The organism is Streptococcus sp. S1 (assembly GCF_034137685.1).
In the GTDB taxonomy this organism is placed as follows: domain Bacteria; phylum Bacillota; class Bacilli; order Lactobacillales; family Streptococcaceae; genus Streptococcus; species Streptococcus dentalis.
In genome coordinates this window covers 1,023,235-1,080,905 of sequence record NZ_CP139418.1, presented here as the reverse complement: position 1 = coordinate 1,080,905, position 57,671 = coordinate 1,023,235, and the positions used below count along the sequence as shown (strand labels likewise).

General features: G+C 41.8%; 49 protein-coding genes and 1 pseudogene (2 of these 50 only partly in view). 17 read left to right on the top strand and 33 right to left on the bottom strand.

Annotation, left to right across the window (positions count from 1 at the left end; all coding sequences use genetic code 11):
• Positions 1–2,158 carry the 5' portion of a cation-translocating P-type ATPase gene (locus SM121_RS05255; protein WP_003013508.1) on the bottom strand. It extends 527 nt beyond the left edge of the window, so only the first 2,158 of its 2,685 coding nucleotides appear in the window; its start codon is at positions 2,156–2,158; its stop codon lies off the left edge, out of view.
• A gap of 212 nt (positions 2,159–2,370) precedes the next feature.
• Positions 2,371–2,754, bottom strand: a complete 384-nt coding sequence (locus tag SM121_RS05250) for a DUF1934 domain-containing protein (protein ID WP_320910547.1) — start codon at positions 2,752–2,754, stop codon at positions 2,371–2,373.
• Positions 2,755–2,869: 115 nt separating this feature from the next.
• Between SM121_RS05250 and SM121_RS05245 the strand changes: the two genes are divergently transcribed.
• From SM121_RS05245 to SM121_RS05230, 4 genes are read left to right on the top strand one after another with little or no spacing between them, the layout of a single operon-like run.
• Complete coding sequence (locus SM121_RS05245) at positions 2,870–4,180, top strand: HD domain-containing protein (RefSeq protein WP_013903868.1); 1,311 nt, start codon at positions 2,870–2,872, stop codon at positions 4,178–4,180.
• Positions 4,170–4,976 carry a sugar-phosphatase gene (gene yidA, locus SM121_RS05240; RefSeq protein WP_155173002.1) on the top strand — a complete coding sequence of 269 codons (807 nt, stop codon included), beginning with the start codon at positions 4,170–4,172 and terminating at the stop codon, positions 4,974–4,976. Before SM121_RS05245 ends, yidA begins: the two co-directional genes overlap by 11 nt.
• A 3-nt stretch (positions 4,977–4,979) precedes the next feature.
• Positions 4,980–6,191, top strand: coding sequence for an aminoacyltransferase (locus tag SM121_RS05235; RefSeq protein ID WP_320910546.1), 1,212 nt, complete (start codon positions 4,980–4,982; stop codon positions 6,189–6,191).
• A gap of 5 nt (positions 6,192–6,196) precedes the next feature.
• The gene (locus SM121_RS05230) at positions 6,197–7,432 is read left to right on the top strand and encodes an aminoacyltransferase (RefSeq protein WP_320910545.1); all 1,236 of its coding nucleotides are present in this window, start codon (positions 6,197–6,199) and stop codon (positions 7,430–7,432) included.
• Positions 7,433–7,507: 75 nt separating this feature from the next.
• Here SM121_RS05230 and tpiA read toward each other — a convergent pair whose 3' ends face one another.
• The 4 genes from tpiA to ftsW all read right to left on the bottom strand — a co-directional run bounded on the left by tpiA (position 7,508) and on the right by ftsW (position 14,011).
• On the bottom strand, positions 7,508–8,266 hold the full coding sequence (tpiA, locus tag SM121_RS05225) for a triose-phosphate isomerase (protein ID WP_003002560.1): 759 nt from the start codon (positions 8,264–8,266) through the stop codon (positions 7,508–7,510).
• 164 nt (positions 8,267–8,430) lie between these two features.
• On the bottom strand, positions 8,431–9,627 hold the full coding sequence (gene tuf / locus SM121_RS05220; RefSeq protein ID WP_031574016.1) for an elongation factor Tu: 1,197 nt from the start codon (positions 9,625–9,627) through the stop codon (positions 8,431–8,433).
• A gap of 278 nt (positions 9,628–9,905) precedes the next feature.
• Positions 9,906–12,731, bottom strand: coding sequence for a phosphoenolpyruvate carboxylase (gene ppc, locus SM121_RS05215; RefSeq protein ID WP_320910544.1), 2,826 nt, complete (start codon positions 12,729–12,731; stop codon positions 9,906–9,908).
• 38 nt (positions 12,732–12,769) lie between these two features.
• Positions 12,770–14,011, bottom strand: a complete 1,242-nt coding sequence (gene ftsW, locus SM121_RS05210) for a cell division peptidoglycan polymerase FtsW (protein ID WP_003002538.1) — start codon at positions 14,009–14,011, stop codon at positions 12,770–12,772.
• Between the two features lie 248 nt (positions 14,012–14,259).
• Here ftsW and SM121_RS05205 point away from each other — a divergent pair.
• The 3 genes and pseudogenes from SM121_RS05205 to SM121_RS05195 all read left to right on the top strand — a co-directional run bounded on the left by SM121_RS05205 (position 14,260) and on the right by SM121_RS05195 (position 16,392).
• Positions 14,260–15,132 (top strand): annotated as a pseudogene (locus SM121_RS05205) (GH25 family lysozyme).
• 140 nt (positions 15,133–15,272) lie between these two features.
• Complete coding sequence (locus SM121_RS05200) at positions 15,273–15,746, top strand: aminoacyl-tRNA deacylase (protein ID WP_320910543.1); 474 nt, start codon at positions 15,273–15,275, stop codon at positions 15,744–15,746.
• A gap of 22 nt (positions 15,747–15,768) precedes the next feature.
• Entirely contained in the window at positions 15,769–16,392 is a 624-nt protein-coding gene (locus SM121_RS05195; RefSeq protein ID WP_320910542.1) for a histidine phosphatase family protein, read from the top strand.
• 36 nt (positions 16,393–16,428) lie between these two features.
• Here SM121_RS05195 and lysS read toward each other — a convergent pair whose 3' ends face one another.
• From lysS to SM121_RS05175, 4 genes are all read right to left on the bottom strand, one after another.
• Positions 16,429–17,919: a lysine--tRNA ligase gene (gene lysS, locus SM121_RS05190; protein WP_003016025.1), complete on the bottom strand. Its 1,491-nt coding sequence runs from the start codon at positions 17,917–17,919 to the stop codon at positions 16,429–16,431.
• A gap of 271 nt (positions 17,920–18,190) precedes the next feature.
• On the bottom strand, positions 18,191–19,528 hold the full coding sequence (locus SM121_RS05185; protein ID WP_320910541.1) for an ABC transporter permease: 1,338 nt from the start codon (positions 19,526–19,528) through the stop codon (positions 18,191–18,193).
• Entirely contained in the window at positions 19,528–20,223 is a 696-nt protein-coding gene (locus tag SM121_RS05180) for an ABC transporter ATP-binding protein (protein ID WP_151378635.1), read from the bottom strand. The genes SM121_RS05185 and SM121_RS05180 overlap by 1 nt, the downstream gene beginning before the upstream one ends.
• Complete coding sequence (locus tag SM121_RS05175) at positions 20,207–21,364, bottom strand: efflux RND transporter periplasmic adaptor subunit (RefSeq protein ID WP_155126284.1); 1,158 nt, start codon at positions 21,362–21,364, stop codon at positions 20,207–20,209. The genes SM121_RS05180 and SM121_RS05175 overlap by 17 nt, the downstream gene beginning before the upstream one ends.
• A gap of 179 nt (positions 21,365–21,543) precedes the next feature.
• Between SM121_RS05175 and gorA the strand changes: the two genes are divergently transcribed.
• Together gorA and SM121_RS05165 are read left to right on the top strand one after the other, a co-directional pair.
• Complete coding sequence (gene gorA / locus SM121_RS05170) at positions 21,544–22,893, top strand: glutathione-disulfide reductase (protein WP_320910540.1); 1,350 nt, start codon at positions 21,544–21,546, stop codon at positions 22,891–22,893.
• Positions 22,894–23,201: 308 nt separating this feature from the next.
• Positions 23,202–25,106 (top strand): Gamma-glutamyltranspeptidase, encoded by a 1,905-nt coding sequence (locus tag SM121_RS05165; RefSeq protein WP_320910539.1) that lies wholly within the window; start codon positions 23,202–23,204, stop codon positions 25,104–25,106.
• Positions 25,107–25,599: 493 nt separating this feature from the next.
• On the opposite strand, the gene SM121_RS05160 is transcribed toward SM121_RS05165, so the two are convergent.
• The 3 genes from SM121_RS05160 to SM121_RS05150 all read right to left on the bottom strand — a co-directional run bounded on the left by SM121_RS05160 (position 25,600) and on the right by SM121_RS05150 (position 27,859).
• On the bottom strand, positions 25,600–26,331 hold the full coding sequence (locus tag SM121_RS05160) for a cyclase family protein (RefSeq protein ID WP_320910538.1): 732 nt from the start codon (positions 26,329–26,331) through the stop codon (positions 25,600–25,602).
• A 12-nt stretch (positions 26,332–26,343) separates the two neighbouring features.
• On the bottom strand, positions 26,344–27,486 hold the full coding sequence (locus SM121_RS05155; protein ID WP_155128085.1) for a 5-methyltetrahydropteroyltriglutamate--homocysteine S-methyltransferase: 1,143 nt from the start codon (positions 27,484–27,486) through the stop codon (positions 26,344–26,346).
• Positions 27,487–27,646: 160 nt separating this feature from the next.
• A complete protein-coding gene (locus SM121_RS05150) occupies positions 27,647–27,859 on the bottom strand; it encodes a YdbC family protein (RefSeq protein ID WP_003002541.1) in 213 nt (70 codons plus the stop codon).
• Positions 27,860–27,949: 90 nt separating this feature from the next.
• Here SM121_RS05150 and SM121_RS05145 point away from each other — a divergent pair, with 90 nt between their 5' ends.
• Positions 27,950–28,282, top strand: coding sequence for a hypothetical protein (locus tag SM121_RS05145; RefSeq protein WP_037607050.1), 333 nt, complete (start codon positions 27,950–27,952; stop codon positions 28,280–28,282).
• Between the two features lie 16 nt (positions 28,283–28,298).
• Here the strand turns inward: SM121_RS05145 and SM121_RS05140 are convergent, their stop codons facing one another.
• Positions 28,299–29,585 carry a peptidase U32 family protein gene (locus SM121_RS05140; protein WP_003002878.1) on the bottom strand — a complete coding sequence of 429 codons (1,287 nt, stop codon included), beginning with the start codon at positions 29,583–29,585 and terminating at the stop codon, positions 28,299–28,301.
• A gap of 96 nt (positions 29,586–29,681) precedes the next feature.
• Positions 29,682–30,611, bottom strand: a complete 930-nt coding sequence (locus SM121_RS05135) for a peptidase U32 family protein (RefSeq protein ID WP_223345262.1) — start codon at positions 30,609–30,611, stop codon at positions 29,682–29,684.
• Between the two features lie 129 nt (positions 30,612–30,740).
• Between SM121_RS05135 and SM121_RS05130 the strand changes: the two genes are divergently transcribed.
• Positions 30,741–31,034 carry a DUF3270 family protein gene (locus SM121_RS05130; protein ID WP_003002735.1) on the top strand — a complete coding sequence of 98 codons (294 nt, stop codon included), beginning with the start codon at positions 30,741–30,743 and terminating at the stop codon, positions 31,032–31,034.
• A gap of 369 nt (positions 31,035–31,403) precedes the next feature.
• Here SM121_RS05130 and SM121_RS05125 read toward each other — a convergent pair whose 3' ends face one another.
• From SM121_RS05125 to SM121_RS05095, 7 genes are all read right to left on the bottom strand, one after another.
• The gene (locus tag SM121_RS05125; protein WP_155128075.1) at positions 31,404–31,862 is read right to left on the bottom strand and encodes a YtxH domain-containing protein; all 459 of its coding nucleotides are present in this window, start codon (positions 31,860–31,862) and stop codon (positions 31,404–31,406) included.
• Positions 31,863–31,876: 14 nt separating this feature from the next.
• A complete protein-coding gene (locus SM121_RS05120) occupies positions 31,877–32,260 on the bottom strand; it encodes a DUF948 domain-containing protein (protein ID WP_031573975.1) in 384 nt (127 codons plus the stop codon).
• A 3-nt stretch (positions 32,261–32,263) separates the two neighbouring features.
• Positions 32,264–33,046 carry a prolipoprotein diacylglyceryl transferase gene (gene lgt, locus SM121_RS05115; RefSeq protein ID WP_320910537.1) on the bottom strand — a complete coding sequence of 261 codons (783 nt, stop codon included), beginning with the start codon at positions 33,044–33,046 and terminating at the stop codon, positions 32,264–32,266.
• Positions 33,043–33,975: an HPr(Ser) kinase/phosphatase gene (hprK, locus tag SM121_RS05110; RefSeq protein ID WP_320910536.1), complete on the bottom strand. Its 933-nt coding sequence runs from the start codon at positions 33,973–33,975 to the stop codon at positions 33,043–33,045. Before hprK ends, lgt begins: the two co-directional genes overlap by 4 nt.
• A 559-nt stretch (positions 33,976–34,534) precedes the next feature.
• A complete protein-coding gene (locus SM121_RS05105; protein ID WP_155128067.1) occupies positions 34,535–34,816 on the bottom strand; it encodes a PspC domain-containing protein in 282 nt (93 codons plus the stop codon).
• Between the two features lie 74 nt (positions 34,817–34,890).
• The gene (locus SM121_RS05100) at positions 34,891–35,346 is read right to left on the bottom strand and encodes a SprT family protein (protein ID WP_155128064.1); all 456 of its coding nucleotides are present in this window, start codon (positions 35,344–35,346) and stop codon (positions 34,891–34,893) included.
• Positions 35,333–37,489 carry a Tex family protein gene (locus tag SM121_RS05095; protein ID WP_407073050.1) on the bottom strand — a complete coding sequence of 719 codons (2,157 nt, stop codon included), beginning with the start codon at positions 37,487–37,489 and terminating at the stop codon, positions 35,333–35,335. The genes SM121_RS05100 and SM121_RS05095 overlap by 14 nt, the downstream gene beginning before the upstream one ends.
• Positions 37,490–37,637: 148 nt before the next feature.
• On the opposite strand from SM121_RS05095, the gene SM121_RS05090 reads away from it, so the two are divergent.
• From SM121_RS05090 to zwf, 4 genes are all read left to right on the top strand, one after another.
• Positions 37,638–37,787, top strand: a complete 150-nt coding sequence (locus SM121_RS05090; RefSeq protein ID WP_173018942.1) for an SPJ_0845 family protein — start codon at positions 37,638–37,640, stop codon at positions 37,785–37,787.
• On the top strand, positions 37,787–38,692 hold the full coding sequence (locus tag SM121_RS05085; RefSeq protein WP_320910534.1) for a permease: 906 nt from the start codon (positions 37,787–37,789) through the stop codon (positions 38,690–38,692). The genes SM121_RS05090 and SM121_RS05085 overlap by 1 nt, the downstream gene beginning before the upstream one ends.
• A complete protein-coding gene (locus SM121_RS05080) occupies positions 38,689–39,504 on the top strand; it encodes a TIGR03943 family putative permease subunit (RefSeq protein WP_134974107.1) in 816 nt (271 codons plus the stop codon). Before SM121_RS05085 ends, SM121_RS05080 begins: the two co-directional genes overlap by 4 nt.
• 193 nt (positions 39,505–39,697) lie before the next feature.
• On the top strand, positions 39,698–41,164 hold the full coding sequence (gene zwf, locus SM121_RS05075) for a glucose-6-phosphate dehydrogenase (protein ID WP_320910533.1): 1,467 nt from the start codon (positions 39,698–39,700) through the stop codon (positions 41,162–41,164).
• Between the two features lie 91 nt (positions 41,165–41,255).
• Here the strand turns inward: zwf and ftsY are convergent, their stop codons facing one another.
• The 5 genes from ftsY to rnc are packed head-to-tail and all read right to left on the bottom strand — an operon-like array spanning position 41,256 to position 48,760.
• Positions 41,256–42,917: a signal recognition particle-docking protein FtsY gene (ftsY, locus tag SM121_RS05070; RefSeq protein WP_320910532.1), complete on the bottom strand. Its 1,662-nt coding sequence runs from the start codon at positions 42,915–42,917 to the stop codon at positions 41,256–41,258.
• On the bottom strand, positions 42,918–43,739 hold the full coding sequence (locus tag SM121_RS05065; protein ID WP_003013179.1) for a Cof-type HAD-IIB family hydrolase: 822 nt from the start codon (positions 43,737–43,739) through the stop codon (positions 42,918–42,920).
• Positions 43,736–44,542, bottom strand: coding sequence for a Cof-type HAD-IIB family hydrolase (locus SM121_RS05060; protein WP_320910531.1), 807 nt, complete (start codon positions 44,540–44,542; stop codon positions 43,736–43,738). Before SM121_RS05060 ends, SM121_RS05065 begins: the two co-directional genes overlap by 4 nt.
• Entirely contained in the window at positions 44,532–48,068 is a 3,537-nt protein-coding gene (smc, locus tag SM121_RS05055) for a chromosome segregation protein SMC (protein ID WP_320910530.1), read from the bottom strand. Before smc ends, SM121_RS05060 begins: the two co-directional genes overlap by 11 nt.
• Positions 48,059–48,760, bottom strand: a complete 702-nt coding sequence (gene rnc, locus SM121_RS05050; RefSeq protein ID WP_320910529.1) for a ribonuclease III — start codon at positions 48,758–48,760, stop codon at positions 48,059–48,061. Before rnc ends, smc begins: the two co-directional genes overlap by 10 nt.
• Positions 48,761–49,093: 333 nt before the next feature.
• Here rnc and SM121_RS05045 point away from each other — a divergent pair, with 333 nt between their 5' ends.
• Complete coding sequence (locus tag SM121_RS05045) at positions 49,094–49,555, top strand: hypothetical protein (protein ID WP_320910528.1); 462 nt, start codon at positions 49,094–49,096, stop codon at positions 49,553–49,555.
• Between the two features lie 251 nt (positions 49,556–49,806).
• Here the strand turns inward: SM121_RS05045 and SM121_RS05040 are convergent, their stop codons facing one another.
• The 4 genes from SM121_RS05040 to yycF all read right to left on the bottom strand — a co-directional run bounded on the left by SM121_RS05040 (position 49,807) and on the right by yycF (position 53,176).
• Complete coding sequence (locus SM121_RS05040) at positions 49,807–50,193, bottom strand: YbaN family protein (RefSeq protein ID WP_320910527.1); 387 nt, start codon at positions 50,191–50,193, stop codon at positions 49,807–49,809.
• 119 nt (positions 50,194–50,312) lie between these two features.
• On the bottom strand, positions 50,313–51,122 hold the full coding sequence (locus SM121_RS05035) for an MBL fold metallo-hydrolase (RefSeq protein ID WP_320910526.1): 810 nt from the start codon (positions 51,120–51,122) through the stop codon (positions 50,313–50,315).
• 7 nt (positions 51,123–51,129) lie between these two features.
• Positions 51,130–52,482: a cell wall metabolism sensor histidine kinase VicK gene (gene vicK / locus SM121_RS05030; RefSeq protein ID WP_003005638.1), complete on the bottom strand. Its 1,353-nt coding sequence runs from the start codon at positions 52,480–52,482 to the stop codon at positions 51,130–51,132.
• Entirely contained in the window at positions 52,475–53,176 is a 702-nt protein-coding gene (gene yycF / locus SM121_RS05025) for a response regulator YycF (protein WP_003005102.1), read from the bottom strand. Before yycF ends, vicK begins: the two co-directional genes overlap by 8 nt.
• A 501-nt stretch (positions 53,177–53,677) precedes the next feature.
• On the opposite strand from yycF, the gene SM121_RS05020 reads away from it, so the two are divergent.
• A complete protein-coding gene (locus SM121_RS05020) occupies positions 53,678–54,727 on the top strand; it encodes a DUF389 domain-containing protein (protein WP_320910525.1) in 1,050 nt (349 codons plus the stop codon).
• Positions 54,728–54,938: 211 nt separating this feature from the next.
• Here SM121_RS05020 and thrS read toward each other — a convergent pair whose 3' ends face one another.
• Together thrS and SM121_RS05010 are read right to left on the bottom strand one after the other, a co-directional pair.
• Entirely contained in the window at positions 54,939–56,882 is a 1,944-nt protein-coding gene (gene thrS, locus SM121_RS05015) for a threonine--tRNA ligase (protein WP_320910524.1), read from the bottom strand.
• A 353-nt stretch (positions 56,883–57,235) separates the two neighbouring features.
• A protein-coding gene (locus SM121_RS05010; protein WP_125826745.1) for a glycosyltransferase family 4 protein crosses the window boundary here: on the bottom strand, positions 57,236–57,671 show its 3' end. 887 nt of this gene lie beyond the right edge of the window; only the last 436 of its 1,323 coding nucleotides appear in the window; its start codon lies off the right edge, out of view — the gene reads right to left on this strand; its stop codon occupies positions 57,236–57,238.

The window sequence follows — 57,671 nt, the reverse complement described above, 5'->3', positions numbered from 1 at the left end:
TCACCAAGTTGATCCAGAGAAGATGTACTGGTTGAAGCACATCCCATCCAAAGAGCGTTGAAAAGAAGATGGTGAAGACTTCAGCCATATTGGCGGACAAGAGATACTGAATAGATTTTTGGATATTGGAGAAGACCTTACGTCCTTCTTCTACCGCTACGATAATAGTGGCGAAGTTATCATCGGCAAGGACCATGTCTGAAGCTCCCTTAGAAACTTCTGTACCTGTAATCCCCATACCGATACCGATGTCAGCTGTCTTAAGTGATGGTGCATCGTTGACTCCATCCCCTGTCATGGCAACAACTTTTCCTTCATTTTGCCAAGCTTTCACGATTCGAACCTTGTGTTCAGGTGATACACGCGCATAGACAGAGTATTGCTTGAAGACTTTTTGGAATTCTTCATCAGAGAGTTCGTTCAACTCAGCTCCTGTAAAGACGTGGTCTTCTGTATCATTTGGATCGATGATTCCAAGACGTTTAGCAATGGCTTCTGCTGTATCTTGGTGGTCACCCGTGATCATGATAGGACGGATACCCGCTTCCTTAGCGACACGGACCGCTTCTGCTGCTTCTGGACGCTCAGGGTCAATCATGCCGACCAAACCAGAGAAGATCAGGTCAGACTCAACAATTTCAGATTCCAAGGTTGGAATTTCGTTGCTTGTCTTATAAGCCATCATCAAGACACGAAGGGCTTGTTTAGCCAAGTCTTTGTTGGTAGCAAGGATAGCTTTCTTATCTTCATCCGTGATAGGACGAACTTCCCCATTAACTTCAATACGCGTCACACGTTTGAGCAATTGGTCAGGGGCCCCCTTAACAGCGATAAAGTAAGAACCGTCAGCTTCCTTATGAATGGTTGACATAAGCTTACGGTCTGAGTCAAACGGCAATTCAGCCACACGTGGCTCATCCTTCAAGACTTCACGAACGTCAAAGTTGTGGTCCAAACCAAACTGAACAAGGGCTGTTTCCGTTGGATCCCCAATCAATTTACCAGATGGGTCCACTTTAGTGTCATTGGCAAAGTTCATGATACGAAGCGTATTGTTGTTAGCTCCAATTTCGGTTGCTGCACTTTGTAATTGACCGTTGGTATAGACTTTTTCAACTGTCATTTGGTTCATAGTCAAAGTACCTGTTTTATCAGATGCAATGATTTCTGTTGAACCAAGTGTTTCAACGGCTGGCAATTTACGAACAATCGAATTGCGTTTGGCAAGGGTTGTAGTTCCCAAAGAGAGAACGATGGTTACAATGGCAGGAAGTCCTTCTGGAATCGCCGCAACCGCAAGGGCAACAGCTACCATCAAGCCTTCCAATGGATGTTCACCACGAACGAATACACCAACCAAGAAAGTAATAACGGCAATCACAACAATCAAGTAAGTCAAGGCCTTAGATAATTGTTCCAAGCTTTGCTTCAATGGTGTCTCTGTCTCGTCAGCATTAGCCAACATATCTGCAATCTTACCAACTTCTGTGTACATACCAGTGTTTGTCACGACACCAATACCACGACCGTATGTTACGTTTGAGTTTTGGTAACCCATGTTAACACGATCCCCGATACCAGCATCTGCTTCAACAAGTCCTGTCACATCTTTTTCTACTGGCACAGACTCCCCTGTAAGAGCTGCTTCTTCGATCTTAAGAGAAGCTGCTTCCAACAAGCGCATATCAGCAGGAACCACATCTCCAGCTTCTAGCAAGACGATGTCTCCAGGTACCAATTCTTTGGAATCAATTTCAATCACGTGACCATCACGGCGTACACGCGCTAATGGACTAGACATGTTTTTCAGTGCTTCGATAGCTGCTTCTGCTTGTCCTTCTTGGTAGACACCAAAGGCTGCGTTCAAAACAACAACGGCTAAGATGATCATGGCATCTGTAAGGCCGTCCATTCCTTCTGTAATCACAGAGAGAGCTGCGGCGATCAGCAAGATGATGATCATCAAATCTTTAAACTGATCGATAAACTTAGACAAGAGGCTACGTTTTTCACCTTCGTCCAGTTCATTATGACCATAAGTCGCCAAACGTTCTTGAGCTTGAGCAGTTGACAAGCCTTCAATTGAAGAGTCCAATTCCTTTAGAACTTCTTCTTTACTCTGTGTATAAAACAAAGCTTTATTTTGTTCTTTTGACAAAATAATTTCCTCCTTATAGCTTTCTACTAGGTCTCTTTTGCACAAAAAAGAGACCTGTTTGAAAAAACAAGTCTCGCCGTTTAATATAGTGCCGGAAATAATTTCGTAATGACGACACTATCGCGGAAAACCGCCAGCTACTCCCTTGAGTGCTTTTATTATACCATTTTTATAGAATAAAGCAAGCGGGATCTCGAATAATTTAATGAGGTCTATTCTTCCCATTCCACCAGTAATTGATAATTGGCAAATTCCTGTTCTCCATCGAGAGTTAGCAAACGATAAGAGACTTGCAAATGACCTGCTTCTAATTGAAAGAGATCTGTTGTAATCAAAAACTGCTGAATGCCCATCGGAGTGGGAATGATTGCCCCACCATCTTCATTTTTGTAGAAACGCATGATGGATTTAGGACTTGAGAATCGTGTCATGATCAATTCATCGTTGGAAAATTTCAAAGCAACCTTTTCATCTTCTTCATTGGTATACAAGAGATATTGAAAACCTGCTTTTTCCTTCCATTCACCTTGATAGTACTGATCAACGATTTCCATTTCTTCTCCAAATCGAATGGTATTTTGAATGCGAATCTGCATCTTTGTCTCCTTCTCTTCTTTTCTTGCCTTACTATTCTATCAAATTTTACGCATTTTGACTGCCCCTATTAGCCTCTAGATCGCAAAATAGGCTTTTTTTTGCTATAATAGACCCATGAATGAAAAAGTCTTTCGCGATCCCGTACATGATTACGTTCATGTGGATCATCCCATCATTTATCAATTAATTAATAGTAAAGAATTTCAACGACTACGCCGCATCAAACAACTGGGGACATCTGGTTTTACCTTCCACGGTGGGGAGCATAGTCGTTTTTCTCACTGTCTTGGCGCCTATGAAATTTCAAGACGCATCCTGTCCATTTTTGAGGAAAAGTATGCAGAGCAATGGAATTCTGATGAAAACTTACTGACCATGACAGCCGCTCTTCTTCATGACATTGGACATGGTGCCTATTCCCATACCTTCGAAGGACTCTTTGGGACCGATCATGAAAAAATGACCCAGCTGATCATCACCAGCCCAGAGACGGAGGTCAATCAAATCCTCTTACAGGTAGCACCTGATTTCCCAAATCGTGTAGCCAGCGTCATTGATCATACCTATCCCAATAAACAAGTGGTACAATTGATTTCTAGTCAAATTGATGTGGACCGAATGGATTATTTACTGCGGGATGCCTACTTTACGGGTGCTTCCTATGGAAAATTTGACTTGACCCGTATTTTGCGTGTCATTCGACCAATTGAAAATGGCATTGCCTTCCAACAAAATGGCATGCACGCTGTCGAGGATTACGTGGTCAGTCGTTACCAAATGTATATGCAGGTCTACTTCCACCCGGCTACTCGTGCCATGGAAGTCCTCCTTCAAAATCTTCTCAAACGCGCTAGAACCATTTATCCAGATCAGAAAGAGTATTTTCAACTGACTTCACCTCGCTTGATTCCATTTTTTGAAGAAGAGGTCACCATTCAAGACTACCTAAATCTAGATGACGGTGTGATGAATACCTATTTCCAAGTCTGGATGGATAGTCCGGATACCATCTTGTCTGATCTTGCTCAGCGCTATATTAATCGGAAAGTCTTCAAATCGATTCTATTTACAGAAGATAAGCGAAAAGACTTAGCAATCCTTGAAAAACTGATCAAAGAGGTTGGGTTTAATCCAACCTACTACACAGCTATTCATCAAAATTTTGACCTGCCCTACGATATTTATCGACCAGAGCTTGAAAAACCGCGGACCCAGATCGAGATGATCCGAAAAGATGGGAGTCTCGCTGAATTGTCTCAGTTGTCTCCACTCGTCGCTGCTTTAGCAGGAACTCGCTATGGAGACAACCGCTTCTATTTCCCAAAAGAAATGCTGGAGGTTAATGGACTTTTCAGTAAGCAAGTAGAGGAATTCACTTCCTATATCACCAATGATTATTTTACAGGAGAGACGGATGTCCATTAAATTAGTGGCGATCGATATCGACGGTACACTTCTCAATTCAAAAAAAGAGATCACACCTTCCGTATTTGAAGCCATTCAAGACGCTAAAGCCGCAGGCGTTAAAATCGTGATCACAACCGGTCGTCCTATCGCAGGGGTCTCAAAACTTTTAAAAGAACTCCATTTGATGGATCCTGGAGACTATGTTATTACCTTTAATGGTGGTCTGGTTCAAGAAACCGCTACTGGAAAAGAACTCATCAAGGACCTTTTAGATTATGAGGACTATCTCGATATCGAGTCTCTTGCTAACAAACTCCAAATCCACTCTCATGCTATTACTAAAGACGGCATCTATACCAGCAATCGCGATATCGGACGCTACACCATTCATGAATCTCAACTGGTCAATATGCCCCTTTATTACCGGACGCCTGAAGAAGTTCGAGAGAAAGAATTTGTCAAGGCCATGTATATCGATGAACCAGATATTCTGGATACTGCGATTGCAAAAATCCCAAAAGAATTTCAGGACCGCTTCACCATGGTCAAATCAGCCCCTTTTTATTTAGAAATTCTAGGAAAAACGACCAATAAGGGAGCTGCCCTTCTTCATCTAGCTGAACGACTTGGAATCCAGCAAGATGAAACCATGGCTATCGGAGATGAAGAAAATGACCGTTCCATGCTAGAAGTCGTGGGACATGCTGTCGTTATGGAAAATGGCAATCCAGCTCTTAAAAAAATTGCTACAACTATTACCAAATCAAATGATGAATCTGGCGTTGCATACGCCATTAGAAAGTGGGTATTATAAGAAATGTACCATTACCAGCTAGGAATTTCTGCTAGTGAGCATGACGACTTTGTTATTCAGAGTGACCAAACCAATCTCTTACAAAGCAGCTCATGGGCAAAAATCAAAGATAATTGGGGAAATGAACGGGTTGGTTTTTATCAAGAAGACCAATTAGTCGCTGTTGCAAGCATCTTGATTCAACCCCTGCCACTTGGCTTTTCCATGCTCTACATTCCTCGAGGCCCAATCATGGATTACCAAAACAAAGAGCTGGTTTCATATGTGATCCAGTCCCTTAAAAAGATAGCCAAACAATACAAAGCCTTATTTGTGAAGTTTGATCCAAGTCTTTTCTTGAGTAAACAATTGATTGGACAAGAAAATACGGAAACCACTGATGTACAAGCGGTCATCGACACCTTAACTAAAGAAGGGGTTGAATGGACTGGCCGAACCAGTGATATGGCAGAAAATATCCAACCACGCTTTCAAGCGAATATCCACATAGAGTTTTTCACTGAGCAAGATCTTTCAAAATCTACTCGACAAGCCATCCGAACTGCTCGAAACAAAGGGATCCAAGTTCAATTTGGTGGGACTGAATTGTTAGAGGACTTTGCTTCTCTCATGAAAAAGACTGAGGCACGTAAAAGCATTCATTTGCGTGGAAAAGACTACTACGAAAAACTACTCACAACCTACCAAGGAAAATCCTACATTACTTTATCTACTCTAGATCTCGAGAAACGGAAAAGCTCCCTTATAAAAGATCTTGAAAAAAACAAGGCAGAGGCTGAAAAATTCACAGAAAAAACAAAGCCTGGCAAGGTTGAGAATAATCAAAAAGAAAAAGAGCGGATAGAGGAAGAACTGCAATTTCTTGAACAGCATCTCCAAGCAGGTAGACAGGTTGTTCCTTTATCTGGGACCTTAACCCTTGAATTCGGTGGGACGTCTGAAAATGTTTATGCAGGCATGGATGAAGAATTCCGCCGTTACCAACCTGCTATCCTCACCTGGTATGAAACTGCCCAACACGCTTTTGATCGTGGTGCTTCTTGGCAAAATATGGGGGGCATTGAAAATTCACTCGATGGTGGTCTCTATCATTTCAAATCTAAATTTAATCCTGTCATTGAAGAATTTGTTGGGGAATTCAACCTCCCAACCAGTCCACTCTATCCACTTGTAAACAAAGTCTACAAGATCCGGAAAAAATTAAGGAGTAAATAAGTTACATGACTCTTACGACAATTTCAAAAGAAGAATTTACCTCATTTGCAAATACTGTCTCCCATCGCTCTTTTATCCAGTCTGCTGAAATGGCAGATCTGCTTGAAAAGCGAGGAAACACGGTCCAATTTATCGCTTGGAAACAAGAAGATCAAGTCCAAGTGGCAGCGATCTTGTACAGTCTTCCTATGACAGGTGGTCTCCACATGGAAATCAATTCTGGCCCCCTTTACCAAGAGGAAGCTATGCTAGAACCTTTCTATGCAGCCTTAAAAGACTATGCGAAAGAAAATGGGGCTATTGAACTCGTTATTAAGCCCTATGATACCTATCAAACTTTTGACAGTGACGGCAATCCAACCAGTGAAGAGCAAAACCATTTCATGGATACCCTAAAAAAATTGGGCTATCAGCATGATGGTTTAACAACAGGTTATCCAGGTGGAGAAGGTGATTGGCATTATGTGAAAGATATGGAGGGTATCACCGAAAAAAATCTTCTCAAGAGCTTCAGTAAAAAAGGAAAGCCACTTGTCAAAAAAGCCAAATCTTTCGGTATTGAACTGAAACGATTAAACCGAGATGAACTGCAACTCTTTAAGGATATTACTTCCTCTACCAGTGACCGTCGCGACTATCAGGATAAAACCTTGGATTATTACCAAACTTTCTATGACAGTTTTGGTGACAAAGCAGATTTCATGATCGCAACACTGAACTTCCACCATTACTACACGAATCTTGAAAAAGACCAAGGAAAACTAGCACAGAAGATTGAGAAATTACAGAAGGATCTTGAAGTCAACCCCAATTCAGAAAAAAAACAAAATCAACTTCGTGAATTCTCTAGCCAGTTTGATACCTTTGAGGTGAGAAAGAAGGACGCGAAAGAATATATTGAAAAATATGGAGATCAAGACGTCATTCTTGCAGGTAGCCTCTTCGTCTATATGCCACAAGAATCCACCTATTTATTCAGTGGCTCTTATACAGAATTTAATAAGTTCTATGCTCCTGCTGTTATCCAAGAATATATGATGCTTGAAACCATCAAACGTGGTATCCCAAGATATAACTTCCTAGGTATTCAAGGAATCTTTGACGGGTCAGACGGTGTGCTTCGTTTCAAACAAAACTTCAACGGCTACATCGTCCGTAAGATGGGGACCTTCCGTTATTACCCAAGTCCTCTGAAATACAAACTGATTTCTCTCGTTAAGAAACTATTAGGACGTTCCTAACTCAAAAGACCAGCTTTGTAGCTGGTCTTTTCTACTATAAAAAAGACGAGAAACCTCTCGCCTTTTTATATGTCATTATTTAACGAAGTCAAGCAATGCCAAGAAGCTTTCTGGATCAAGCGATGCACCACCTACAAGAGCTCCGTCAACGTCTGGACAAGCCATATATTCAGCAACGTTTTCAGGTTTCACAGAACCACCGTATTGAACACGTACTTTGTCAGCCACTTCTTGACCAAAGTCAGCAGCTACAACGTCACGAACAACTTTACACATTTTTTGTGCGTCGTCTTGTGAAGCTGATTTACCCGTACCGATCGCCCAGATTGGTTCGTATGCGATAACTGTTGAAGCGACTTGCTCTGCAGTCAATCCAGCAAGAGCAGCTGAAACTTGAGCCCCTACGAATTCTGCTGCTTTACCAGCTTCGTAAGTTTCAAGGCTTTCACCACAACAGATGATTGGAAGCATACCGTTCGCAAAGATTGCTTTTGCTTTTTTGTTGATATCTTCATCAGTTTCATGGAAGTAGTCACGACGTTCTGAGTGACCGATCACAACGTAGTCAGTACCGATTTCTTTCAAAACTTGTGGGCTAGTTTCACCAGTGAAGGCACCAGCATTTTCAAAGTAAGTGTTTTGGGCAGCAACTTTAAGGTTTGAACCTTTAGCAGCAGCAAGAACAGTTGTCAAGTCAACTGCAGGAGCTGCGATACCAGCTTCAACAAGGTCAGCTGAAGGAAGTTTTGATGCTACAGCTTCAACGAATGCTTTTGCTTCTTCTGGATTTTTGTTCATTTTCCAGTTACCAGCGATAAATGGTTTACGTGACATTTCACATACCTCTTTTTTCTAATTTTATACTATCTATTTTACCATAAATTTCGTCATAATGAAAGGTTGCACAAGCTCATTTTACTTTTTACCAAAATAAAAACCCCGTCTTCACGGGGTTTTCTGTCTGTCTATATAATTGTTAATCTGGGAACTAGATCGAATTAAGCTTCGATTTCAGTAACCATACCTGAACCAACAGTACGTCCACCTTCACGGATTGAGAATGTAGTACCTTGTTCAACGGCGATTGGGTGGATCAACTCAACGTCGATAGTCACGTTATCACCAGGCATTACCATTTCAGTTCCTGCTGGAAGTTCGATAGATCCAGTCACGTCAGTTGTACGGAAGTAGAACTGTGGACGGTAGTTGTTGAAGAATGGAGTATGACGTCCACCTTCTTCTTTAGTAAGGATGTAAACTTCACCTTTGAATTTAGTGTGTGGGTTGATTGAACCTGGTTTAGCGATAACTTGTCCACGTTCGATTTCATCACGTTGGATACCACGAAGAAGCACACCAACGTTATCCCCTGCAAGACCTTCGTCAAGTTGTTTACGGAACATTTCAACACCAGTAACAACTGCTTTTTGGATTTTTTCTTTGATACCAACGATTTCGATTTCGTCGTTGACACGAACAACACCACGGTCGATACGACCTGAAGCAACTGTACCACGTCCAGTGATTGAGAATACGTCTTCGACTGGAAGAAGCAATGGTTTGTCGGTATCGCGTTCTGGTTCTGGGATGTACTCATCAACAGTATCCATCAATTCCATGATGATGTCTTCATATTTAGAGTCACCTTCAAGAGCTTTAAGAGCTGAACCTTGGATAACTGGAAGGTCATCACCTGGGAAATCGTATTCTGAAAGAAGGTCACGGATTTCCATTTCAACCAATTCAAGCAATTCTTCATCGTCAACCAAGTCAACTTTGTTCATGAAGACGATCAAGTGTTTAACACCAACCTGACGTGAAAGAAGGATGTGTTCACGTGTTTGTGGCATTGGTCCATCAGTTGAAGCTACTACAAGGATAGCTCCGTCCATTTGAGCGGCACCAGTGATCATGTTTTTAACATAGTCCGCGTGTCCTGGAGCGTCGATGTGAGCGTAGTGACGTTTAGCAGTTTCGTACTCAACGTGTGCAGTGTTGATAGTGATACCGCGTTCGCGTTCTTCTGGAGCAGCATCGATAGACGCATAGTCTTTTGGTTGGTTAACTGATGAAGGCAAGCGACGTGCCAAAACAGTTGTGATTGCTGCAGTTAGGGTAGTTTTACCGTGGTCAACGTGTCCGATTGTACCGATGTTAACGTGCGGTTTACTACGATCGTATTTTTCTTTTGCCATTTGAGTAAAAGCCTCCAATAAAATATATTTTATAGATAGACAGTAGGCAATACAGTCTAACTTTCCTTACTATTCTATCGAATTTTAGATGAAATTGCAAGCCTTTTACCTATATTTTCTTAATTATTCCTCTTCTTTTCTTTTATTTTGTCCTCTTGCTGAAAGATCCTGTTCTAGCTTTGAAAATTCTCATTTAAAATCGTCTACTCAAGCTCATTAAGCATCTTCTATCTCTTTGTTTCAGAGCAGAAAAAATCGGAACAGACGTTCCGATTTTTTTAACCTGAATTACGTAATCCTGTTGCCACCCCGTTGATGGTGATATGGATTAGCTTGTCTTGATCAGCTGATAATTGGCCGGTCCGTTGACGTCGAATCAATTCTAACTGAATATAGTTCAAGACGTTAAAGTACGGCATCCGATAATCCAAACTTTCTTTCAAATAAGGGTTTTCAGCGAGCAACTCGTCTTGTTCTTCAATCATCAAGATGATGTCCTTCGTCAATTGCCATTCATGTAAGATGATCTGATAGATATTGCGGACTTCTTCTTCCTCACACAATTGCGCGTACTCAAAAGCAATGTCCATGTTGGCTTTGGATAAGACCATGTCCACATTTGACAAGAGAGATTGGAAGAAAGGCCAGTTTTTATACATGTACCGAAGGGTTTCGATATTCTCAGGATCCTCATCGATAAATTCCTTAAAGCTAGAACCTACTCCGTACCAACCAGGGAACATCACCCGACTTTGTGACCATGAGAAGACCCATGGGATAGCACGCAAACCACCGATTTCAGTAATGGTCTTTCGAGCAGCAGGACGTGAACCAATATTAAAGCTTGAAATTGCTTTGATCGGACTTGATTCAAAGAAGTAATCATAGAAGTGCTCATTTCCAAAGACCAAATCACGATAGATATCGTAACTGCGATTCACGACTTTATCCATGACTTCCCCGAAACGATCAAACATAGAGAATGGACTCTTTTGTTCGGCAATCATTCGGTTAATGGTTGCCGAAACCAGCATCTCAAGGTTGTAGTAGGCAGCATCTTTATTTCCATATTTATTGCCGATTACTTCCCCTTGCTCGGTTAAGCGGATACGGTCATTAATGGATTTCAATGGTTGAGAAGTGATGGCTTCATAAGTAGGACCTCCACCACGGCCAACAGTACCACCACGACCATGGAAGAAGGTAATCTTCACTCCAAACTCATCTCCGATAGCGGTCAATTGTTGTTGGGCTTTAAAGAGGGTCCAACAAGAAGACAAGTATCCACCATCTTTGTTGGAATCAGAGTAACCTAACATAATCTCTTGGTAGTTGTTCTTAGAAGCAATCCAACGTTTGGCAATTGGAAGAGACAAGTAACTTCTCATGGTTTCTTCTGAATGATCCAAATCTTCGATCGTTTCAAACAACGGTACGATTTGAACGCGAGCTTTTTCCGTATCGACTAAGCCCACTTCTTTCAACATCACAGCCAATTCCAACATATCTGACACACTTGTTGCATGAGAAATGATGTTTTGACGAATGACTTCTTCTCCTAAACGATCCTTCAATTCACGGGCCGTTTGGAAAATCGCCAATTCTTTTTCAAGCAGTTCAGATTTTTCAGCATGGGTTGCTGATAAAATACGTGGGTCTTCTAAAAGTTCTTTCAAGAGAACTTGACACTTTTCATCCTCTGATAAATCAGAATAGTGGTCATTAATCCCTGCTGATTTCAGTAATTCTGCCACACAGGCTTCATGTACACTCGAATCCTGGCGCATATCAATAGAGGCGAGATAGAATCCAAAAACATCGATGGCTTCTAGAAGTTCTGCAAACTCACCAGAAATTAAATACTCTGATTTGTTTTCTAACAAGGAATCTTTGATCTTTTCAAGGTCTTCTTTAAATTCTTGAGCTGATGCATAAGCTGGAGACTCTTTCTCAGAAATTTTCTTTAGAGCCCCAGAAATACGATTGCCGATATAATCAGAAACTGGCCCTTGTTGATGAGCATTTGCTCCTAATAACCTCTCGACAGCATAACGATCTTCTCTAGTTTCCCCAACCATCGTCCATTCTTTTAAATTGACCAAGGTTTGAATCAATTTTGACTGGATATAGTGGAAAGCCCGACGGTAAGGTTCTTTTTCACGAAAGACAGATGTATCACTTGATAGGGCTGCCATTTCAGCTACTGCTTCACTTGTTTTAGAAAGACTCGTTGAAAGCGAGAAATGACGGTATAATTTAGAAATCTTTTCGATGTAATAGTTCAAAATGACTTCACTCTGAATAGTTGCTGAACGCTTTAAGGTCTCAGCTGTTACAAACGGATTCCCGTCCCGGTCTCCCCCAATCCACATGCCCATTGTGATCGGACGTGGTTGTTCAAGCTCTAATCCATGCTCTTTTGCCAAGCGTTTGTATTCCAACATAAGATTTGGAACAGCTTGTAAGAAAGAGCTATTGTAATATTCCATGACATTGGTGATCTCATTAGTAACCTTCAATTTTTTGTCACGAATCATATCCGTTTGCATCATGATTTCAATATTACAACGAAGGTTGTTATACCACTTATCCTCATTCATTAAACCCGCTTTAACATCCCGGTGCTGACGAAGAAGAGCATGAATATGATTGGTTAGATCCAGCATGGTTTTTCTTTGCACTTGAGTTGGATGGGCTGTTAAAACAGGTACAATATTGAGGTTTTCAAGAATTTCCTGTGCATCTTCATTTTTTGCAACTTCCTTGATCGTTGAAGAAAGTTTTCCGAGGTATTCACCATCCACGTTATTCAAATGATTGATTTCATAGGCCAAATCGACATCTTCTGAGATGTTAATCAAGAGTGGTAAAATAGCAAAATAACGTGAAATCACTGTCATTTCTTCATTTGTCAATTGTTCCACTAGTTGATTCAACTCACGATAGTTCTGTGTTTTTGATAGATCCTTCAACTGCGTAATTTTATCAAAGGTTTCCGGACGAACCAAATTTTTCGTAATATCATCTAATAAATTAGTTAAAATTTCGGCTTCTTCTTTGATAATATCTTTATTTGTGAAGTTCTCTAATTTTTGTAAGACCATTTTTTCTCCTTTTTGAATAGCCATTCAACAATTCCCTTTTAATAATAAGGTTTGATTTTACCTTTTTCTTCAAAAACCATGCCTTCTTGTTCCATCTTGGCCCGTTTTTCACTAGCATCGATATTCAAAACGAAAGCAATCGCTATGGATAAGACCCATAAGCTATTTCCCCCTTGGGATAAGAAGGGGAAGGTCACTCCTGTAGACGGAATCAAACCAGAAATACCTCCGATGTTAATGAAGGTTTGCACTAAGATCATCCCACCGATCCCAATGGCCATCATCGAATTAAAAGGATTCTTTGCTCGAATACCGACTAAAATGATCCGAAGAATTAAGAAGAATAAGAGAGCAAGAATCAAGCTAGCTCCAACAAAACCTAATTCTTCAATCACAATCGCAAACACAAAGTCTGTGTGCGCTTCTGGTAAGTAACCTTGTTTTTCAATGGAATTTCCTAGCCCCAAGCCAAACCAACCACCATTACTCATGGCATAGTAAGAATTAGCTAATTGGTGACCTGCGCCAGACAAATCATTAAAGGGGTTAAAGAAGGCACTAAAACGTTTGGCTACATAACCAAAGACTGGAATTTTAGCGACACGGTCCACACCGATGATCCATATTGAACCAAGGACAATGGACGATGCTCCAACAACTAAAGCAAGTAGTGAGGTAAACCAACGGTAGCCAACTCCACTAGCCGTAATCATGATCAAGACCGTTAAGGCCAAGATCGTCGCATTTCCCAAGTCCGGCATGATCACAACGATTCCAATCAGAATCAAGGTCAGCCAACGCCAATCGTTTAAATTTCTTGGAATCCATTCATTGTGCGTCAAGGCTTGGTAATCATAATCACGGATTTCATCTTGTCGTTTAGAAAAAATCAAGGCCAGATACCAGACTAAGATCACCTTGAGGTATTCTGCTGGCTGGATACTAAACATTCCTGCAATCGTCAACCAACCGTGAGCTCCATTGACCGTATCCGTGATAAACCTAGACAAGATCAACAAAATCACCTCAATAAAGATGACAAAAGCTAATACTTTTTTATTTCGCAGGAAGTCTAGGCTAAATTTATAAATCAAGGCAATGGTTAGGAGACTAAAGATGAAGAAGAGCCCCTGTGTCCGTACCATTCGAATCGAACTCACTCCACTTTGAATTGCCAAGGCACTTGTTGTCGAATAGACTACAATCAAACCAATAATAGATAAAATCAAATAGGGAATGAGGATGGAATAATTTAAAAGATGTCTTTTTTCAATTTTCATAATTCACCATATTCCTAATGTTCAACCTCCATTATATCATTTTTAAGAAGCAAAACCAAGGAAAGGCTAGAAAAGATTCGGCTTCTTCCCCATTTTCAAGAAATATTCTAATGATTCTTCTTATTTTCATATATTTTTATCCTTTTTTGATGAAAAGATTCCTTTTTTTTGAAAACAATGGCTGAAATCGTGATCTTTTAAGCATTAAGTTTTGCCTTTTCGTTTTATTTACGGTAAAATGATTTTGTATGAGAAAAAGGATAAAACCCGTTGTTCTCTTAGTCTTTTTTATCGGTTTCATTTCTTTTCTCGTTCTTTCACGAACGATTGCTGATATGCAAGCAAGAGAGCAACAAGAAACAACACAAACGATTCCGAACTCCAATACACCTCGAAAAACAACCACTGCAAGCTCTTCTTCTAAAAAAGAAGACATCAATCCAGAACTAGTTGGCCGCCCGATCATTGATATCTCAGGCTGGCAATTGCCAAGCGAAATTGATTACGATATCCTCTCCAGAAATGTAGGTGGTGTGATCGTTCGTGTCCATAGCGGGGCTCAAGCTAAAAAGGAAAATGCGGCAACCTACTTAAATGGTCTGGATAAATCTTATAAAACCCATATCCAAGAATTCCAAAAACGAAATATCCCTGTCGCAGTCTATGCTTATGTCGCTGCTAAGGATAAAAAAGAAATGGAAAAAGAAGCAGAAGAATTTTACAAGGCTGCTTCTCCTTACAAACCGACTTACTATTGGTTAGACGTTGAGGAAAAAACCATGAAGGATATGAACGCAGGTGTTGAAGCTTTCCGAGCAAAACTACAAGCTTTGGGTGCAAAAAATATTGGACTCTATATCTGAACCTACTTCATGGAAGAACATAGTATCTCCACTGATAAATTTACGGCTCTTTGGATTCCTACTTATGGATTTGATGATGGCTACTATAATGCCGCGCCAGATACCAACACGGAATACGACTTGCATCAATATACCTCTCAAGGGCAATTAAATGGATTCTCACACTACTTGGATCTCAACCAAATTGTTCCGACGCAAGACCAAGAAGCGATTTATCGGAAACTATTCAAGGTACAAAAAGATGGCTCTTCCTCATAGCCTTAAAACAGCAGATCAAGTGATCTTCACTTTTTCTGCTGTTTTCTATTTTTAAGGAGAAGGCAATATTGTCGCTATTATATGTTATAATGGTCTAGTGAAATCTGATTTTGTAGAGAAAAAGAGAAAAGGAGAAAGCCGTGGCAAAAAAAAATAAAGTGAAAAAAACCTTGGTCGAGCAGATCTTGACGAAAGCAAAAATTGAGCACATAGGCTTACAAATCAACGCTTTAGAAGGGATCTTACCAGAAGGAATTGATCGCTCTACTATTTTCAAAACCCTAGCTCTCAAAGGGGATAAAACGGGTCCCGTGATTGGGATCATTCCTATTACAGAGCATTTATCAGAAAAAAAGTTAGCCAAATTATCGGGGAATAAGAAAGTGGCTATGATTCCTCAGAAAGATCTTGAAAAAACAACGGGTTATATTCATGGTGCCAATAATCCAGTGGGCATTCATCAAAAGCATTCTTTTCCTATCTTTATTGATAAATCAGCCCTTCAGTTAGAAACCATGATCGTATCTGCTGGGGAAATTGGCCATAGTATTCAAATCAAACCACAACTTCTAGCAGACTTCGTCAAGGCGACTTTTGCTGATATTTTGGAATAAAGATGGAGAAGGAGACAAGATCGTGAAACTATATTTTATTCGACACGGACGGACAGAATGGAATGAAGAGGGACGTTTTCAAGGATCAAATGGCGATTCTCCGTTGTTGCCAGCCTCCATTCATCAGCTTGAAAAATTAGGAAAGCATCTAGCTACTGTTCCTTTTGATGCAGTCTTTGCAAGTGATCTGCCACGGGCAGTCCATACCGCACAGATCATCCTCGATCAATTGGAGATACCTCTAAAATTACAAGTAACATCTGCTCTTCGTGAGTGGAATTTGGGAAAACTAGAAGGAGCTAAAATTTCTACCATTTCGGCTATCTATCCCCAACAAATGGCTGCGTTTCGGCATAACTTAGCATGCTTTCAAAATGAAATCTTTGATGCAGAATCTGTCTATGAAACGACCAAACGTACCTGTGATTTTGTAAAAAACTTGAACGGAAAAGAGCTCGATACCGTTCTCATCGTTGGACACGGAGCTAATTTGACAGCTTCTATTCGAACCTTGCTTGGTTATGAAACAGGAGAACTCCGCAAAAATGGCGGACTAGACAATGCCAGCGTGACGATTTTGACAACAGATGATTTTGAGCACTATCACTTAGACACTTGGAACGACACTTCTTATATGGAAGACTAAAAAACACTGATCTTGCGATCAGTGTTTTCTTTTAGCTTATTTCATAGTTGGGAAGAGAAGGACGTCGCGAATTGTTGTTACATTTGTCAACAACATAACGAGACGGTCAATACCAATTCCAAGTCCACCTGTTGGTGGCATACCATATTCAAGGGCTTCAACATAGTCATAATCGATGCCTGTAGCTTCGTCATCTCCCAATTCTTTGGCACGCGCTTGCGCTTCAAACCGTTGCAATTGATCGATTGGATCATTCAATTCCGTGAAGGCATTGGCATACTCTTTGGTCATGATGAAGAGTTCGAAACGGTCAGTGAAGCGTGGATCTTCTGGATTTTTCTTAGCCAATGGAGATACTGCTACTGGGTGACCGTAAACAAATGTTGGTTGCGTCAAGGTTTCTTCAACGAATTCTTCGAAGAAGGCATTGATAATTTGTCCCACCTCTGTGTAGTGTTTTTCAACCGGTACATGTTTTTCGTTTGCAAGTGCTACAGCTTCTTCAAAGGTCATGTCTTGCCAGAAGTCAACACCTGTGATTTCTTTGATCGCATCAACCATGTGAACCCGTTTGAATGGTTCGTTGATTTTGATTTCTGTTCCTTGATAGTCAATTGGACCATCACCATGGACCGCTTTCGCAGCATGTTGGATAATGCCTTCTGTTAAGTCCATGATATCGTGGAAGTCAGCGTAAGCTTGGTAGACTTCTATCGAAGTAAATTCAGGGTTGTGAGTAGCATCCATTCCTTCGTTACGGAAGATCCGTCCGATTTCATAAACGCGTTCCATCCCACCAACAATCAAACGTTTCAAGTGGAGCTCAGTCGCGATACGAAGCACCATGTCAATGTTTTGTGCATTGTGATGAGTGATAAATGGTTTGGCAGCCGCACCCCCAGCTTCATTGTGAAGCACTGGTGTTTCCACTTCAAGGAATCCTTGACCATCTAAATAACGACGGATTTCAGAGATGATTTTTGAACGGGTTACAAAGCGTTCAAAGCTTTCGCGATTTGAAATCAAATCCAAATAACGTTTACGATAGATGGTTTCAACGTCTGAAAGTCCGTGGAATTTTTCAGGCAAAGGACGAAGGGCTTTTGACAAGTGAGTGATATGAGTTGCTTTAATCGAAAGTTCACCCATGTCTGTGCGCATGATTTCCCCTTCAACACCAAGGAAATCACCAAGGTCTGCTTTTTTGAAGATCTCGTAGTTTTCTTCTCCAACTGCATCCTTACGAACGTAGATCTGAATTTGACCTTCACGGTCTTGAAGATGGGCAAAGCCAACCTTTCCTTTTCCACGTTTGGTTACGAGACGACCGGCAATAATAGCTGTTTCGTTCAAGTCGTGGAGTTGTTCTTTATCTAATTCTGAATATTTTTCTTTTAATTGACCTGAATTTGCAGTGCGTTCGAATCGTTTTCCAAATGGATCGATTCCTTGTTCACGAAGGGCCGCCATTTTCTCACGACGGACAATCTGCTGGTCATTTAATTCTTCCATATGTTCAGTAGTCATTTGGAACCTCCTAAGTTATTCTCCCCTATTCTATCATATTTAGAGCAGAAATTCACTAATATTTACCAATTAAACAAAAATATGATGGAAGAAAAAATGCAGCTTCTTGAATGAATACTCAAAAATATCTGAAGACCGTTGTTGACTACCTAAATAGCTTGACCTGTATAAGACGAGATGATTGAAAAGGTTTCGACAAGCTATTCCACAACAGCATCAAAAAGGAGCGTGGAGAATCTTGAACCATTCATCCTGACACGCTCCTATTTTTTTATTCATAACGCAGTGCTTCGATCGGATTTAACTTAGAAGCCTTATTCGCTGGTAAAATTCCAAAGATGATGCCTACAAAAGCAGAGAAAATAATACTGCCGATGGCGACATTTAAGGAAATAATCGGTGGTCCTTCTAGGGAGGCTGCCGCGAGTGTAGTAATCAAGCTATTCACCCCATAAGCAAGTCCAAGTCCAATCAGACCTCCAATGATGGTCAAAACCATCGACTCAATCAAAAATTGAACCAAAATCTTACCCCGAGTTGCTCCCAATGCTTTGCGAAGACCAATTTCTCTCGTCCGCTCGGTGACAGAAACCAACATGATATTCATGACTCCAATCCCACCAACTAAGAGGGAAATCCCTGCAATGGCACCAATCACTGTCGTCATAATTCCCACTACTTTGTTGGTTTCCTCTAGGATACTATCCAAATTAAAGATTTGAAATTCTCCTTGGCGAACACCTGAAAGTTCTGTTAACTTTTGAGCAGCCTCAATCCCAACGGTTTTAATCTGCTTCACATTTGGCACATGGACGACAATATTTTGAATTTCATCCGTTCCAAATTCAGAGGCCAGCTGAGTATTTGCCATCAAGGCACTGCCACCTGAAGAAGCTCCATAGAGGGCTGTCCCTGCATTTGGATCCTTGAAAATACCAACGACGCGATAATTGTTATCCCCAACAGAGACCACCTGATTCAGTGGATTCTCCGTTCCAAATAATTGTTGAGCTAAGCCTTCATCCAGAAGCACCACCCGTGAAAAATTACTATAGTCTGAAGGGGTTAATTTTCGTCCAGATAAGAGCTCAACCTTTTTGACAGAAAAATAGGTTTCATTTACCCCTTGGATGTTTACCCCTTCTGCTTTTTTCTTTTGAAAAGCAATGGTTGCATTGGAGGTATTGCCAACATAGTAACCATCAATTCCTTGAATCTTGGTTAATTCCTTAACCCAAGATTCTTGCACAACTGGTGGTGCTTCTTGAACTTGACCATCAATATCTTCAGCGTTTTCCCCATCGATATCCGATGGAGCAGCCATCCCTCGGTCTTCAGCTGCAGGGCCACTTTCGCCTCCACCTTCTCCTGTATCCTCAGAAGGGCCAATATTGATTCCTGTCACATAGCCACTCTTGTTCGGAGAATAAGAGATTTGTACATACTCTTGGTCCTTGGTGAAGGTCTTGGTGACACCAGCCTTCATACCATCTCCCAGAGCCATGATGACAACGACAGAAGCAACCCCAATAATGATCCCCACCATGGTCAAGAAAGACCGTAATTTATGGCTCAGAATCGAGCTGATCGCAAATTTCCAATTTTGCATTAGGTCCCCCTTTCCAGCTTGCTATCTGAGGAGATCACTCCATCACGAATGACGATGCGACGATGCGCAAAGGCTGCAATTTCTGGCTCGTGTGTAACCATGATAATGGTTTTTCCTTCCTGGTTTAGCTTGGTTAACAAGTCCATTATTTGCTCCCCCGTCTTGGTGTCTAGGGCTCCAGTCGGCTCATCTGCTAAGACGATGGCTGGCTGATTGACAAGAGCTCGAGCAATCGCAACCCGCTGTTTTTGACCTCCTGAGAGTTCTGAAGGCAAATGGTGCATGCGAGAATGGAGCTCCACCTTTTCAAGGTACTGCTCAGCTAATTCCCTCCGTTTAGCAGGATGAACTCCCGCATAAATGAGAGGCAGTTCTACATTTTGAAAGGCATTGAGCTTGGAGAGAAGAAAGAATTGTTGAAAGACAAAACCGATCTGTTCATTTCGAACACGTGCTAATTTTTTCTCACTGAGATTTCCAACCTCCTGACCTTCTAGGAAATACTCTCCACTGGTCGGCCGATCCAACAAGCCAATGACGTTCATCAAGGTTGATTTTCCTGAGCCAGATGGACCCATAATGGCTACAAATTCTCCCTCTTCGACTTCTAAATCGATATCTTTTAAGACACGAAGTTCCTGATCCCCATTTTTATAGGTTTTATTGATTCCTTTTAGTTCAATCAATTTTGTCATATTTTCCGATCTCTTTTCCATCTTCCAGTTTCTCATTAGGATTCACAATAACTTGAGCATCTTTCTTCAAGCCTGACAAGATTTCCTGGTTTTCAGCATCGGCGTTACCAAGCGTTACTTTTACTTTCTTAGCCTTGCCATTTTCGACCGTCCATACATAACTTGTATCCCCATCAGCCATGACACTTGTCACGGGAACAAGAGGATGTTGAGTAGAACTTTTGACTTCAATATTAACAGAAAAGCCTTGTTTGAGTTCCCCAATCTCACTGGTAATATCCACTGTGAATGGGTACTTGGCACCACCGCTTCCTTGTGTTCCACCTGCTGCATTAGCACCTGCTTGACCAGCGTCAGTCGGATAGTTGGCTACATAAGAAATTTTTCCTGTCCAGGTTTTATCCGGATAGACTTTGGAAGTGAGAATCACTTCCTGACCTTCAGAGATATTGGCCAAATTGTATTCAGACAATTCCCCTTTAACTTGTAAATTTCCGTTGCTCACAATGTGAACCAGAGTTTGGTTGGTCCCTGTAGTCGATTTTGAAACATCTTTATTGACTTCGACTACGGTACCATTTGTATTACTTTTTACGGTTGTCGCATCCAGAAGAGCCTTAGCCTTGTTCATATTATCAACCGCATCAGACAAGGCATCTCGTAAATCGCTAGCTTGAGAATCGACTGTTCGTTGGGTCTGTGAAGCTAACTTGGCATCTGCTTCTTCATCCCCTGTGGTATCAATAGTCACACCATTTGTCAGCAAATCATTTAGCTGACGATCCGCCTTATTGACAGCACGAACGGCTGCATCGTAAGCTGTTTGGGCCTCCGTACTGCTATACTGAACAATTGGCTGACCAGCCGTTACTTGATCTCCTACATTGACCAAAATCGACTGCAAATCCCCTTTGGTTCCATCAAAATAGACATACTGTTCCTGGTTGGCAGTGACCTTTCCAGTTAGCAAGACCGAAGAAGCGATCGATCCATCCTTGACCGTTTGCACCATTGGAGTTTCTTTCGTGACTGCTTGATCAGGCGTACTTGGGTGCGAAAACACCATCACACTTCCTGTTCCAATCACCGCAATTGCTACACCTGCAGCTGTAAATAGTTGCCATTTTTTCAATTTCTTCATCGTTTTTCTCCATCAAAGAAAGCGTTTTATTCTATACCATAGTATACCACATTTCCTTACTTTTCTATCTAAAATTGACACGACAAAATGAAATTTTAAAGCTTGCTAACATGCTAAACCCTTGACTTTTGTAACAGTTGATATTACAATCAAACTGAAATCCTATTTTGGAGGAAAACATGAAAGAATTTGATATTATTTCAATCGGTGGAGGTAGTGGAGGAATCGCTACGATAAACCGGGCTGGGGAGCACGGAGCTCGGGCTGCCGTCATTGAAGAAAAACAACTGGGTGGTACCTGTGTCAACAGAGGATGTGTGCCTAAAAAAATTATGTGGTATGGTGCACAAATTGCAGAAGCTATTCGCGATTATGGACCAGACTATGGATTTACTTCTGAACAAACAAGATTTGATTTTGCAACCTTAAGAAAAAATCGCGAAGCCTATATTGACCGTTCCCGTAATTCCTATGATGGCAGTTTCAAACGCAATGAGGTTGAACGAATTGAAGGACGTGCTCGTTTTGTAGATGCTCATACGGTTGAGGTCAATGGAGAAACCATTAAGGCCAAGCATATCGTAATTGCGACAGGAGCCCATCCTCATATTCCTTCTGTTCCTGGAGCTGAATTTGGCGAAACTTCTGACGATGTCTTTGCTTGGGAAGAACTGCCAAGTTCCGTTGCCATTATTGGGGCTGGCTACATCGCGGTGGAACTAGCTGGTGTGCTCCACCATTTAGGAGTCCAAACAGACCTCTTCATCCGAAAAGATCGGGTTTTACGCAGTTTTGATTCCTACATTGTCGATGGCTTAATGGAAGAAATGGAAAAACAAAACCTTCCGCTTCACAAACATAAGGTTCCCATGAAGCTTGAAAAATTAGCAGACGGTCGTGTGAAGATTTATTTTGAAGATAGGACCAGCCACGTGGCAGATCATGTTATCTGGGCAACAGGACGAAAACCAAACGTCCAGGATCTCAATCTAGAAGCTGCAGGCGTCACCTTAAATGAAAAAGGATTCATTGCAGTGGATGAATACCAGAATACAGTTATTCCAGGAATCTATGCTCTTGGGGATGTTACAGGAGAAAAAGAATTAACTCCTGTCGCTATTAAAGCTGGACGCACTCTTTCTGAACGACTATTCAATGGAAAAGTCAATTTCAAAATGGATTATACAAACATTCCAACCGTTGTCTTTTCTCACCCTGCTATCGGAACCGTTGGCTTAACAGAGGAAGAAGCCCAGCAAACTTATGGTAAAGAGAATATCAAAGTCTATACTTCTCAATTTGCTTCCATGTACACTGCTGTAACCCAACACCGCCAGCAAGCAAAATTCAAACTCATCACTGCTGGTCCCGAGGAAAGGGTCGTTGGCCTTCATGGTCTTGGCTACGGAGTCGATGAAATGATCCAAGGATTTGCAGTTGCTATCAAGATGGGAGCGACAAAAGCCGATTTCGATGCAACTGTCGCCATTCACCCAACCGGATCTGAAGAATTTGTGACAATGAGATAAAACATAAGCTTGAAGTTGTTACACTTTAAGCTAAAAGGACTATTTTAATAAACAATAGTCCTTTTTCATTTATCTGATTTTTGTAAAACACTTAAAATTTCACAGATAAAACATTTTTATATTTAAAACTGTACTAATTTGTGATATAATTCACTTTACAGGGTGTCTTTTCGAGTTTAGACTAGTAGGAGGTGAATTTTTATTGGTTGTCCTGAAAAAACAGCCTATAAATTATACATCTATTTGTAAGTCCTTTTAAAACGACATACAAATAGATTGAATAATTGGAGACAAATTGGGAGAAGAGAATGAAAAAAATGAATCTAAGTAGACTTGTCAAAGTCTTCTTTATCGTATTTTTACCACTATTATTCATCGTATTGTCGCAATCTGATATGGTAAAAGCTGGAGATGTCAGCAACAATATTAGCTCACTAACTGTTTCGTCCGAAGAAATCACAGATGGTGGACAAACAACCGTTAAGTTTACATTTGATGAGCATGCTCAAAAAATTCAACCAGGAGATACCTTAAAAGTTAATTGGACTAGTTCTGGAACAGTCTATGGTGTCGGATTTAAAAAGACTATTCCCCTAAGCATCGACGGAACTTACGTTGGAGACATGGTCATTACAGATGGATCTGCGACAGTTACTTTCAATGAAGGCATCAAAAACCTTCAAAACATTCGAGGTTGGGGTGAGTTTGAGATTGAAGGTCATAACAATACAGCAACCGATAAGGAGCATGTTGGGAAATTCACTATTATTAGTGGAGCTAGAACAGTAGAATTAAACGTTAAGAAAATGGCTACTGGTGTTAACAGCGCTCCATTCTATCTCAAAGCGGGTGATATGCACGCGAATGATCCTGAACATATTCTTTGGACACTAACCATTAATGCTATGAAATTAGATGTAGATGGTGATGTTCGTGTTGAAGATGTCATCCAAGGTGGTCATTCACTTGTAAAAGATAGTTTTAGTATTACTACTACAGGTAACAAACCAGGATATTACGGTGGCTCAACTGCTATCGATGATTTCTTAGCAGACTTTCCTGGAGCAACTTTCACAATTGATGCAGCAGGAAAAATTACGGTTACTATTCCTCAAAACGAAATCAATAAGACTGGTGTCCTGATCTTTTACCAGACTAAAGTAGAGAATGAAAATCAAAAAAATTTCTTGAACAATACTAAAGTATGGTATCACGTTAAAGGTGAGCAAGCCGTTGTTGCCAAGGAAGTAAATGCATCTGTTGCAAATATTAATGCAAACGGTGGTGTGGATGGTGATAAGACATCAACAACTACAACTACCACTACGACTCAAGAGCCTACAACTATAACTACTACAACTCAAGAGCAGACTACAACCACAACGACTCAAGAGCCTACAACTACAACTACTACTACTCAAGAGCAGACTACAACCACTACGACTCAAGAGCCTACAACTACAACTACTACGACTCAAGAGCCTACAACTACAACTACTACAACTCAAGAGCAGACTACCACAACTACTACGACTCAAGAGACCACAACTACAACCACAACGACTCAAGAGCCTACAACTACAACTACTACGACTCAAGAGCAAACTACCTCAACTACTACGACTCAAGAGCCAACTACCACAACCACTACGACTCAAGAGCCTACAACCACAACCACTACGACTCAAGAGCCTACAACCACAACCACTACGACTCAAGAGCCTACAACCACAACCACTACGACTCAAGAGCCTACAACCACAACTACTACTACTCAAGAGACCACAACTACAACTACTACGACTCAAGAGCCCACAACTACAACTGATGAGCCTAAGACTACGGTAGCAACTACTGATGAACCTACGACTACTTCTGAAGAGCCTAAGACTACGGTAACAACTACCGATGAACCTAAGACTACCGAAGCGACTACAACACCAGAAGAACCAGAAAACCACAATAGTAGTGAAGAAGATACAACAACTACTACTGTAGAACCTAAGACTACACCCGAAAATCCAAATAAACCTGAACATTCTGGTACTACAACGACACCAAGTGCGCCAGCTTCCAATGGTGAAAACAATGGTGGAGGTCACAAAACACTTCTTCCTAATACAGGTGAAGTTGTTGCATCTGGACTCGTCTTCTCAGGAATTCTTGTCTTAGCAGGTGCTGTTGGAATCAAATGGAAATTGACTCGTCAATAATTTATTAATTAAAAATAGTCAATTTTCTAACGAAATAGATTTTCAATGCATCTTAACAAATAGTTCAACTAACAAAGAGAGAACCTTTTGGCTCTCTCTGATTGATAAAAAGAGGCTGGGACAAAAGTCCTAGCCTCTCAATTATTTTTGGATTGTCGAGCAAGACGCAGTGGTTGAGTGGGCTCTACTACGCTGATTTCATCAGCTTTTACAGCCCTACTCAACTGTGCGGAGGTGGGACGACGAAATCGAATTCTAACGAATTACCGATTTCTGTCCCACTCTCTTTTCTTTGTGTAAGCCCTATAAGGATTTGGCTTACATCGGTTCGTCTACATCTCAAAATATTGGCGAAATGCTTAGCGAATATCCCTTTTTATTTTCGCTAAATCAGGTTTTTGGATGAAATATCAGATGATAACGAAAATAGTTTCGAAAATACAAAAAGACAAACGTCCAAATGTAACGTCTGTCTTCAAGCTTTTTTCTTTGTTTATGGTAAGATGGCAATAGCACGGACAGGTGAACCAGTTGCCTTGTCCCAGTGAGGGAAAGCAATCGAAATCAAAGCACCTACAGCTGGAACTTGGTCCAATTGGTTCAAGACTTCAACTTGGTAGATATTTTGTTCCAAGAGGTAGTATTCATTGACCAAGCCATGCTCTGCTGCTGGAATACCTGCATCGGTATCAAAGGTTTCATGACCCACAGCCTTAACATGGCGTTCATGAATCAAGAATTCCAAGGCTTCACGGCTCCATCCTGGACTTTGTTGAACCCCATTTTCATCAAGATTGCGCATAGCATCTTGATCTGGCCAACGTTTTGACCAATCACTACGGAAGGCAACAAAAGCACCCTCAGCAATTTGCCCATGCTCTGCCTCAAAGTCTAAGATATCTTGTTTGCTCAAGACAAAGTTTGGATTGGCAGCAACTTCTTTAGACTTGTCGATAACATAAAGTGGCAAGAGGAGATCTTTGAGGTCAATCTCATCCAACCAACGACCCCCTTCTACAAAGTGAATCGGTGCATCAATATGCGTTCCGTATTGACCAACCACTGTAAATTTTTGAACATGGAAACCATCTTTTAATGTGAAAAGATCTTCTTGTTGCAAGGCAGGAAGGGCTGGGAAGTGTGGACTTTCCGCATTGATTTGGTGACTCAAGTCCACCCATTTTTTAGCTTGCAATTCTTTATAAATACTTAGTAAATCTGACATGTTTCTTCCTCCTTATTCGCCCCAAACTTCAGCGACAATTTCCTTAATCAAACCGATTTTTTTCCATTGGTCTTCTTCTGTCAAAATGTTTCCTTCTTCTGTCGAAGCAAAGCCACACTGAGTAGACAGGTAAAGATTTTCCAACGGTACATACTGACTTGCTTCTTTAATACGAGCAATCACTTCGTCCTTATTCTCCAATTGACCACTCTTAGATGTCAAGAGGCCTAATACCACACCTTTTCCAGGAGTTACTTCTGCAAGTGGTTCAAAACCACCAGCCCGATCAGTATCAAACTCTAGGAAGTAAGCATTGACCGCTTCTTCTCCAAGGAGTTCTTTGGCAATCGGCGCATAACCACCTGATGAAGCCCAAGTGGAATGGAAGTTCCCACGACAAACGTGCGTATTGACAGTTAAACCAGCTGGAACATGTTGGTAGACATCGTTGTTAAAGGTCAAGAAGAGATCAGCGAGTTCCCGGCGAACCTCATCTTTTGACTTGCCTTGAGCTGCTCCCCAAGCCGTCAAGAAATTATCATCTACCAAGACACCCCACGTACAGTCATCTACTTGAAGGGTCCGAAGTCCTGCATCATACAAATCTTGAATCACTTGAAGATAGGCTTGCTTGATATCTTCACGAACAGCCGCAAAATCAGGATAGATGGTATTCAATTGTTCTACATGTTCTGCATCACGGATCAATTCAAAATAGAATTGCGCAGGTGCTGGAATGGTATATTTATCCTCTACACCATCTACATCTGCCACAAGATCCCGCAAGAACTTGTAATGCTCTACAAATGGATGATTGGCTCCTGTGATTTTTCCAACGACAAGTGCTGAGTCCGCCTTGGTTGTTTCATCATGGAATTGATAGCCTTGAGCAGCTTGGACGTGATCAATGCCACCAAAGCCCCAGAAGAAATCCAAATGCCAATAAGCTCGGCGGAATTCTCCATCTGTCACTGACTTCAGACCAGCAGCAATTTCTTTTTCAACGAGGTCACGAATCGCCTGATCTTCCACTTTTGTTAAGTCAGCCTGACTGATTTTTCCAGTTGCGAAATCTTCACGAGCCTGAACCAAAGCTGCTGGACGAAGAAATGAACCAACATGGTCTACGCGATAAGGTGCATGTGTATGTGTCAATATGAATTCCTCTTTCCTATAAGTTTTACATTAATTCATCAATGCAACCATTATAGCAGTCTAACACTTGATAAACAAGGGTTTCGGATAATCTAATATCTTTGATATCTATATAGTCTTAGACTATAACAAAAAAGAAGTCCTTGAAGGACCCCTTTCCTTAATTTTTAAATGCATCGAGCATGACTTGGAACTCTTCGTTCGTGAGTGTAATGCCTTTTCCCATCTTTGTATGGTCGGGACTCCAGGTCCGGATATCATACTTAGCAGGAGCACCATTAAAACTCACACGGTTCAATTCTTTGGTCCAACCCTTGTCATTTTCTGACAAGACCAGCAAATGTTCTTCGATTTGGAATGAAAATTCTGCCATTTCACGACTCCTTTCTTGCCTTCTCATCTCTAATATTCGTAAATCATTTACAAAATCGTTGAAATTATCTATAATATATTGTATCAAGTTATGGAGAATTTAGCTATGAAAAAATTTCTCGAGATCGTTAAAGACCGAGCAAATGAGTTTTTCAATGGAAAAATCAGTACCCCTGCCCCATTAGAAGATGAGAGAATTATTGAAATCATTCAACAAGCATTGCGAAAAAAACAAGGGGTACATGTTATTTTTTCAAATAAGAGTTTTACAGGCGACATTGTCAAGTATGACCAGGAACGCCGACAACTGATCGTGAAAAATTTTAAAAAGAGTATGTCCACGATTATTCGGATTTCTGAGATCCAGAAAATCAGTTTGGTCCCCAATAATATTCGCATCGCCCAACAAAAAGGAGAGGTTTAACCCTCTCTTTTTTTTGTTATACTCGAACAGTTTTACTTGCCCCATCTTTTGAGTAGAGATTGATTAAACCTTCCTGGCAAGAACGAATCATATCTCCTGGCTTGACTTCTTGTGGAACCGTGATCGTGAGAAGCTCCATCGGATTTGGTGCGCGATCAATCTTCACTCCATCCTTATCATGCAAGTCTTGGATCTGGCATTCAAAATGACGGAAGCCTGGTCCGTAGAATTCCACTTGATCGCCTTCATTGATGACATTCCGTTGGCGAATCGTCGCTGTCATGGTAGATGGATCAAAGTCCACCACTTCTCCTACAAATTTGTATTGAGGAATTTTACGACGCGCCCCAAACAATTGTTCATTTTCAGTCGGTGTTTGGTAGTAGAATCCAGTTGCTAATTCACGTTGAGCGACTTTCCACAATTCATTGATCAAATCATCCTTGATGGCATAAAAGGCTTCTGGACTTTCCATATAGGCATCACAAGCTGCCTTGTAACAGTTGGCTACTGTTGATACGTAATGGACAGATTTCATCCGACCTTCGATCTTCAAGCTATCAACTCCATTGTCAATCATGTCTGGAATATTTTCGATCATACACATGTCCACGGCTGACATAGAGTATTCTTCTGGGACTTGTCCTTTGATACTCTTGCGTTCTTGGCCAAATGGCATATCGTAGAGATCGTATTTCCAACGACAAGATTGAGAACAACCACCACGATTGGCATCCCGGTCAGACATGTGGTTAGAAAGGGTACAACGTCCGGAATAGGAAATACACATGGCTCCATGAACGAAGGCTTCGATCTCAAGATCGGTACGCTTACGGATCTCTGCCAACTCTTCCATGGATACCTCACGGGCCAAGACGACACGGGTCAAGCCATACTCTTTCCAGAAATGGAAGGTCTCCACGTTGGTTGCAGAAGCTTGCGTAGACAAGTGAATATTGAGTCCAGGTGCATAGGTTGCACAGATTTCAATCAAGGCCGGGTCTGAGACGATCACGGCGTCAAGGCCCATATCTCGTAATTCACGGAACCACTCACCAGCCCCTTGTTCATTTCCCTCATGGGTTACCATGTTCGAAGCCACGTGTACATCTACGCCACGTGCATGAGCATACTCAATTCCTTCACGAAGCTCATCCATGGTGAAGTTTCCGGCACGGCTACGCAAACCATAGGCTTGTCCACCAACGAACACAGCGTCTGCCCCATAATTAACGGCAACTTTTAACTTTTCTAATGTTCCAGCAGGTACCAAAACCTCTGGACGTTTTTTTGTATTTGTCATGTTTTCTCCAATTTACAAGATTGTCGATATGATGAATAGCCTCTTCGTTCCCTGAAAAAGGAAAACTCACAAACGAAGAAGCCCTAGTATTATTTGTTATTTTACACGATCTGGTTCATAATCATAGAAACCAGTATCCAAACCACGATTAGCTGGGTGCAATTTGCGGATTTCTTCATCAAACAGATAGGCTTGACCCTGTGTAAATGTTCCTTTTTGAATCAAATCACGGGCCTTGACAAAGTACTCTGTAATTTTGACAAAGTTTTCACCCGGACAGTAGACACCATCGAGTTTCCAATGATCAAAGCCATGTTCAACCAACTCAGACAATTTGGTCATCATATTCAAGTCATTATTTGAGAAGATATGGGTTCCATGTTTGTCCTCGTAGACCGAATAATGAGAATTGGGATCTCCTGGCTCGGCCAAGAACAGATCCCGATCTTTGGTCACAGACTCTTCTGTCTTGATAAAGTTGTAATAATTCTGAAGTAGCGGTCGTTTCGAATGGTGAATAATGCTAGCGCCATAGACCAAGACTTCTGCAGGAATTTGAAGATTCTCAGCCATTACGAATAATTCGGCAGATGGAATCTCACGAGCCAAAACAGCTTCAGAAGCTCCTGCTTGTTTTCCCCAGAAATTGATCTGGCGGCTAGAAGTGACCATGGTTGATGCATCGTAGATGGTTTTGAATGGATAGCCATCTCGTTTCAAGACATAAAAAACGCCCGCATCTCCGACAGTAATATAATCAGCCTGAATTTCCTTTAGAAAATCTAGGAAAGGCTTGATTGAATCCATCATCGATTGGTGCATCAGTGCATTTACAGCTACTGTCAATTCTTTGCCAGCAGCATGGACCAGTTGGGCAATTCGATTTATTTCGTCATAGCTTAAAGTTTGAGGCAATCGTAATCCGTAATCTTTTTCACCGACATAGATTCGGTCAACCCCTGCATCAATCAGGGCTTTCGCTTGCTCAACACTCTCTGCTGTTGCTGTAATAATAATATTTTTCATAGAACCATTATAACAAAAATTCCGATATTCTAGAAAAATTTATTCATTTTGTAAAATTTGTAACATTTTTGTAACATTTATATACCTGAATTCATGATAGAATAATAGAGTACTGTTAGGAGAGAGAAAATGCCCGTAAGAAATTTAAGACACTATGAAGAAGAATTCGATTATATCGAATTAACCAAACAAACCCAAGAAACCCCTATTCAGGACTATGCTCCTGAAGTTGAACCCGCACCTCAATTAAGTGAATTGCTATATTTTTTAAATATCGCTATTTTCTGTGTGTTGACGGTTGTATTTAGTTTTGTCTTTTTAGCAACAAAAATGAATACCTTCTTTGCGTTTGCTTTAGCGATTGGTTCTAGCTTTGCTAGTATTCAAGGGTTCCGAATTTACTACAATAAACGAAAAAAATAAAAATCAGGTTCGCCTGATTTTTTTATTTACTCGAATTTTTTTAATTCCTAGGTTGTCAAATTAAGTTAGACTTTTCATGTAACTCAGAAAAAGATGGTATGGTGTTTGATAATTCAAAGACTTCCCAGAAATTCTATAAGAATAAAAACTTTTTATGAGTTAAAGTTATTCAATCATCTATCGAAACTTTCCGCCGTGAGAAAAGTGCCTGAAACATAATTGTTTCAGGCACTCGGGAGTTTTGAAACTTTAGGTTCAAAACTAAGTCATGGAACTTCTTTGAAGTTCGCTGACGTCCGTACTCACTTAAGGAAAGTTTCTAAGATGATTTTGTCTTCAATCTGAAATGAGGCTCACTGAGCCTCATTTTTATACTTCTTTTGTTTCTTCTTCAGTTGCTTCTTCAGAATCTTTTTCATCCAACTCTAACACGATGTCTTCTGATTCTGTTTGTTTGCGAATGGATTGAACCAAGTCATTGCCACTTAGATTTTCTTTTTGAAGTTTATCCTTAAATGAGTGATAGACTTCTTGAGATTTTTCAACCACATCTTGCGTCTTTTCTTTGACTGACTCTAAAACAGTACCTGTCGTAATTTCTCCAGAACCAACTTTTTCTTTGGTTTGTTGGATCACTTCTGCTGCTTGTTTTGAAACATCCTTAGCAGTTTGTTTCACCGATTCATGTACTTCTTGAGGATCTTCTTGATAATCTTTTACGAAGCGCACCACTTTTTTAGTGACTTTCTTTCCTTGCTCAGTTGATAAATAGTAGGCTGCTGAAGCACCTGAAATCACACCAATTAATAAACTAGATAAACGTCCCATATTCTTCCTCGATTCTATTTAAATAATTTTGAAGCCATCTTAATCGCTTTTAATCCGATAGAGGCTTTCACTGTTTTTCCACCAGCTGATACAGCTTTGGAACCTAATTGACGGGCTTGATCATTCAAATCTGAAACAGACTCTGAAAGATCCGCCACGGCTGTAAAGAGTGGGTCAATCGTTGCAACTTTTTGATTCAAATCATCTGTTAAAACATTGACTTTTGCTAATAAATCATTGGTCTGGTGCAAGGTAACATTGACATCTGATGTCAAAACTTGGATCGTTTTTTGCGTCTCATCTACAACTTTTCCAATCTTTGAGAGGAAAAAAATCATATAAATGACAAGCGCTACTAAGGCAAGGCCTAAGAGACCGTAGGCAATTTCAATAAACATATATTACTCCTTTGTTTCTACATAATAAGGGGCTTTTTTGCGACGTTGGTAGATGATGATGGCGAGTCCAACTAGAATCAGGATCATCGACAACCACTGGGAAACACGTAAGCCCGCAAACATCAAGCTATCCGTCCGCATTCCTTCGATGATCATCCGACCAAAACCATACCAGATAAGGTAAAAGGCTGTGATCTCACCTTGTCGCAAAAATTGGGGCTTCCTACGAAGAATCAAGATCAAGAGAAAACCTAGCAGATTCCAACTGGATTCATATAAGAAGGTTGGCTGACGGTAACTGCCATCTATATACATTTGGTCTCGAATAAAAGAGGGGAGGTAGTTGAGACTTTTGACAGCAGCTCCATAAGCTTCCTGGTTAAAGAAGTTTCCCCAGCGACCAATACTCTGTGCAATCATGACGCTTGGGGCCGCAATATCTAAAAAGTCGATCGGTTCAATCAAACGTCTACGAGAGAATAGATAGAGGACAAGAGCACCTGTCAAGAGGCCACCATAAATCGCAATTCCTCCGTTCCAGATGGCGAAAATCTCACCAAGATGCTGGCTATAATAGCCCCATTCGAAAATAACGTAATAGATTCTAGCTCCCACAATCGCAAGCGGAAAGGCAATCAAAATGAAATCAATGATATCATCTGGATCAATTTTCTTACGGGGCGCTTCTTTCATGGAAAGATAAACGGCTAGAATCAAGCCAGAGACAATACAAATTGCATACCAACGAATACTGATCGGACCTAATTTAAGGGCTACTGGATTCATTCCTTCACCTCATTTTGACTAATCAACTGGGACAAACGTTCTTCAAAAGTTTTGGTAGCATCATAGCCCATTTCTTTGGCCCGAACATTCATAGCTGCGGCTTCAATCACGACCGAAATGTTCCGACCAGTCTTCACAGGGATGCGTATACGAGGAATGGTCACGCCACCGATTTCCAACTCTTCTGCATTATTACCAAGACGATCATAAACCTGATCCTTAGCATAATTTTCCAAGTAAACGGCGATTTGGACTTGTGAAGAATCCTTGACAGCACTCGCACCGTAAAGACTCATGACATCGATAATCCCGACACCACGGATCTCTAGTAAGTGGCGTAGGATTTCAGCTGGCTCTCCCCAAAGGGTCATCTCGTCTCTCGCATAGATATCAACTCGGTCATCTGCTACGAGGCGGTGACCCCGCTTGACAAGTTCCAGACCTGTCTCGCTTTTCCCGATTCCGCTATCTCCTTGGATCAAGACACCCATCCCATAAATATCCATCAAGACACCGTGTACACTCGTACGTTCTGCTAGGCGACTATCCAAATAGCTAGAAAGTTCTCCAGATAAACGACTCGTTACAACATTGCTCTTCAAAATGGCTAGTTGCTTCTCTTCAGCAGCTCGCAACATTTCTTCTGGAATTTCTAAATTCCTCGCGACAATGATGACAGGTGTCTCTGGCTGGAACATCTTGCGCAGGACCTGATGACGGTTGTGAGAGCTCATCTTCACCAGGTAGGACCATTCTTTCATTCCTACAAGCTGAATCCGCTCAGGTGTGTAATAGTCGAAATAGCCCGTCATTTCAAGACCTGGACGTGAAATGTCCGCAGTCGTAATTTCCTTGCTTAAGAGGCTATCATCCCCATAAACAACCGTTAGACGAAGCTTTTCCTGTAGATCGCGAACAGTAACTGCCATATCATTCTCCCTTTTCAAATTCTCTCTCTATTATAGCAGATTTTCTCTTCAGACGAGAGCCTGAAGTGTCATTTGAAAGATCCATTTTCAACTCCTTTTTAAGGCAAGCAAAAAGAGGCCAAGACAAAGGTCTCCAACCTCTAGAAAATGATGGGAACATATGAAGAATGCTCTAGCCTTCGCCATGCAAGAAATCTTTGATCATAGATTTGATTCCGGTAGAGAACGCATAGACCACCGCATTTGAAGGAAATGCGATCAAGCCAAGCATAAAAGCGGTAGGTCCTCCACCCAATAAGGAGAAAATCAGATACAAAACCGGCAGAAATAAAATCGAAAACCGATAAATTTGAGGCTTTCTAGCCATTTCTGTTGGCAGAAACAAGAGGTAGAAGAGACTATTCCAAATGCCCAGTGGAAAAAGGAGCATTCCGATCAAAACTGTTCCAACTCCTTCACCAAAAAAACGATTTAAAATGAAAAACTGTCCTATAAAACTGAAGAAGAGATATAGAATAAAAGCAAGGGAATAGAACTTCTGCTTCACTCAAATCTCCTTTTAGAAGAACGGACTATCATTCTGATCATGGATGGGTTCAGCCTCTTTTCTTCGACGAGGTCGAGAGCCATAATCAAACATTTCCTGCTCCTCCTCGTCCTTATAAGGTAAGGTCGTATCTAACAGTAAGTAGATAATCACACCGATAAAGGCATGAGAAACCGTGAAAAGAATAAACAAGAAGCGTAGGAGAGTTACACTCAGACCAAATTTATCAGCTAAGCCAGCTAGCACACCTGAAACCAGGCGATGTCGTTTTAATTTGTAAAATGATGCTGTCATTTGATTTTCCTCTTTCTAGTTAGACCTATTTTAGCAGAGTCGAACTGGAAAGAGATCCGCCTAAAGACCGATTCTTACTCTTGTCTCATTTCAAGAAATTGCAGGCGGCTGCGACAGCGACCGCAGGCATATTTCTTCAGATCGATTTTTCGCTTTCGTCTATACTCTTGGCCACAATGGGGACATTGATAGAGATAGATCCGCTTGACTCGCCCAGTTCTATCTGGTAGAGGAGGTGTGAAACGAAGACCGTCCACTTGCTGGAGGAGTTGCTTAAAGTCTAGATCTTTGTGGCGATAGCCTTTACCTTGATCGTAAAGATGGTAATGGCAGAGCTCGTGGCGGACGATTTTGCGAAAGACCTCTAACCCAAAAGCTTGGTATATTTTCGGGTTGAAATCAAGGTGTCGATCCTTGGGAAAGAAACGACCCCCAGTGGTTTGAAGACGTGAATTCCACTCTGCCCGATGACGGAATTCTCTCCCAAAATCTTCTAGGGATACTTGGCGTACATACTCAGTCAGATTCATTCGGAGCTACCAAACTGAGATTGACTTTTTCGCGTTCCACATCAATCTTCTTCACCCAAACGGTTACCAAATCACCTACTGAGACGACCTGGCTTGGATGCTTAATAAACTGCTTACTCATATGGGAGATATGAATCAAGCCATCTTCGTGAATGCCAATATCGACAAAGGCTCCAAAGTCAACCACATTGCGCACAACCCCTTCTAATTTTTGGCCAATATGCAGGTCTTTAATATCCAAGACATCCTGACGGAGCACGGGTGCATCAAAGGAATCCCGCAAATCGCGACCTGGTTTTAGAAGATCCGCAATGATATCTTTCAGGGTTTCTGGTCCCAGATCCAGCTGAGTAGACATCTCCTTTATGTTCACAGCTTTTAATTTTTCCTGAGCGGATGCATCGAGTTCGGTAATTTCAAGAAGCTGAAAAAGTTTTCCAACTTCCTTGTAACTTTCAGGGTGAACGCCGGTATTGTCCAAGATGTTTTTACTTTCAGGGATGCGTAAGAATCCAGCAGCCTGCTCGAAAGCCTTGGCACCGAGGCGAGGGACTTTTTTAATCTGTGCTCGTGAAAGAATCATTCCTTCTTCTTCCCGGTATTTCACGATGTTTTCAGAGATAGTTTTATTGAGTCCTGCTACATGCGCTAAGAGAGAGGGACTAGCCGTATTGATATTGACCCCAACTTGGTTGACGACAGTATCTACCACGAAATCCAAGCTTTCTGTCAGTTTTTTCTGATTGACATCGTGCTGGTATTGACCCACACCGATGGATTTGGCATCGATTTTCACCAATTCTGCTAGCGGATCTTGCAAGCGGCGGGCAATGGAGATGGCCGAGCGTTTTTCAACGGTTAGCTCTGGGAACTCATGACGGGCCAACTCACTAGCTGAGTAGACAGAGGCTCCGCTTTCATTGACAATAACATAGCGAACTCCTGGATGGTCATGAAGCACCTCTGCGACAAAGGCCTCACTTTCACGGCTGGCTGTTCCATTTCCAATCGCAATAATTTCTACTCCGAACTCCTTGATCAAGGAATACAGTTCCTTTTTAGCCTGCTCGATCTGAGCTGGTTTTGCAGGAGCAATTGGATAGATGACCTGGGTGGCAAGCATCTTTCCTGTCTCATCGACAACGGCTAGTTTAGCACCAGTCCGAAAGGCTGGGTCAAATCCAAGAACCACGCGCCCTTTTAATGGAGGAATGAGCAATAGATTCCGTAGATTTTCAGAGAACAATTGAATGGCCCCGTCTTCTGCCACCTCCGTCAACTCTGTCCGAATCCGACGTTCAATCGCAGGAACGATTTTTTTCTTAACCGCTTGTTGAATAACCTCATCGACATAGGCATTTTTAGTTTTAAAACGAGCCTCAAAAATACGAATGATTCGATCCAGTTGGTGGTCGAATCCGACTTTGAGAACGCCCAATTTTTCCCCACGATTGAGAGCTAGAGTCCGGTAGCCTTGCATATTCTTGATCTTCTCAGAAAAATCATAGTAGATTTCAAAGGTTCTCTTAGGATCTAAGCTTTCATCCTTCAAGGTTGACGTCATGAGGGAATGCCCATGAATTTCTTGATAGGTGAGGGCCCGTAATTGGGTATCCTCTGAAATAGCTTCTACCAGAATATCCACTGCACCAGCTAAAGCCGCAGTTTCAGTTGGGAAGGCCTCACAGGTAAATTTCTGAGACTCTGCTTCCAAGTCTGGACTATTTTGCAAAATGAGACGTGCCAAGGGGAAAAGTCCTGCTTCTCGGGCAATCGTCGCCTTGGTCCGCCGTTTTTCCTTATAAGGGAGATAGAGCTCTTCGACATCCGCTAATTTTTCAGCAGCTTCAATAGCCTGCTTGAGCGCCTCTGTCAGTTTGCCTTGTTCCTCAATCTTAGCAAGGACGGTTTCCTTTCGTTCGGCCAGAACCGTTAAGGATTTGTCACGGTCAATAATGGCCTTGATCGCTACTTCATCTAAATTTCCCGTCATATCTTTTCGATAGCGGGCAATGAAGGGAATGGTTGAGCCTTCTGCGGTCAGACTCAATACGGTATCGATTTGTTTTAAGCTAACACCCAATTCTTGGGCTATTTTTTCATATTTATCCATAGCTTCTATTATAGCATATTTTGCTACCATCAAGGGGTGAGATCGCCTGTTCTGGTCTCTGTTTCAGGGATTTTCCATAGAATAATTTTGACCCTATTGATCTTTCCTTTTATACTCCATTTCCCCCTTGCTCTTTCCTTTTTGTTATAATGAAAGAAAATAAAAAGGAGGCCTAACAATGGCTATTAAATTCTCAAAAACAGATGATCTTGATAAAATGTTTGAAAATTTTGCGAGTTTTCCGGATGTAGAAAAGAAAGTAGAATTTCCTGAAGAGAAAAAGAAGGCAGAAACTGCTACAACTAAAGAATCAAAGAAGGCTAAGTAATGACATTCTTTCAACACCTTCCCTCTAGCGTCTTGCAGGCTGGGGCTATTTTTCTCTCAATTATTATCGAATCCCTACCGTTTGTCCTAATCGGAAGTATCATTTCAGGGATTATTGAGATCTATATCACCCCCGAGAGGGTCTACCGCTTTCTTCCCAAGAATAAATTTGGGCGGATCTTCTTTGGGACATTTATCGGCTTTATCTTTCCTTCCTGTGAATGTGGGATTGTTCCCATTATCAATCGCTTTCTAGAAAAGAAAGTCCCAAGTTATACTGCTGTCCCCTTTTTGGTGACAGCACCGGTCATCAATCCCATCGTTCTCTTTGCGACCTACTCAGCCTTTGGGAATTCTGTCAAGATGGCCCTCTACCGAGCCCTTGGTTCCCTACTGGTCGCAACGGTACTAGGGATCTTTCTTGGTTTTATTCAAACAGATTCGATCCAAAAAGAACATCGTAAGGCTGTACATGAACATGATTTTAGGAACTTGAGCAAAGGTCAGAAGCTCTTCCAAGTCTTGGTGCAAGCCATTGATGAATTCTTTGATACGGGACGTTACCTGGTATTTGGTTGCCTCTTTGCCAGCCTCGTCCAAGTCTATGTCCCAACACGGATCCTCACTTCGATCAGTGCGACACCGGTTATTGCTATTCTCCTTCTCATGGTCTTGTCCTTTCTCCTCTCACTTTGTAGCGAGGCGGACGCCTTTGTTGGATCCTCTCTTCTAACAAGTTTTGGAGTAGCGCCTGTTCTTGCCTTTCTGGTGATTGGGCCTATGCTTGATGTCAAAAATCTCCTCATGATGAAAAATTATCTCAAGACCCGTTTCATCTGGCAATTTATCGGGATTGTGAGTGGAGTTGTGCTCCTTTATGCTTGGTTTGTGGGGGTAGTGCTATGATTCGTTTCTTGATATTAGCTGGCTATTTTGAGCTCACTATGTACCTGCAATTATCTGGTAAGCTCAATCAATACATCAACTTACACTATTCTTACTTGGCTTATATTTCCATGTTCTTGTCCTTTGTTTTAGCTCTTGTGCAGCTGATCATCTGGGTCAAGCAGATGAAGATCCACAGTCATCTCTCTAGCTTCTGGGCAAAAGTGGCGAGTATTTTCTTGCTCTGTATTCCTTTATTTGTCGGGCTATTTTTCCCTACAGTGACACTGGATTCCCAAACAGTCTCTGCCAAAGGCTACCACTTCCCGGTTGCTGCTGGTTCTTCCAAGGAAATCCAGCAGGACGAAGGAACAACTACCCAGTATCTCAAACCAGATACTAGTAGCTATTTTACCAAGTCAGCCTATGAGTCAGAAATGAAGCAGGCGGCAAAGAAATATGTTGATAAAAAAGTGATCCAGGTGACCACTGAGAATTACATGGAAGTCATGGAAGTGATTTATGATTATCCTGACCAATTTGCAGGAAAGACGATCGAGCTGACCGGTTTTGTATACAATGACCCCAATAACAAGGACAGCCAATTCCTCTTTCGCTTTGGGATCATCCACTGTATCGCAGATTCCGGAGTCTACGGTCTCTTAACGACAGGTGCTCCGCAGCATTTCGAAAACAATACTTGGATCCATGCGAAAGGAACCTTGTCCATTGAATACCACAAGCAGCTCAAACAAAGCTTGCCTGTCCTCCACATTAGCGATTGCCAGACCATTACGAAACCGGATAATCCTTATGTCTACCGCGTATTCTGATGGAGCTTCTGTTGTAGATCCAAACACCTTGTAACCGTTCAAGCTAGAATCCACATTGATTCTAGCTTTTTCTATGCTTTCCTCTCAAATCCTCTAATCCAAGCGGAAAATATTCGGAACAACGATTCCATCAAAGAAATCTTGTAGATTTTATGGTAAAATATGGTTAATAAAATAGGAAATAGGTACTTAAATGTCTTCAAAAGTTATTGTAACCATTTTCGGGGCCAGTGGAGATTTAGCTAAGCGCAAACTCTACCCATCCCTTTTTAGACTCTATAAATCAGGAAATCTATCTGAAAACTTTGCGGTTATCGGAACAGCCCGCAGACCATGGAGCAAGGAATACTTTGAATCAGTCGTGGTAGAATCCATCACAGATCTGGCAGATAGCCCTCAACAAGCTCAAGAATTCGCTAGTCATTTCTACTACCAAAGCCACGATGTCAATGATACCGAACATTACATCGCCCTGCGCGAATTGCAAAACAGCTTGGATGAAAAATACCAAACGGAACACAACAAGGTCTTCTTCTTGTCCATGGCTCCTCAATTTTTTGGAACCATTGCTAAACACCTAAAATCAGAAGGGATTGTAGATGGACAAGGTTTTGAGCGCCTGATCGTTGAAAAACCTTTTGGTACAGACCTAGAAACGGCTAGTCAGCTCAACAAGGAATTGGAAGAAACCTTTGATGAAGAACAAATCTTCCGGATCGACCATTATCTTGGAAAAGAAATGATCCAAAATATCTTTGCCATTCGTTTTGGAAATCTTATTTTTGATAATCTTTGGAACCGAGATTTTATTGACAATATCCAAATTACCTTTGCTGAACGCTTGGGGGTTGAAGAACGCGGTGGCTACTATGATCACTCAGGGGCCCTTCGGGACATGGTGCAAAATCATACCCTTCAGCTTTTGTCATTGCTTGCCATGGATAAACCAGCTACCTTTACTAAGGATGCGATTCGGGCAGAAAAGGTTAAAGTTTTTGAGCAATTGCACAATCCAACAGATGACGAATTAAAGAAATTCTTTATCCGTGGTCAATACCATTCAGGTACGATCGAAGGGAAAAAAGATATCTCTTATCGCAGTGAGCCCAATGTCGACCCTGAATCTACTACGGAGACCTATGCTTCTGGTGCGTTCTTTGTTGATAGTGAGCGCTTCCGCGGTGTGCCTTTCTTCTTCCGTACCGGAAAACGCTTGACCCAAAAAGGAACCATGGTCAATGTGGTCTTCAAGCAAACCGATTCCATCTTTGGACATAGTTTGCAACCAAATGTCTTGACCATTTATATCCAACCAAACGAAGGTTTCTCATTGAGCATCAACGGAAAAGAGGTCGGAGAAAAATTCAGTATCGCACCGATTTCCTTTGACTACGAAACAGATGCGACCGCAACTGGGGCTTCACCAGAGCCTTATGAAAAATTAATTTTCGACGTTTTAAACAATGACTCAACCAATTACAGCCACTGGCACGAAGTCCGTGCTTCATGGCAATTGATTGACCGGATTGAAAAACTATGGGCCGAAAATGGAGCACCGCTCTATGAATACAAGTCAGGATCCATGGGACCAACTGCATCCGATGATCTCCTTGCAGACTACGGAACCGAGTGGGTTTGGAAACCTGAACCTAAGAATTAAGGAAGGCCACCTTCGGGTGGTTTTTTTGATAGCGCAAGGAAACAAAAAGACAAATTGTTCTTCCAACAATTTGTCTTTTTCTATTTGACTCTTAAATCAAGCCTTCCAAGAGACCTCTCATGAAGTTTTCTGAGTGGAATGGTCCGATATCATCAATCTTTTCTCCGAATCCAATCAACTTCACTGGAATGTCCAACTCTTCACGGATCGCAAGGACGACCCCACCTCGAGCTGTTCCATCGATCTTGGTCAATACAATTCCTGTCACAGGTGTAATTTTTGAAAATTCTTTTGCTTGCACCAAGGCATTTTGACCGGTTGATGCATCAAGGGCCAGTAAGGTTTCATGCGGTGCATCAGGTACCACACGCTTGATAATCCGGCCGATTTTTTCAAGCTCTGCCATGAGGTTGTCCTTGTTTTGCAGACGACCAGCTGTATCAATCATCAGAACATCGATGTTTTCAGCGATCGCGCGTTCCATTCCATCAAAGACGACGCTAGCAGGATCTGATTTTTCAGGACCTGTTACAACTGGAACATCTACGCGGCGTCCCCATTCTGCCAGTTGAGCCACTGCTCCTGCACGGAAAGTATCTGCTGCAACCAACATGACTTTCTTGCCTTCTTGTTTGTAGCGGTGGGCTAACTTCCCGATAGAGGTTGTTTTACCAACTCCATTGACCCCAACAAAGAGCATGACCGTGAGACCATCTTGAAAACGAATGGCTTCATTAAATTGGCCATCCTTTTCATACAAGTCCACTAATTTTTCGATGATCACGCGCTTGAGAGCATCTGGTTTTTTGGCATTTTCCAAACGGGCTTCATAACGCAACTCTTCGGTTAAATTAGAGGCCACTTGAACCCCAACGTCACTCATGATCAAGAGTTCTTCCAATTCTTCAAAGAATTCTTCATCGACTGAACGGAAATTAGCAAAGAAGGCATTGAGACGTGCTCCAAATCCAGTCCGTGTCTTTTTCAAGCTACGATCGTATTTTTCCTGAATGGTTTCTTGCTCTGACTCAACCTCGTCTGGAATTGGCTCTTCTGCCTCTTCAACAGTTCTTTCTTCAACTGCTGATGCTGCTTCTCCTTGAGGAAGTCTGGACTCGGCTTCTGCTACTTCTGAAGTTTCCTCCACTTGAGCGATCTCTTCTGATACTTCAGGTTCTGGGACCTCATCCTGAGCTTCTACTAGTTCTAGAACCTCCTCTTCTGTCGTGCTCCCTTCTACTAGCTCAGCTTCAGATGATGGAGAAGCAATTGGTAACTCTTCTTCCATTTCTGAACCGTTAGCCCCATCTGCTTCCTCACCATTTTCAGTTTCTTCCGCTTCCATTTTCACTTCTTCAAGAGGCTTAGTCTCCTCCGTGTCATCAGCTAGTGGTGAAACTTCTTCAGGACTTGCTTCTGTTTGAGAAGGTTCAAAGACCACTGGAGACTCCTCTACTGGTACTTGGTCTTCATTAGTCTCTGATGTCACTTTTTCTTCTACAAGAGGTTCCTCTGCCGGCTCTTCTTGAGCGACGGTTAAAACAGGTTGATGAGTGGCTGCAATTCGCGCTTTAAGCTCTTGGTAGTAAGCCTCCATATCAGCGATTTTTTGCTCTTCCTTGTCATTTAAGGTAGCCGCCGGCTCCTCTTTGACAGTTTCTTCAACCTTCGTACTGTCCGTCACTTCTTCAGAAGACGGAAGTACTTTTTCAGTTTCTTCTTTTTTTCCAAATAAACGATCAAATAATCCCATTTATTCACTCTCCTTTAGCACATAATTTTCAATTGCCCATGCGACGGCATCCTGGTCATTGGTCACAGGGGCCACAAGCGCTGCAACTTCCTTCACTGCTGGAATCGCATTGCCCATGGCAACCCCCAGTCCAGCCCACTGGATCATAGACAGGTCATTGGCTTCATCTCCACAGGCCATGACTTGATCTGCCTTAAGACCCAAAATAGCTGCCAGTGCCTCTAAACCTGTCGCCTTGTGAACATTTTTAGGGCACCATTCCAGCAACATTTCCCGAGATTTAAAAATTTCATAGTCTTGAAATAACTCTGGCTTGATCTGCTTTATCGCTGCATCTAAAAAGTCTTGATCGACAGCTGTCACACACTTGTTGTAGGAAATCGTGGATGGTAGGTCTTTTAAATCTGTCTCAATAAAGTTCAGGTAGGGATTGTAAAGGGAATAGAGAGACTTTCGTTCTGCATGAATCTCATAAACCGTTCCCTCACTGATAGCATCCAGCGGAAGGCCTAGACGGGCGGTTTCATCATGAATGGTTGCGACATCTTCTGGTGCCAAGACAACTTTTGAGAGGATTTCTCCATTATTTCGCTGCACTAGACCACCGTTGAAGGTAATCGTATACTCTTCTTTGAGGCCTGCTGTTCCCAATTCTTCCAAAAGAAAATCCATGGCTTTCAAGGGGCGACCAGTGGTTAGAACCACCTTGACACCTTGGGCCTGTGCAGCAGCGAGGGCTGCTCTATTGCGAGGGGAGATCTTTTTTTCTGAATTGAGAAGGGTCCCATCTAAATCCAGCGCAATCAAGGAAATCTGACTCATACAATTTCCTCCATGTAGCGGAGGACAGAACCCGTCGCATGGTGGCCGATGACTTTTTCAGCAATCGCTAAGATTTCAGGACGTGCATTTTCTGGCGCTACAGGATGGCCCACGACTTGCATCATATGGAGGTCATTTAGGTTATCTCCAAAAGCCATCACCTGATCCATCGAGATCCCTAGTTTATCCACTAAGGCGGTAATGGCCACTCCCTTATCGACATAATCGAGGACAATATCAATCGATTCAAAACCTGTCGTCATCGCTTTGACACCGGGGATATTCTCAGTGACCCATTGCTCACCTTCAAGCACAAGAGCTGCATCAAAGTTGGTGGTCAATTTGAAAATTTCATCCTGAATATCCGCTAGGCTTTTCACTTTTTGAATATTTTCATTGTAGTTTTGACTCAAGGCCAGATAGTCGGGATCTACTGTTTCTAAGACATAGCTTCCTTTTTTCCCAGTCAAAAGCAGTTTATTAGGGTCTGCATAAGGGGAGGACTTCAAAGCTTCAAAAACACCCAAATAAAAGTCTTTGGACATGGTCGCTTCGTAGAGATCTTCTCCATGAAATTCTACCACACTACCATTTTCAGCAATGAAAATCATCTGGTCCTCAAATCCTTTAAAGAGGGATTTGAGAGAAAGAAGGGCACGGCCACTTGCAGCAGCAAAATAGATGCCTTTTTCTTTGCAGCTTGCTAATACCTTGCGTAAAAGGTCTTGATCGTACTGATGTTGGTCATTTAGAAAGGTTCCATCCATATCCGTAGCGATCAATTTAATATCATTATTCTTCATTTTCTAAGTCTTTCAATTTTACTGAGACGATTTTAGAAACCCCAGATTCTTGCATGGTCACACCATAGATGGAATCAGCAGCCGACATGGTTCCCTTCCGGTGTGTCACGACAATAAATTGGCTTTCCTTATCAAAGCGGTTCAAATAATCCCCAAAGCGCTTGACATTGGCCTCATCTAGGGCAGCCTCTACCTCATCCAGAATGACAAATGGAATGGTCTTGACACGAATAATCGAGAACAAGAGAGCCAAGGCAGACAAGGCCTTTTCTCCACCACTCATGAGGTTTAAGGATTGGATCTTTTTACCAGGTGGCTGCACAGAAATCTCAACACCAGCTGTCAGAAGATCTGGCTCTGTCAGAATCAAATCAGCAGAACCCCCACCGAACATTTGACGGAAAGTGACTTTAAAGGATTCACGAATGGCTTCAAAAGTTGATTTAAAGCGTTCCTTGACTTCGTCATTCATGTCGTTGATAGTAGACAGAAGCATGTTTTTCGCAGCCAAGACATCCTCCCGCTGGCTTGAAAGGAAATCAAAGCGCCCCTTCACCTCGTCATACTGCTCAATCGCATCCACATTGACTGGACCAAGTGCCTTAATATCTTTTTCGATGCTCTTGAGCTGGTTTTCAGCTGCTGCAAGATTTTCAACAGGTTTGGCCTGCTCTTTGGCTTGGTCAAAGCTTTGCATGAATTCATCGGTAATTTGCGTTAAGAGCTTGTTCAAACGATCCGCATGCTTTTCACGTGTCGCTTCAGCCTTGGCTTGTTGACGAATCCACTCTTCGTTTTTCTTGCGAGTTTGTTCCATCTGTTCTGCAACATCTTCGGCCTGGCCTTCCAAATCATCCAGCTCAAAGCGTTTCCGAATGACTCCTTGTTCCAAGTCCGTTTTCTTGGCTTGGGCCTGCATCAATTGATTGGCTAGCTGCTCCACATCCACTGTCTGAACTTGAGCCTCGCCTTGTTCAATCAGCAATTGCAACTGATGCTCTTCTACTTCCAACTGGGAGATCGTTTCTTCCAAGCGACGAGCATCTGTTTGCTCATAGCTTTGTTGGCTCTTACATTCCGTCTGTTGAAGTCGCAATTCTGCTAATTGCTCTTGCAAGTTTTGTATCTTTTGTTGCAAGACATCTTTGTCCGACTTCATGGTTTCAATGTCGCGATTTAAGTTTTCTTTTTGAAGCTCAATTTCTGCCAATTGCTCAGTAAGGGACTCCAGCTCTTCTTGGAGAGATTGGGTCGCATCTGTTGCCAATTCTGACTTCAAAGCTTCTAAGAGTTCCTGAATTTCTTTCAGCTGCTCTTGGCTTTGTTGGTAGGCCAATTGGGCCCGCTGTTGTTCCAGACGCGCTTGTTCACCTTGGCTTTGAATAGAGGCCAGGTATTCTTGCGCCTGCTTGAGCAGATTGTCCTTGGTCTCGACCTCCTGCTCAGCTTCTCTCAAACGAGCATCCAGAGCTTGCATTTCCTGCTTCAAACTATCCAATTCTGGTTTGACAAAGACCGTATTTTGGGAGCGATTGGCACCACCGGCATACGATCCTCCGGTCCGCAATTCGGTCCCATCCAAGGTCACCATCCGAACTTGATAGTTGACTTTACGAGCCGCCTCACGCGCATGCTCCGTCGTGTCAAAGATGGCCGTTACTCCAAGCAGGTTTTGGAAAATCTGTTCAAAACGATGCTCATAGGTCACTAAGTCACTCGCAATTCCTAGAAATCCTGCACTTGCTTGAATCAATTCCAGATTCCGAGGGGATAGTTGACGGGCTTTGATCGTCGTGAGCGGAAGGAAGGTTGCCCGTCCCAAGCGATTGCTTTTCAAGAAATCGATCGCTCGAGTTGCAGCCTTTTCATCCTCGACAATGATCTGTTGGCTGCTAGCTCCCAGAGCAATTTCAAGCGCCGTCTGGTAGTCTTTTGAGAAACTCAAATTCTCACTAACAGCCCCACAGATGCCTCCTAACCGTTCTGCTTCTTGTAAGACACTCTTGACGCCTGCATAGAAGTTACTATGGTTCTTCTGAATAGCTTCCAAACTATTGATTCGCGCCCGCTTATTCTTGCTCTCATCCATCAAGTCAAACATGGCCGCTTGAGCCTCTTGGTAGGCAGCTTTGGCCTGCTCCACTTTTACCAATTGCTCTTGGTATTCTGCTAATAGGCCTTTGACCGTCGCTTGGGCCTGATCCAACTCTTCCAATTGTCGGACTTCTTTTTCCTTGGCAGTTTCAAAGTTTGTTTGTGCCTTGGTCAAATCCTCTTGACGATGGCTTGATTCTTGCAGGAGTGCCTGGATCCGGCTCTCAATGGCTGTCCGCTCATTCGATTTTTCAGCCTCCGTCTGCAAGAGCGCGACATACTGCTCGCGTAGATGCTCAATGACTTGTTCCGGATCTTCTTCGTAGTTGGCTAATTCTTTTTCCAACTCTTCTTGTTGCTGACGGTTCTCTGTCAGTCTTTGTTGAAGCACAGCTAGCGTCTCTTGTTTTTGAGCCAGCTCTTGTTTCGCTTCTTCCAGACGGGCCAAAATAGCATCCAACCGCTCAAGATTTTCCTTGCGACTATGGGCCGCTTGACTCGATTGCAACTTAGCTACTTCGATTTGCTTTTCCAAATCACTGATCAAACGAGTGACCTCAAGCAAGCTCGCCTGGTCCTCAGCTAAGCTCTCATCCAACTGATGACGGGCTTTCTTGATGCGTACATTCTCTTCTTCTAAGACCTGACGACGTTGGTAATAAGAGGCCAACTGTTCTTGAATAGCTTTTTCTTCTTGATCAGCCTTTTCGTAGAGCTCTTTTGTCAGATCGACTTGAGCGACCAAAACATCCAGCAAGAGAACCTGCCGTTCTTGGTCTAATTCCAAGAAACGGCGAGCGACCGTTGCTTGCTTTTCAAGAGGTTGGATCTGTCCTTCTAATTCATAGAGGATGTCTTCCAGACGGTCCAAATTCTCCTGGGTCTGATTAAGCTTAGTCTCCGTTTCCTTGCGCCGCGTCTTAAATTTCAAGACACCGGCAGCTTCTTCAAAGATAGCCCGGCGTTCTTCCGGTTTGGAGTTAAAGATCTCCTCTACCCGACCTTGGGAGATAATGGAGAAGGAATCACGTCCCAATCCCGTATCCATGAACAAATCATGAACATCTCTGAGACGTACTTTCTTACCATCGATCTTGTACTCACTGTCTCCTGAACGATAAATATGCCGTTCGACACGAATTTCTTTCCCTGCCTGTTGGATAAAACCATCCTGGTTATCTAAGACAACTGTGACACAGGCATAATTCAGCGGTTTACGCGATTCTGTCCCTGCAAAGATGACATCGGGCATCTTGCCCCCACGTAGACTCTTGACACTGGATTCCCCCAGGGCCCAGCGCAAGCTCTCCGTGATATTTGATTTTCCAGATCCATTAGGCCCTACAACGGCAGTGACCCCTTTGTCAAATACGACTTTTGTCTTATCCGCAAAGGATTTAAAGCCTTGGATTTCAATCTCTTTTAGATACATGGGCCATCATACCTCGTTTCAACTGCATTGCGGGCTGCTTCCTGCTCCGCTAACTTCTTGGAACGACCATGACCACGTCCCATCGTTTGACCGTTCACGAACACTTCTACTTCAAACTCTTTCGCATGTGCAGGACCGGACTCGCTAACCACTTGGTATTGGATCTCCACATCTCCGTGAACCTGTAACAGTTCTTGCAGGCGGGTCTTGTAGTCAATGACCTGAGAAAATTGACCCGTTTTAACCTTTGGAATCATGACCTGATAGATGAAGCGTTTGACTGCTTCCACTCCTTGATCCAGTAAAAGAGCACCTAAAAAGGCTTCAAATAAGTCTCCAAGAATCGTATCACGGTCCCGACCACCAGATTTTTCTTCGCCCTTGCCCAGTTTGATGAAATGGTCAAATTGGCAATCCCGAGAAAAGCCAGCCAAACTCTCTTCACGGACAATCATAGAACGGAATTTGGACAAATCTCCCTCCGGTCTGTTGGGGTGTTCCTTATACAAATATTCGGAAATAACTAATTGAAGAACAGCGTCTCCTAAAAATTCCAAACGTTCGTTATGTGAAATTTTTAAGAGGCGGTGCTCATTGGCATAAGAGGTGTGCGTAAAAGCGGTATCTAATAAACTGCTATCTGAAAAAACGATCTGAAACCGTTCCGATAACAGGGCTTGTAATTTCTCCATGGGAAGCCTTCTTTCTAATAAATTTATACTCTTAAGTATACCAAAATTTTAATACGATTACCATTAGATATCCATTAGATACAGCTAATTGCTTTTACTATATTTTAGGTGTATTTAGATATCGAGCGAATAAGTTGCATATCACGTTTTGTAAGTTTGCTCCATGAATTTTAAGTTTCTTCAACTTTCGCATTTCTATATCTTACCAACTTAATGCCCACTTCTTATAGTGAATTTTATTTCTTTACCTCGTTATTATTTCATTCCCCTTCGTTATTTGATATAATTAAAACAAAAGAGTTTGGGATTGAAATAATAATAAGGAGTATTACTATGAAAATAGGAGTTATAAAACCCAGTCTTTCAAAGAGTTTAAAAGCTCGGACAACATCGAAATTAAAGAGACAGGTTAAACGAGCAATCATTCCAACATACGGCCAAAAAGGGACAGGCCTTATTAAAGATCCTAAACGTGCAATATACAATAAGGTATATAACAAAACCACTGTGGATGCTTTCAGCAGTGTTAAGAAAGGAAATATAAATTACCAACGAACAAATCGTGGTCTTTATACATATAGAGGGGCAAAGGTATATCCAGCTTCTTCTTGGTATTTTCCTGTAGGATTATCTGCATTTTGTAGCCTTTTATACTTTACCATTAACCCTGTTATCGCTTGTATTTTTTTGATTATCACACTCATTCTCTTTGTTAAGAAAATAAAAAATAATCCTTTCAAGACGCAAAAGGATATACAAGAAATGTTAGAAAAGATAACTGAGTTAGAACAATGATATAATAGATACATATCACAATAATAGATATTTAATAAAAGATGGATCAACTCTTAAATATACTTTAATCATATTTAAGAGTTGATCCTTTTATAGAAAACTAAAAATCCTAAAGTAGATCGCTTATTAAAATTTCTTGAAGCGTAGTCAACGCACCAAAACCCTTGATACACAAGGGTTTTTTCTTTTATACAAAAAAAGAAGCACGAACGCACTTCTTTTCCTAGTTCTAGGGCCTGATTTCTCCATTTTTAATCAGGATCTTCGTCTGTTGGATTTTCAGGCTTATTAGGGATCACTTTTAAGAGATAAAAGGTGATAAAAATCGTCAAAGCCCCTAAAGCAAGCTTCACCCAAATAATCGGGGCCAGATAGATCGAAATGCCCATCAGGATGTAGATCTGAAGAAGGATCCATTTTTTCCGTTCTTTGGCAATCGATTTGGTCTCTCGATAATCCGATACATAGGTTTGATAAAGCTTGGTTTGGTAGAGCCAAGTTTCAAAGCGTTTGGAACTTTTAGCAAAGCAAGCCATAGACAACAGTAAAAAGGGAGTCGTCGATAAAATCGGTAATGGAATCCCAATAATTCCTAATCCCAAAGACATAAAACCAATCGTAAGATAAACAAGGCGCATTTACTTCTCCTTCACACAATACAAATTTCGAACCTTTTCAGTAAACAAAAAAATAAAAAACCTACATCTATATTTAAAAAAGGAAGCAACTAACAAGGTGACAGTTGCTTTTCTCTATTTTATATCTTCGTCAAAGGGGTCGCGGTATCTGGCGAGGTATCTAACACCTCAAAATCATGGCCGACAGCTAGATCTGCTCGAGCCAGTTGATTCTCCATGGTCATATGAGCCAATTCTTTAATATTGTTCTCTTTTGACAAATGCCCCAGATAAATCTTCTTGGTGCGATTTCCCAAGGTTCGGATCATGGCATCGGCACCATCTTCGTTAGAAAGGTGGCCTAGGTCTGACAAGATCCGCTGCTTCAAGCGCCAAGCATAAGAACCTGCTCGAAGGATCTCTACATCATGGTTGGACTCAATCAGATAGCCATCAGCATCCGCGACGATGCCTGCCAAGCGATCACTCACATAGCCCGTATCCGTCAGCATGACGAAGCTCTTTCCATCCTTCATAAAGCGATAGAATTGAGGGGCAACAGCATCGTGACTGACCCCAAAACTTTCAATATCGATATAGCCAAATGTCTTGGTCTTCCCCATTTCAAAAATGTGCTTTTGAGCATCATCGACCTTTCCTAGATACTTGGTGCCTTCCATAGCCTTCCAAGTTGCTTCATTAGCATATAGATCCATGCCGTATTTCCGCGCTAAAACACCCACACCATGGATATGGTCTGAGTGTTCGTGCGTAATCAAAATGGCATCTAAGTCTTCTGGTTTGCGATCAATTTCAGCCAATAGTCCCGTAATCTTTTTCCCTGATAGCCCTGCATCAATAAGCAGTTTTTTCTTTGGCGTCTCAAGGTAGAAAGAATTCCCACTAGAACCTGAAGCTAAAATACTATACTTAAATCCCTCTTCTGTCATTGACTCCTTATTCTTCCTCTTCTGTATCCCAGTCGTCTTTAATAGCGTCTTTGTCGTACGGCAAGACAATGGTAAAGGTAGATCCCTTGCCATATTCACTCTTGGCCCAAATAAAGCCTTTGTGTTGCTTAATGATCTCCTTAGCAATGGCTAGGCCTAGACCAGTCCCACCTTGGGCCCGGCTACGCGCCTTATCCACTCGGTAAAAGCGATCAAAAATGCGAGGCAAGTCTTTCTTGGGAATTCCCAAGCCCTCATCTGAGATGGAGATAATCAACTGGGCATCAGTTGTTCTCATCCCTACCTTAATCTTTCCACCATCAGGTGAGTACTTGATGGCATTGTTCAAGATATTGTCGATCACCTGGGTCATTTTATCCGTATCAATTTCAACCCAGATCGGTGTGATCGGGTATTCCCGGATCAGTTCATACTTCTTGGTATCTTCTTGCGATTGACTCTTGATCTTATCAAATCGGTTTAAAATAAAGGTGATAAAGGCCGTAAAGTTGGTCAACTCGATGTCCAACTGACTGGTTTCATTATCAATTCGTGACAAGCTCAATAGATCTGTGACCATACGCATCATGCGGTTGGTTTCATTGAGTGAAACCTTGACAAAATCTGGTGCTACTGGCTCTGACAAAGCGCCATCGTCTAGGGCTTCCAGATAGGATTTCACACTGGTCAAAGGTGTCCGTAATTCATGACTCACATTGGAGACGAAGAGGCGACGTTCCCGCTCTTCCTTGTCCTGCTCTGTCGTATCGTGCAAGACAGCTACCAGACCAGAGATAAAACCTGACTCGCGACGAATCAAGGCAAAGCGCACACGAAGACTTAAGTATTCCCCATTTTCATCCTGGGAATCAATGGTCAACTCTGGTACTTCTGTAATCAAGCTTCGCAAATCATAGTCATCTCCAAGCGAAAGCAAATCCAGAATACTGGTATTGAGCACCTCATCTGGATTAACGTTCAATTGCTTGGCTGCCATTTCATTGACCATGATGATCTGACCACGTCTGTTGGTCGCAAGTACCCCATCTGTCATGTAAGAAAGAATACTGGTCAAACGCTTGGTTTCTTGTTCCAAGTTTTCATGCGTCAGGCGAATAACTTCAGACAGATCATTGATACTATTGGTCATATCCGTCAGTTCTGGACTTCCTTGCATATCGACCACTTCGGAATAATCCCCTGCAATCAGATCCTTAATTTTAGCGTTTAATTGTCTGAGCTTGATATTGTCCCTACGGTTTTCCAGCAAAAGCAAGGCAACCACAATGATAAACCCAACCGTAATCAGCACAAAGACAAAGTTCGACGACATGACAAATTGTTTTAGTTGATCAATCATTGTTTCTCATATAATATCCAACACCACGGCGGGTCAAGATATATTCTGGACGTCCCGGTGTGTCCTCGATTTTTTCACGCAAACGACGAACCGTCACGTCCACCGTCCGAACATCACCAAAGTAATCATAGCCCCACACCGTCTCAAGAAGATGTTCACGGGTCATCACTTGACCGACATGGGTCGCAAGGTGATAGAGCAACTCAAACTCGCGATGAGTCAAGTCCAATTCTTTGTTGCCTTTTCGAACCAAGAAAGCGTCTGGAAGAATGTGAAGATCGCCAATGACAATTTCTGTATCGGCATCTTTTTCAAACTGAGGATCAGCCGCAAACTCCGAACGACGCAACAAGGCTTTCACACGCGCTTGTAATTCCCGATTAGAGAAAGGTTTGGTCACATAGTCATCCGCCCCGATTTCAAGCCCGATGACCTTATCAAATTCCGTATCCTTAGCAGATAGGACAATGATGGGCACATTGCTGGTCTTACGAATCGTCCGCGCCACTTCCAAGCCATCAATCTCTGGCAACATCAAATCTAGAATAATAACATCTGGGTTTTCAGCTGAAAAGACTTCTAAAGCTTCCCGCCCATCAAAGGCCGTTAAAACTTCATATCCCTCTTTTGCCATGTTAAATTTGATAATATCTGAAATTGGTTTTTCATCATCAACTACTAATATTCTTTTCATCTTACATACCTGTTTCTAATGCAACTTTTCCTTATCAATCTCTATCTTCTTATTATATCAAACTTATGAAGAAATGTGGAGTCTCAATTGCTGGACTTTCCAGGAAGAAAAAGCAAAAAGACTGAGATCATTACATCTCAATCTTTTTATTTTTTCATTATTTCTCAACACGTGATTTGTTGGAGATATCAGCTAGGATTGCTGCTACATACTCATCATGTTTAAACATTAAAACGGTATCTACTTTCAGAGGAGATATCGTTTTTCTTCTTCGGATAAGGATACAAAAATTTCTGCCTTCACTATCTTTTAAATTGATTGAGTTCTTCAGAGAAAGACTGTAAACTTTTTGATATAATATCAAGGATAGACTGATGGATATTTAAAAAATTATGTTCAAAAGAATGACAGGTGAGAATTAAAAATATGTCAGTTTAGACAGAGGTCTCTCTACCATCGTCTATGCAGAAACAAGATTATATGAAATAAAAGGAGCAACCAATGACCGGAAACTATTCAACACGTGAATACCGTGAGAAATTATATGATGACCTTCATGTTCGATTAAGAGATACAGTGATTTTGATGTGTGCGATTTTTATTGCCTCTATCGGACTAAATATGAATTCAACAGCTGTCATTATTGGAGCCATGCTGATTTCTCCTCTTATGACCCCGATTGTTGGACTGGGATTCGGTTTAGCTATTTTTGATACGCGTTTAATCAAGCAATCTCTAAAGGTTTTATTTACTCAAGTATTGGTCAGCTTGCTTGTCTCGACTCTGTATTTCTGGATTTCTCCCTTATCTTATGCAAGTAGCGAGCTGATTGCACGAACCTCTCCAACCATTTGGGATGTTCTCATTGCTTTTGCTGGTGGGATAGCAGGTGTCATTGGTTCAAGGAAAAAAGAAGCAAACAATATCGTGCCAGGAGTAGCCATTGCAACAGCTCTGATGCCACCTATCTGTACTGCAGGCTATGGTTTAGCTAATGGAAATGTACGATTTTTATTTGGAGCTCTCTATCTTTTCTTGATCAACTGTGTCTTTATCATGCTAACCAACATTGTTGGAACAAGAATTTTGATGAGAAAATCTCCCTTAAGTTCATTTAAAGAGCTAAACATTAAAATGAGAATTGGGTTGATATCCTTGATTGTATTATTGATTCTTCCGGCCAGCTATTCAGCAGTCACTCTGACGATAGATCAAGCACGAAAAGAAGGGATTAAACAGTTTGTAGGCAAAGAGTTCTCTAATCATACGATCATTAATCAAGTCTACAAGTCAAGTAGCAATGAATTAGTCTTGACAGTTGTTGGAGATCCGATTTCAGAAGAAGAATTAGAAACAATTCGCCAAAAGCAAGCCTCTTACGGTATTCAATCTGTTCAATTGAAAGTCAATCAAGTCCATAATTCGACAAAATTAGATAGTGAGATGACCAAGGAATTTTATGAAACCATTAACAAGTATATCGATCAAAAACTCTCTGAAAAAGATTCTCAAAAAGATCTCGTAAAAGAAAATGAAGCAGACAAGGATTGAGGATATTGACCTTATCTAACTCGAGGAAGCAAATCTTGGGAGGATATCCTATATCCAAAAGTTAGTGGATAGAAAGAATTGTTGATGAGGATACTATTTGTGGTGGTTTGACAGATCACTACTAGCTCAGCTTAATCAAAATGTAAAAAAGCAACAACTATTTCAGTTGTTGCTTTTTAGGTGGCTGAGATTTTGTTCTAGGTTAAATGGTTTATTTCTCAACACGGGATTTATTTGCAATATCTGCAAGAATCAATTCTACAAATGCATCCACTGACATGGTTTCTGTTTCTTTTTGACCATAACGACGTACGTTTACAGCCTTGTCTTCCATTTCCTTGTCACCAACAATCAATTGGTAAGGAATTTTTTGAGTTTGTGAAGCACGGATCTTGAACTGCATTTTTTCATTGCGTTCATCCACATCTGCACGAACACCACGGTCACGAAGTTTCTTAGCCACTTCCCAAGCATAGTCCACGTGTTTTTCGTTCGATACTGGGATAAGGGTTACTTGGTGAGGAGCAAGCCAGGTTGGGAAAGCTCCCTTGTAGTTTTCAATCAAGATCGCAGTAAAGCGTTCCATCGTTGAGATAACCCCACGGTGGATCATAACTGGACGGTGTTCTTCTCCATCTGCTCCAATGTAATGAAGATCAAAGCGTTCTGGAAGCAAGAAGTCCAATTGGATGGTAGAAAGGGTTTCTTCTTTACCAAGAGCTGTTTTCACTTGGATATCCAATTTTGGTCCGTAGAAGGCTGCTTCCCCTTCAGCTTCATAGTACTCAACACCCATATCATCAACAGCGGCTTTCAACATGCGTTGAGCATTTTCCCACATTTCATCGTTGTCAAAGTATTTGTGTTTGTCTTCAGGATCACGGTAAGACAAGCGGAAACGGTAATCTGTCAAGTTAAAGTCTTCATACACATCGATGATCAATTGAAGGATCTTCTTGAATTCTTCCTCGATTTGTTCTGGAGCTACAAAGGTATGACCATCATTCAGAGACATTTCACGGACACGTTGAAGACCAGTCAAAGCACCAGATTTTTCATAACGGTGCATCATACCGATTTCAGCGATACGGATTGGCAATTCACGGTAAGAGTGCACATGGTGTTTGTAGACTTCAATGTGGTGAGGGCAGTTCATTGGACGAAGAACAAACTCTTCTCCATCCCCCATATCCATTGGTGGGAACATGTCTTCGCGGTAGTGATCCCAGTGACCTGAAGTTTTATAAAGTTCTACAGAAGCAATTGGTGGAGTGTAGACGTGTTGGTAGCCTGCTGCTACTTCTTTATCAACGATGTAGCGTTCCAACTCACGACGGATGGTCGCACCATTTGGCAACCAGAATGGAAGACCTTGACCAACTTCTTGAGAAATCATGAAGAGATCCAATTCTTTACCAAGCTTACGGTGGTCACGTTCTTTAGCTTCTTCACGCATTTGGAGATAGTTCTTCAAGTCTTTCTTGTCAAACCAAGCAGTACCATAGATCCGTTGCATCATCGCGTTGTCGCTATTTCCACGCCAGTAAGCACCTGCTACATTGAGAAGGTGGAAGATTTGGATGCGACCAGTTGATGGGACGTGTGGCCCACGGCAAAGGTCAACGTATTCACCTTGACGATAGATGGTCAAACCACCTTCGTCATCTGAGTGTTCTTCAATCAATTCCAATTTGTATGGATCATTTTTGAAGATTTCACGCGCTTGGTCTTTAGTCACTTCTTCACGGATTGATGGGAAGTTTTCCTTCACGATTTTCTTCATTTCTTCTTCGATACGAGGAAGGTCTTCGTTAGAGATTTGACCCGCTTGGTTATCTGTATCGTAGTAGAAACCATCTTCGATCGCTGGACCAACACCCAAGTAAATATCTGGGAAGAGGCGACGAGCTGCTTGTGCAAACAAGTGTGCCGCTGAGTGACGCAAGATTGGAAGAGCATCTTCGTGATCAGGTGTCACGATTTCAATGCTTCCATCTTCAGTAATGGCACGAGTTGTGTCAATCAATTTGCCGTTGAATTTACCAGCAAGGGCTTTTTTAGCCAAAGAATTGCTGATAGATTGAGCAATTTCAAAAGTAGTAACGCCAGATTCGAATTCACGAACAGCGCCATCTGGGAAAGTAATCTTAATCATGATTTTCTCCTTATAAAGTTTTTAGTAGCTAAATGGGTGGGAGGTGTCTTTGAACATTGGAATCGTCACTCCTTTTGATTTCCTCATTAAAAAATCAAAAAAGCGACCTCCTCGAAAGGACGTCGCAACGTGGTTCCACCTTCATTTATGTTCCTCAAAAAAGAGGGACACCTCTGATTGGCTCTAACGTAGCCACCGTTTTATGTTTGCATAAAAGAATCACGAGTAGTCCCAAACCTATCCTCTACGCGATTTCCAGCCCCACGCGCTCTCTATCAGATTTCCTAGATTTGATATGTCTCTGTCAGTTATTATAGCACGATTGAAAAATTTTGCAAGAAAAAGTTTCATTTTCAATCAAAGAAATGTGTGATTTTACGGATTTTCTTCACTTGTTTGACCGAAGCCTTCATCATTTTCACAGATCCATTGACCGGAAGAGCAATCACCTTGGTCGGTATTTTCACAATGGTCTTAGACATCCGCTTGACCCGACTTTGTTCAGGATTCAAATCATTTGAGAAGTCTTTAGAGATGATTTTATCCAGGTAAAATTCGTAGACCCGACGGCCAAAGGTTGCTGCAGAAATATCATCGATCTTTTCCGCCCACTTGGTTTCATCAATTGCAGGCATCTCGTCAATCGCTTCAAGAATTGCTTGGGCCAGATCGCTCTCCTCATAAAAGAGCTTTCCAAACATAGGGTCATCAATCACATGTTCGAGATAAGGATTGCCATGAGCAATAATCGGGGTACCACTAGCAATACTCTCTAAATAGGTCAAACCT

Excerpts from the sequence above, each read along its gene's own strand:
- SM121_RS05250 (WP_320910547.1), bottom strand. The coding sequence starts at position 2,754 with ATGCAGATTCGCATTCAAAATACCATTCGATTTGGAGAAGAAATGGAA.
- SM121_RS05245 (WP_013903868.1), top strand. The coding sequence starts at position 2,870 with ATGAATGAAAAAGTCTTTCGCGATCCCGTACATGATTACGTTCATGTG.
- yidA (WP_155173002.1), top strand. The coding sequence starts at position 4,170 with ATGTCCATTAAATTAGTGGCGATCGATATCGACGGTACACTTCTCAAT.
- SM121_RS05235 (WP_320910546.1), top strand. The coding sequence starts at position 4,980 with ATGTACCATTACCAGCTAGGAATTTCTGCTAGTGAGCATGACGACTTT.
- SM121_RS05230 (WP_320910545.1), top strand. The coding sequence starts at position 6,197 with ATGACTCTTACGACAATTTCAAAAGAAGAATTTACCTCATTTGCAAAT.
- tpiA (WP_003002560.1), bottom strand. The coding sequence starts at position 8,266 with ATGTCACGTAAACCATTTATCGCTGGTAACTGGAAAATGAACAAAAAT.
- tuf (WP_031574016.1), bottom strand. The coding sequence starts at position 9,627 with ATGGCAAAAGAAAAATACGATCGTAGTAAACCGCACGTTAACATCGGT.
- ppc (WP_320910544.1), bottom strand. The coding sequence starts at position 12,731 with ATGGTCTTACAAAAATTAGAGAACTTCACAAATAAAGATATTATCAAA.
- ftsW (WP_003002538.1), bottom strand. The coding sequence starts at position 14,011 with ATGAAAATTGAAAAAAGACATCTTTTAAATTATTCCATCCTCATTCCC.
- lysS (WP_003016025.1), bottom strand. The coding sequence starts at position 17,919 with ATGACTACTGAACATATGGAAGAATTAAATGACCAGCAGATTGTCCGT.
- SM121_RS05185 (WP_320910541.1), bottom strand. The coding sequence starts at position 19,528 with ATGCAAAATTGGAAATTTGCGATCAGCTCGATTCTGAGCCATAAATTA.
- SM121_RS05180 (WP_151378635.1), bottom strand. The coding sequence starts at position 20,223 with ATGACAAAATTGATTGAACTAAAAGGAATCAATAAAACCTATAAAAAT.
- SM121_RS05175 (WP_155126284.1), bottom strand. The coding sequence starts at position 21,364 with ATGAAGAAATTGAAAAAATGGCAACTATTTACAGCTGCAGGTGTAGCA.
- gorA (WP_320910540.1), top strand. The coding sequence starts at position 21,544 with ATGAAAGAATTTGATATTATTTCAATCGGTGGAGGTAGTGGAGGAATC.
- SM121_RS05165 (WP_320910539.1), top strand. The coding sequence starts at position 23,202 with ATGAAAAAAATGAATCTAAGTAGACTTGTCAAAGTCTTCTTTATCGTA.
- SM121_RS05160 (WP_320910538.1), bottom strand. The coding sequence starts at position 26,331 with ATGTCAGATTTACTAAGTATTTATAAAGAATTGCAAGCTAAAAAATGG.
- SM121_RS05150 (WP_003002541.1), bottom strand. The coding sequence starts at position 27,859 with ATGGCAGAATTTTCATTCCAAATCGAAGAACATTTGCTGGTCTTGTCA.
- SM121_RS05145 (WP_037607050.1), top strand. The coding sequence starts at position 27,950 with ATGGAGAATTTAGCTATGAAAAAATTTCTCGAGATCGTTAAAGACCGA.
- SM121_RS05140 (WP_003002878.1), bottom strand. The coding sequence starts at position 29,585 with ATGACAAATACAAAAAAACGTCCAGAGGTTTTGGTACCTGCTGGAACA.
- SM121_RS05135 (WP_223345262.1), bottom strand. The coding sequence starts at position 30,611 with ATGAAAAATATTATTATTACAGCAACAGCAGAGAGTGTTGAGCAAGCG.
- SM121_RS05130 (WP_003002735.1), top strand. The coding sequence starts at position 30,741 with ATGCCCGTAAGAAATTTAAGACACTATGAAGAAGAATTCGATTATATC.
- SM121_RS05125 (WP_155128075.1), bottom strand. The coding sequence starts at position 31,862 with ATGGGACGTTTATCTAGTTTATTAATTGGTGTGATTTCAGGTGCTTCA.
- SM121_RS05120 (WP_031573975.1), bottom strand. The coding sequence starts at position 32,260 with ATGTTTATTGAAATTGCCTACGGTCTCTTAGGCCTTGCCTTAGTAGCG.
- lgt (WP_320910537.1), bottom strand. The coding sequence starts at position 33,046 with ATGAATCCAGTAGCCCTTAAATTAGGTCCGATCAGTATTCGTTGGTAT.
- hprK (WP_320910536.1), bottom strand. The coding sequence starts at position 33,975 with ATGGCAGTTACTGTTCGCGATCTACAGGAAAAGCTTCGTCTAACGGTT.
- SM121_RS05105 (WP_155128067.1), bottom strand. The coding sequence starts at position 34,816 with ATGACAGCATCATTTTACAAATTAAAACGACATCGCCTGGTTTCAGGT.
- SM121_RS05100 (WP_155128064.1), bottom strand. The coding sequence starts at position 35,346 with ATGAATCTGACTGAGTATGTACGCCAAGTATCCCTAGAAGATTTTGGG.
- SM121_RS05095 (WP_407073050.1), bottom strand. The coding sequence starts at position 37,489 with ATGGTAGCAAAATATGCTATAATAGAAGCTATGGATAAATATGAAAAA.
- SM121_RS05090 (WP_173018942.1), top strand. The coding sequence starts at position 37,638 with ATGGCTATTAAATTCTCAAAAACAGATGATCTTGATAAAATGTTTGAA.
- SM121_RS05085 (WP_320910534.1), top strand. The coding sequence starts at position 37,787 with ATGACATTCTTTCAACACCTTCCCTCTAGCGTCTTGCAGGCTGGGGCT.
- SM121_RS05080 (WP_134974107.1), top strand. The coding sequence starts at position 38,689 with ATGATTCGTTTCTTGATATTAGCTGGCTATTTTGAGCTCACTATGTAC.
- zwf (WP_320910533.1), top strand. The coding sequence starts at position 39,698 with ATGTCTTCAAAAGTTATTGTAACCATTTTCGGGGCCAGTGGAGATTTA.
- ftsY (WP_320910532.1), bottom strand. The coding sequence starts at position 42,917 with ATGGGATTATTTGATCGTTTATTTGGAAAAAAAGAAGAAACTGAAAAA.
- SM121_RS05065 (WP_003013179.1), bottom strand. The coding sequence starts at position 43,739 with ATGAGTCAGATTTCCTTGATTGCGCTGGATTTAGATGGGACCCTTCTC.
- SM121_RS05060 (WP_320910531.1), bottom strand. The coding sequence starts at position 44,542 with ATGAAGAATAATGATATTAAATTGATCGCTACGGATATGGATGGAACC.
- smc (WP_320910530.1), bottom strand. The coding sequence starts at position 48,068 with ATGTATCTAAAAGAGATTGAAATCCAAGGCTTTAAATCCTTTGCGGAT.
- rnc (WP_320910529.1), bottom strand. The coding sequence starts at position 48,760 with ATGGAGAAATTACAAGCCCTGTTATCGGAACGGTTTCAGATCGTTTTT.
- SM121_RS05045 (WP_320910528.1), top strand. The coding sequence starts at position 49,094 with ATGAAAATAGGAGTTATAAAACCCAGTCTTTCAAAGAGTTTAAAAGCT.
- SM121_RS05040 (WP_320910527.1), bottom strand. The coding sequence starts at position 50,193 with ATGCGCCTTGTTTATCTTACGATTGGTTTTATGTCTTTGGGATTAGGA.
- SM121_RS05035 (WP_320910526.1), bottom strand. The coding sequence starts at position 51,122 with ATGACAGAAGAGGGATTTAAGTATAGTATTTTAGCTTCAGGTTCTAGT.
- vicK (WP_003005638.1), bottom strand. The coding sequence starts at position 52,482 with ATGATTGATCAACTAAAACAATTTGTCATGTCGTCGAACTTTGTCTTT.
- yycF (WP_003005102.1), bottom strand. The coding sequence starts at position 53,176 with ATGAAAAGAATATTAGTAGTTGATGATGAAAAACCAATTTCAGATATT.
- SM121_RS05020 (WP_320910525.1), top strand. The coding sequence starts at position 53,678 with ATGACCGGAAACTATTCAACACGTGAATACCGTGAGAAATTATATGAT.
- thrS (WP_320910524.1), bottom strand. The coding sequence starts at position 56,882 with ATGATTAAGATTACTTTCCCAGATGGCGCTGTTCGTGAATTCGAATCT.